Genomic DNA, 57,435 nt, shown 5'->3' on the forward strand with positions numbered 1-57,435 from the left:
TTGTACCCGTAGATAGCATCAACATGAATTTACTCAAACTCCTACTGTGCTTTTGCCTGACTTTTTCATCTTTCACTGCATGGGGTGTTGATGTTCTGGAATTTCATTGCAAACGTTCAGAAAAAGGATATACAGAAGAGTATGAGATGAAGATCACTCTTGCATCTGGAGCGCAAAAAGCGAGAGTATTTCTAGATGATCGTGACCTAGATCAGTCGGACGCTTATGGCAAGCAAGTGGTAAAGAGTGTGACTCTAGCTCGCCCTAATATTTTTATATTGATCGAAGCCAATTTTGAGCCAGAAAATCTGATGGGCGTAGCTTACTCTGCTGGAACGGTCTCTACACACATGACGCTTGACCCAGTCACTAGCAAGTTAAAGAAGGTGGAGAAAATTCAGGGTGGGATCTTGGGTGAGACGATGGGCGATGGCACCTACATTACCGAAGAAACGTGTTTGCCTTCTAAGATGCCCTATAAGTCGAAATAGAATCGCAATAAAGTTTAATCAGGCTCAGTCACAAATCCTAGCTTAGTCAGGCCAGCGCGACGCGAAGCCGCCAAGACTTGAGCAACATATTCATATTTCACGGATTTATCAGCCCGCAAATTAATCTCTGGTTGGGGATTTTTCTGTGCTGCCTTCTCGGCATAGCCATCAAATGTCTTTAAATCAATCGGTGTGCTATTCCAGAAGATTTGACCCTTGGCATCAATGCTGAGCTGAACGGACTCGGGTTTGATTTCATTACGAACACTATTGGCTTTGGGTAGTTCAACTTTGACCGCTTGCTGAATCACGGGCAGTGTGATGATAAAAATAATCAGTAACACCAGCATGACGTCTACCATCGGCGTCATGTTGATTTCCGCCATGATGGCGTCTTCGTTCTGATCGTCTGACATATGGAAAGACATCTTATTCTCCAGACTTCACACGTGCACCAGTCACAAAATAGGCAAGTAAGTCATTGCCAAAGCGATTGAGCTCTGCAACCAGTAATTTATTAGCGCGATTAATCGCGTTAAATCCGAGTACCGCAGGGATAGCCACTGCAAGGCCTAAGGCAGTCATGATCAAGGCTTCCCCGATTGGCCCTGCTACTTGATCGATTTGCGCGCTCCCTGAGCTGCTAATGGAGATCAGTGCATGATAGATACCCCAGACGGTACCGAATAAACCAACAAAAGGGGCGACTGCTCCAGTTGACCCTAAAAAAGTGAGACCTTTCTGAAGACTAGCAGATATATTGTCAATGCCATTCTTAATGCTTCTAGCCATCCACTCTGAATAATTCAAAGTTTGCAAAAGCTCACGGCGATCACTCGATTGACTCTGATGGTGAATGGAAGCGTCAGTAGCTGATTTAGCAATCTGATAGTAAGGGTTCATCCTCGGATTACTAAAGGATTGCAGTCCTTGTTCATAGGAGCTTGCATGCCAGAACTGATCAAGCTCAGGTCTCAATTTGCGCAGGTTGCGCAGTTCCCAAAAGCGGGTGAGTAAGATCACCCAAGTCACGATTGAGCAGGTGAGCAACACAATCGCCACAAAGCGAGTGATGGCATCGCCCTCAAGCCATAGATTTGCAATTCCAAATGGTGTATTCATAGTCCTTAATTCTTGAGATTAAATTTAATTAAAAGATTAGTAGAAATTCTTTGGGGTGAGCCATTGACTAAAAAAGGTTTAAACCGGTAACGTCTGCCAATATCGGTTGCTGCACGGTCCAGTCGGGGAAAAGCGCTTGATTGCAATATAGCAACATCTTCTACTTCTCCCGCCTCAGAAATAATTAATCGGACAACTACGGTACCTTGTTCACCAGATCGTTTGGAGAACGAAGGGTAATAAGCATCAGCATCAGGTTGATATACAACGACCAGTTTACCAATGTCCGTCTGTATGGGTGTGCCGCTAGCACCCCCTGTTGTAGAAGGGGCAACAGCCGCATTTTGCATCTGGGCTTCACTCTTGGTTTGCTGCTGAGTTTGTTGGCTAGTATTCTGAGTCTGTGGAGGCGTTGGTTTTTGTGATGATTTATCCTCCACAGTTTTTTTCTTAGGCTCTTCCTTGGGTTTGGGTGGCGGAGTAGCAGGAGCTTGCTGACTTTTATTGGCAGCGGTATCAGGACTGACTAAATTAGCCATGACCCGTGCATCATCCATTTTGGGCGCACGTGATGAAAAATGTAAAAACTCTAAAGCCGGCAGGGCATGCAATAGCAGCACGATGCCAATAATGATGCGTTCCGTTTTTGTAAACGGAAGACGTGCATCGATCTTCTCCAAAAAAGTGCTCATTGAATGCTACCCAATAAACTTGAGCTGACATCGTGAGAATCGAGATCACTCTGCATTAAATCTTGCGCCATCTTGAGTAAGGTAAGCTCATCTTTGCTGCTCACAAAGTGCACTGCCCCATGATCTCTTAAGGATGCACCTTTCGTTAATTTACTAGCGGAGTCTAGTTGCTCTAATTGACGCTTTAATTGTCGAACGACGGCTTCGCTCGTATCGATTAGGGTGATCGTGTCACCTAATAATTTGCGAATCGCGTTTCTCAAGAATGGGTAATGAGTGCAACCTAAAACCAAAGTATCTGAACCTGCATCTTGAATAGACTCCAGATGCTTTGCAAGCAGCTCCAAGGTTTCTTCACTATCCGCTTTGCCAGCTTCAATCAATGGCACTAGTCCAGCGCCAGCTTGTTTGATGAAACGACAATGATTGGGGAGGGTGGCTAATAATGCATTGAATTTATCGCTCTTGAGAGTGGCTTCAGTTGCCAAGACACCCACAATGCCATTTTCAGATTGCATGGCAGCAGGCTTGATGCCTGGTTCAACACCGATGACTGGCACTAGCACTTCAGCTCGAATATGTTTGATGGCTTCAGCAGTAGCAGTATTACAAGCAACCACAATGGCATCACATCCGGCATCGGCTAAATATTTGCAAAGACTTAAGCTGCGCGCAGAAATCCATTCACTGGATTTTTCACCATATGGTGCGTTTACAGAATCTGCTAAATAAATATAGTCATGTTGCGGAAGCTGACGTAGGGCTTCATCCAAAATGGATAAGCCACCTACGCCAGAATCAAAAACGCCTATAAGCGACAATTCGGTGCCAATTCAAAAGCCAACATGTATTACGCAATCGTGACTGGAATATTGCCAATCTTCGCTTGCCATTCTTTCGGGCCAGTCTCATGCATTGAGATACCTTCGGAGTTCACGGCAACGGTTACCGGCATATCTTTGACATCAAACTCATAAATTGCTTCCATGCCGAGATCAGCAAAGCCAACTACTTTAGAAGTTTGTATTGCCTTAGATACTAAGTAAGCAGCACCTCCTACAGCCATGAGATAAGCAGATTTATGTTTCTTGATCGCTTCAATTGCTGCAGGACCACGCTCAGCTTTTCCAATCATGGAAATCAAGCCCGTTTTAGCTAACATCATTTCAGTGAACTTATCCATGCGGGTGGAAGTGGTGGGACCTGCTGGACCAACTACTTCATTGCCAACTGGATCAACTGGGCCAACATAGTAGATCACGCGATTCTTAAAGCTGACTGGCAATTCTTCGCCTTTAGCCAACATATCCTGAATCCGTTTATGAGCGGCATCGCGTCCCGTCAAGATTTTGCCGTTTAACAATAGTGTCTGCCCCGGTTTCCAGCTCGCCACTTCCTCAGCAGTCAAAGTATCTAAATTGATGCGTTTGGATTTTTGTACATCAGGTGTCCAGGTAACATCTGGCCAATCTGACAGAGAAGGGATCTCTAATTTTGCTGGACCATCGCCGTGTAAATGGAAATGCACGTGACGAGTTGCCGCACAGTTAGGAATCATGGCGACGGGTAAGGAAGCTGCGTGGGTTGGGTAGTCCAAGATCTTAATATCAAGCACAGTAGCTAAGCCACCTAAACCTTGCGCACCGATACCTAATTTATTGACCTTCTCGTAAATCTCGAGACGCAATTCTTCTACGCGATTTTTTGCTCCACGCACAATCAGCTCTTGAATGTCGACTGGACCCATCAGAGCTTCTTTAGCCATCAACATCGCTTTTTCTGGAGTACCGCCAATACCAATACCGAGGATGCCGGGAGGGCACCAACCGGCGCCCATCGTCGGAACAGTCTTCACTACCCAGTCAACGATAGAGTCGGAAGGATTAAGCATGACCATCTTGGCTTTGTTTTCTGAACCACCACCTTTAGCGGCGCATATCACTTCAACATCATCGCCCGGAACGATTTCATAATGAATCACTGCTGGGGTGTTATCGCCAGTATTTTTGCGTTTGCCTGCAGGGTCAGCTAACACTGAAGCACGCAAAGTGTTTTCTGGATTGAGGTAGGCACGACGAACACCTTCGTTCACCATGTCAGTGACGCTCATCGTTGCATCTGACCACTGTACGTTCATGCCAATTTTGAGGAAAACCACAGCAATGCCGGTATCTTGGCAAAGTGGGCGATGACCTTCAGCGCACATCCGACTATTGGTCAAAATTTGGGCAATCGCATCCTTGGCAGCTTCGCCTCTTTCAAGGGAGTAAGCCTTACCCATGGCATCAATGAAATCTTTGGGGTGGTAATAAGAAATGAACTGGAATGCGTCTGCAACGCTTTGAATGAGATCGTTTTGTTTGATATTTGTCATGGCTTTCTAGCTTATTTCCACATTAATAGTAAGGTTTGGCCTATTTTAAGGGTTTGCCATAGAGCAAATCCCGAGTGTTTTCACTTATCTTTAAAAGTTCAGAAGGTCTAAACCCGCCATTTTGCGACATTTTGCGCATTTTGAGATGTAAAGGCCATTGATTGTTAGATAGAGGGCTGCGAAGCATGGAACCATTAAAGCAAGAAAACCGCGTATTTCACCCACCTGCAGATTTTGTAAAGGGTGCGGCAATTCCAGGCATGGATGCCTATACCAAGCTTTGTGCTGAAGCGGAAAAAGATTATGACGGTTTTTGGGGGCGTCTTGCAAAAGAAAATATTTATTGGAAAAAGCCGTTTACCAAAGTTTTAGATGAATCTAAAGCGCCTTTCTATAAATGGTTTGAAGATGGCACAACAAACGCTTCTTATAACTGCTTAGATCGTCAAGTCGAAGCCGGCTTAGGCGATAAAACCGCCATCATTTTTGAGTCTGATGACGGTAGCGTTACTAAGGTCACATACAAAGAGTTGCTTGAGCGCGTGTGCAAAATGGCAAACGCACTGCGCAAAATGGGCGTCAAGTCTGGTGACAGTGTCATTATTTATATGGCAATGACTATCGAGGGCATTATTGCCATGCAAGCGTGTGCTCGTATCGGTGCAATTCACTCTGTAGTGTTTGGTGGATTCTCGGCGCAAGCCTTGCGCGATCGCATTATGGATGTTGGTGCAGTTGCAGTGATTACTGCTGATGGCCAGTTCCGAGGTGGCAAAGCATTGCCTTTAAAGGCAATTTGCGATGAAGCCCTTTCCACTGGCGAATGTCCTAAGGTAAAGCACGTGATTGTGAGCAAGCGTACTGGTGCTGATATTGCCATGACGGCAGGGCGTGATGTTTGGATGCGAGACATCATGGCTCAGGAAGCAACGACTTGTGAGCCGGAGTGGGTCAGTGCTGAGCACCCATTGTTTATTCTTTATACATCAGGCTCTACTGGTAAACCTAAGGGTGTGCAACACTCCACAGGGGGCTACCTCTTGTGGGCGATCCTCACTATGAAGTGGACCTTTGATATCAAACCTAGCGATGTGTTCTGGTGTACTGCTGACATTGGTTGGGTAACAGGACACTCCTATATTACTTATGGCCCACTCGCAGTGGGTGCCACTGAGATTGTGTTTGAAGGTGTGCCAACCTATCCTAATGCGGGTCGCTTCTGGGACATGATTCAAAAGCACAATGCCACTATTTTTTACACAGCACCAACTGCAATTCGGTCTTTGATCAAAGCGTCGAGCAATGATGAGGCCGTTCATCCAAAGAGCTACAACTTAACTTCCTTACGCCTCTTGGGTTCTGTTGGTGAACCAATCAATCCAGAAGCGTGGATCTGGTACTACGAGAATGTGGGTGGTTCACGTTGTCCAATCGCAGATACCTTCTGGCAAACCGAAACTGGTGGTCATATGATTTCTCCATTGCCAGGTGCAACACCAATGGTTCCAGGTTCATGTACCTTGCCATTGCCAGGCATTCAAGCAGCCATTGTGGATGAAGCGGGTGTAGACGTGCCCAATGGTCAAGGCGGTATTTTGGTTGTGAAGCGTCCATGGCCTTCCATGATCCGCAACATTTGGGGTGATCCAGATCGTTTTGTGAAGTCTTACTTCCCTGAAGAGTTGGGCGGCACTTTATATCTCGCTGGTGACGGTGCTATTCGCAATAAAGATACTGGTTACTTCACCATTACTGGCCGTATTGATGACGTCTTGAACGTTTCTGGTCACCGCATGGGAACTATGGAGATCGAATCTTGCTTGGTGGCTAATCCTTTAGTTGCTGAAGCCGCAGTGGTTGGTCGTCCAGATGAGCTCACTGGTGAAGCAATTTGTGTATTCGTGGTTCTCAAAGGCGGTCGCCCAACAGGTGATGAGGCTAAAAAGCTTGCAACGGAATTGCGTAATTGGGTTGGTAAAGAGATTGGCCCAATTGCTAAACCAAAAGATGTACGTTTTGGTGATAACTTACCTAAGACCCGTTCGGGCAAGATCATGCGCCGTCTATTGCGTGTAATCGCGAAGGGCGAGGAAGTCACTCAAGATACCTCTACGCTAGAAAACCCAGCGATTTTGGATCAACTCAAAGAGTCTCTCTAAGCTGTCTTCATGGGGGTTTGAGGCGAATCCCTTTCGGCAATCGTATAATCAACGGTTCCGGAAGGGTGGATGAGCGGTTTAAGTCACACGCCTGGAAAGCGTGCGTAGGTTAATAGCCTACCGCGGGTTCGAATCCCGCCCCTTCCGCCATGTATCACGAAAACCACCTGCGGGTGGTTTTTGCTTGATGGTTTACCGTAATATCTGAGTGACTAAGGTAAATAAAGTTAATAAGGTTAATAAAATATTTGGAGGCAATATGATTTTTGCAATTCTATTAATGGATCGTCCTGGTACATCAGAGCTGCGAGTACAAATACGTCCAGAGCATCGTGCTTACTTGGCACAACAAGCAGAGCGCATGGCTTTTGCTGGGCCCCTCACTTCTGAAGATGGCAATACCGTAGTGGGTAGTTTGCTGGCAATGGATTTTCCAAGTAGGGCAGCTGTGGATGCATGGTTAAAAGATGAGCCTTTCACTAAAGCGGGCGTATATGAAAAACCGGTGATTCATGTGTTTACTAACATGTGGGCACAGAAGGCTGGATTTCCACCTGCATAAAAAGATCCCTATATTGAGGATGGGTTGTTACTTTTGGTATATCATTAGCTGATATAGTTTGGAGATGAAGAATGTCGGCATCTCCACATTACTAGACCTGCATCAACAGGTTATAGATCAAGAGGATGGTTACTGGGTGAAGATTGAGGCTTGGCAGGTTGAGGTTACAACTGCAATTCCACATGGTGTCCGGTATTCGTTGACACTCCATGATCCTCAGGGCTTGAGGATCATGGGCTATGACAATGCCCATGCCCTAAAGACTAGATCTGGTTATGCTGGAAGAAAATTACCATATGACCATAAGCATCGAAGTTCTCATGATCAAGGGGTTCACTATGTATTTAAAGATGCATATCAGCTACTAGGCGATTTCTTCCTTGATGTTGATAGAGCATTAAAGGCGGCTAAAGGGAAATGAAAGTTATCAAAATTGGCATTGCATCACAAGAAGAAATTCGAAAACGCATACTTGCAATTGCAAGAGGCGATTTGAAGGCTAAGTCGAGTGATCCTAAAATATGGTTTACCTCTATGCGCTCTTTAGCGCAGGTTTTAAGTGATGAAAACCGGGCCCTGTTGGAAGTCATTCGATCATCTAAGCCCGTGTCGATCTCTGAGTTAGCAGACCTCACTGGTCGTAAGCAAGGTAATTTATCTAGAACACTAAAAACGATGTCGAATTACGGGCTTGTAAAAATGAAAAAGCAGGATAGGGCATTAAAACCCATAGCCTGCGGCGATCGTATTGAGATTTTTGTATAAATCTTAAATTGGCTTGATCTGAACTTTCCTGAACTTGATCGTTCCGCCTGCAGATTGCAGGGCAATGGGGCCTTCGGCAAAGCGACTGTCTTGCGCATCGGCGACAGTAACAACCCCATTCATCGTCACTTTGAAATGCGATCCATTAGCAACGATCTCCATCGTGTTCCAACGTCCACCAGCTTTATGAATCGGATCCACTTTTGCGACATCCACAATTGCGCCAGTAGCATAAGCTTGTTCCGGGCGAGTGTCCCAGATATTGATTTCATAAGAGTTATTTGCAGAGACTTTATTGGGGTCTTGGCAGCGAATAAAGATACCGCTATTAGTATTGGATTCAGCCCAAAATTCTGCTTTGATAACAAAGTTCTTATAAGTTTTGGTGCTTACCAAAAAACCGCTGGGCTTATTACCTTCAACAATTCCATTGCCAATGACCCAACTCGCGTTACCCACAATATTCCAGCCGTTGAGGCTCACCCCATCAATCATGTCTACAAAACCATCTTGATTTTGTGCATGAGCAACGCTGCTAAAAAGAATGGTTTGAGCACAAAGAAAGAGTGCGGCTAGGAATTTCAAGGTTGATTTCATAGGAGGTCTCCACTGAAGTTATATTATTTATTTGGAACCTGTTGATTGTTGCTGATAATGGTCGCGTAGTGCAAGTAGCGGCTTTCCCTGAAAGTTGTCAGACAAAAGTTGATCTACTACGTCTATATTGACCTCAGAATCAAGTAGACTTGCATTATGAATTTGACAAAATCGCGCCTTCTCCTCATTTTTACTATTTTTGCTGCTTTAAACCTTACAGCCTGTGGCTCGATTGAGTCTGCCGCTCAGGATGACTGCACCTCCATTGGTTGGCAAATCGGTAGTAAAGGCTATCAAGACTGCTATAAGGCACGTCTTTACGAGCGGAAGCTAGACTACTCTTTACCCCCAGGCGATAAGCCATCTCCATCCCTTCTCTAATATCAGGGTTTACCCTGATTTCAATCCCTTGAGCGCCGTCAAGGACTTAGGGGTTGAAATAACCCAAAATCAAGCGTTATTTTGCGTTTTAGCTAGTTTTGAGTAGCGCAAATGGATGCATTAAAACGATAAAGATTAGAGAATATGAATTACCCAAAGCCTTCACAAGAAGTTAAAGCAGTTGCAGTGGCTACTGCAGATGATTTGAGGGAGACCATTCGCCGAAAAAGTAAATTAAAAGGTCGTCAAGCAGATGACACATCTTTGGCAGAGGTTCGACAGCTGATTGGTGAGGCGGCCCATCGTCGAGACTTGCTGATTGAAAATCTTCATAAGCTGAATGATGAGTATCGTGCATTACATGATCGACATTTGGTTGCTCTGGCAAAAGAAATGAATTTGCCTATGGCTGAGGTTTATGAAGTCGCCACCTTCTATCATCACTTTGAGGTAGTGCGCGGCAACGATCCTGTGGCGGATATTACTGTGCGCGTATGCGATGGAATTGCTTGTGAATTAGCTGGTGCACAAAACCTATTGGCTAAACTTCCTGCGATTTTAGGAAATCCCAAGGTCAAAGTAATAGCAGCTCCTTGTGTGGGTCGTTGCGAGCAAGCGCCTGTAGCGGTAGTGCATCAATATCCAGTGCTATTTGCTACAGCAGAAAAAGTTAAGGCTGCGGTCAGCAACCAATTAACTACCCAGCCAATGGCAAAAGATGATGCCAGCTTTGATCCGGCGGCGTTAGCAGAGCATGGTGTATCTACGCAAGGCGAGAATCAAGCAGTTTCACCTGACTATGTTGGCTATGAGGCTTACCGTGCTCAAGGTGGTTACACATTAGCTAGAGAAATTCATGAAGGTAAGAGAGACGCTGAGAGTGTAATCAAGGCGATGGAGAGTTCTGGCCTGCGTGGCTTGGGTGGCGCAGGTTTTCCAGCAGGTCGTAAGTGGCGCATCGTGAAAGATCAAACAGCACCTAAGCTCATGGCTGTCAATATTGACGAAGGTGAGCCTGGCACTTTTAAAGATCGAACCTATTTAGAGCGTGATCCCCATCGCTTCCTTGAGGGCTTACTCATTGCAGGAAATGTCGTTGGGATTAATGCTTGCTACATTTACTTGCGTGATGAGTATCACGGCTGCCGTGAATTGCTCGAAAAAGAGTTAGCAAAGCTCAAAGCAAATCCACCATTTCCGATTCCTAATATTGAATTGCGTCGCGGTGCAGGGGCCTATATCTGCGGTGAAGAATCCGCCATGATTGAGAGTATTGAAGGTAAGCGTGGCGAACCCCGGATGCGTCCGCCATACATTGCACAAGTGGGTTTATTTGGTAGACCAACTCTAGAGCACAACTTTGAAACTCTGTATTGGGTGCGTGACATTGTTCAACGCGGTCCAGAGTGGTTTAGTTCTTTCGGTCGTCATGATCGTAAAGGCTTGCGGAGTTTTAGTGTAAGTGGGCGCGTGAAAATGCCAGGTGTGAAGTTGGCACCAGCTGGTATCACGATTCAAGAATTGATTGATGAGTACTGTGGTGGCATGCAAGATGGTCATCAGTTCTATGGTTATTTACCGGGTGGCGCATCGGGTGGTATTTTGCCGGCGACCATGAATGATATTCCGCTGGACTTTGATACCCTGCAACCGTACGGCTGTTTCATCGGTTCTGCTGCAGTGATGGTGTTTAGTGACAAAGATAAAGCACGTGATATGGCTTTGAATGTGATGTACTTCTTTGAGCACGAGAGTTGTGGTCAGTGCACTCCATGCCGAGTTGGTACCGGTAAAGCTGCGAAATTGATGCAAGCGAAATCATGGGATCAAGAAACCCTCGAAGATTTGGCTACTGTCATGGTAGATGCGTCGATTTGTGGCTTAGGTCAAGCCGCACCAAATCCGATTCGTTGTATTCATAAATATTTCCCACAAGAAATCATATAAAAAGGGAAGAACGAGACACCTATGAACGCACCAACCAATCCAAAAGAAATCGAACTCCAAACCGTTGAGTTCAAGCTCGACGGCAAGACGATTGTTTCTTATGAAGGCGAAACTATTCTCAAGGCTGCAAAACGTCATGGGATTGATATTCCCCATCTCTGTTTCAAAGATGGTTACCGTCCTGATGGTAACTGCCGAGCTTGCGTTGTGGAAATCAATGGTGAGCGTACCTTAGCTCCAAGTTGCTGCAGAAGTGCAACATCAGGCATGGAAGTTAAAGCCAATAGCGAGCGCGCTGTAAAAAGTCAAAAACTGGTACTGGAGATGTTGCTCTCCGATATGCCTGATGAAGGTTTTAAGTGGGTTGGTGATAGCAAAGCAGAAGAACAAAAGCATCAACATGGTGAGCTCAGTACTTGGGCTGCGCGGATGGATGTCACAGTGCGCCCAGAGCTGAAAGCCTTACGGCGTGAAAAAGTTGCTCACGATATTTCCCATCCAGCAATGGCAGTTAATCTTGATGCCTGTATTCAATGTAATCGTTGCGTGCGTGCTTGCCGTGAAGAGCAGGTCAATGATGTCATTGGCTACGCGATGCGTGGGGCCCACAGCGAGATTGTGTTTGATCTCAATGATCCAATGGGTGACAGCACTTGCGTTGCCTGTGGCGAGTGTGTACAAGCATGTCCTACTGGTGCATTGATGCCAAAAGGCTTAATTGGCTCACAAATAGTAGATCGCAAAGTGGATTCTGTATGTCCGTTTTGTGGCGTGGGTTGTCAGATAACTTACAACGTCAAAGATGAAAAGATTGTGAGTGTTGAGGGTCGCGATGGCCCAGCCAACCATAATCGTTTATGCGTCAAGGGCCGCTTCGGCATGGATTACATCCATAATCCACAGCGCTTAACAAAACCACTCATTCGTAAACCAGGGGTGCCTAAGGATGAATCTATTCTAGAAGGTAAGCAAGACTGGTCAGATATCTTCCGTGAAGCAACTTGGGAAGAGGCTTTGGATTTTGCTGGCGGCAAGCTTAAAGAGTTAAAAGACAAACACGGCCTTAAGGTCTTGGCTGGCTTCGGCTCTGCTAAAGGTAGTAATGAAGAGGCGTATTTATTCCAGAAATTAGTTCGTACTGGATTTGGTAGCAACAACGTTGATCACTGCACTCGTCTTTGCCATGCCTCATCTGTTGCAGCGCTATTAGAAGGTGTTGGTTCGGGCGCTGTTAGTAACCAAGTCAATGATGTTGAGCACTCCAGTTTGATTTTCTTGATTGGATCAAACCCAACAGCTAATCATCCTGTTGCTGCAACTTGGTTTAAGAATGCTGCTAAACGCGGTGCCAAGATTGTGCTGTGCGATCCTCGTATGACCGAGATCAGTAAACATGCTTGGCGCACCATGCAATTCAAGCCAGATACCGATGTGGCAATGCTCAATGCCATGATCTATACGATTATTGAAGAAGGTTTGGCAGACAAAGACTTCATTACGAATCGTGCCAATAATTATGAAGCGCTAAAAGACAATATCAAGGGCTATAGCCCTGAAGCTATGGCGCCGATCTGCGGTATTCCACCCGAAAATCTGCGTGAAGTGGCTAGAGAGTTTGCCACTACAAAATCAGCGATGATTTTGTGGGGTATGGGTATTAGCCAGCACGTTCATGGCACAGATAATGCACGCTGCTTAATCGCCTTGGTGAGCATCACCGGCCAAATTGGCAAGCCTGGCTCAGGACTGCATCCACTGCGCGGTCAAAATAACGTGCAGGGTGCGAGTGATGCTGGTTTGATTCCGATGATGTTCCCTAACTATCAACGAGTTGATAATCCAGAAGCGCATGCTTGGTTTGAAAAATTCTGGGAAACGCCTCTTGATAAGAAGCCTGGCTATACCGTGGTAGAGATCATGCATAAGATTACTGCGCCTGATAGTGATCCAGATAAAATTCGCGGTATGTATGTCGAGGGTGAAAACCCAGCAATGAGCGACCCCGATCTTAATCATGCTCGCCATGCACTAGCCTCTCTAGAGCATTTGGTAGTGCAGGATATCTTTATGACTGAAACCGCATTGCTCGCTGACGTTGTTTTACCTGCAAGTGCTTGGCCTGAGAAGGTCGGTACTGCAAGCAATACGGACCGTATGGTGCAGATGGGTAAAAAAGCAATCAATCCTCCTGGCGAAGCTAAGCCAGATCTGTGGATCATTCAAGAGATTGCTAAGCGTATGGACCTCAATTGGAATTACCCAGGTCCTGATGCTGGAGTTGCAGCAGTCTATGAAGAAATGCGTCAAGCAATGCATGGCGCAATTAAAGGCATTACTTGGGAGCGCCTTGAAAAAGAATCGAGTGTCACTTACCCTTGTTTATCACTTGAAGATCCTGGTCGTCCAATTGTCTTTGATGACTCTTTTGATACTCCTGACGGCAAAGTCAAACTCGTTCCTGCGGATATCATTCCTGCAAATGAGCGCCCCGATACTGAATATCCATTTGTACTTATTACTGGTCGTCAGTTGGAGCATTGGCATACCGGTAGTATGACGCGCCGTGCAACCATACTGGATGCAATCGAGCCCATGGCAACTGTCTCAATGCATGGGGAAGATATGACCCAGTTAGGCGTTTCTGCTGGTGATGTCATTACTGTGCAATCACGTCGTGGCGAAGTTGGTATCCATGTGCGTAGAGATGATGGTACGCCAAGAGGGGTGATCTTTATACCATTTGCCTACTATGAAGCTGCGGCAAATTTGATTACCAATTCTGCATTAGACCCATTTGGCAAAATCCCAGAATTTAAATATTGTGCAGTCAAGCTCGCTAAGGGCGGTGATGTTGCCAAGATTATGGGCTACGGCACTAATGCACCAAATGGACCAGAGTTAACCGTCAATATCTAAGCGTCTATTCGTTCAGATTTATTGCAGTAAAAAGGCTCCAAAAATGGAGCCTTTTTACCTAGAGCTCACGAATTTGATTTGCCCTTTAGAATGATCCCTCTATGGCAAGTTCATCACCATCACCCTCCCAAAACCAAGCTGAGTTACCAGTTCTCATTATTGGGGCAGGATTAGCCGGATTAACCGTTGCTCTGCATATGGCTGAGAACCAGCCAGTCATCTTGATGGCCAAACGGGGCTTGAGTGAAGCTGCTACTGCTTGGGCCCAAGGTGGCATTGTTGGCGTGGTGGATAAAGAGCATGACAGTATTGACTCTCATGTGGCCGACACTATAGATGCCGGTGCTGGACTGGTAGTGGAGTCAACAGCTCGCTACATCGCCGAAGAGAGTGCTGAAGCCATTAAATGGTTAGTGGAGCAAGGCGTTCCCTTTACCGAAGATAAGTCTGGTCCCATGGGTTTGCATCTCACTCGTGAAGGTGGCCATAGTCATCGCCGGATCGCGCATGCTGCTGATGCAACTGGAAAGGCAATTCATGAAGTGTTGCTGGATAAAGCAAGAGCCCATAAAAATATCCGAATTTTGGAACATTGGATTGCACTCGATCTCATTACCAATCGTCAACTAGATGCTAAGACACAGCGTAGCAAGCCAAATCGGTGTTATGGCGTATATGCCTTAGATATTCAAAAGAATCGTGTTGAAACAATTGAAGCCAAGTCAGTAGTCTTAGCTACCGGTGGTGTTGGCAAAGTCTATCGCTACACTAGTAATCCTGATACTGCCACTGGCGATGGTATTGCCATGGCTTGGCGTGCAGGTTGCCGTGTTGGCAATATGGAATTTATTCAATTTCATCCTACCTGTTTGTATCACCCCAGTGATCGTACCTTCCTCATTACTGAAGCAATGCGTGGTGAGGGTGGCTTATTGAAACTGCCTGATGGCACTCGTTTTATGCCAGCCCATGATGAGCGCAATGAATTAGCTCCCCGCGATATCGTGGCGCGTGCCATCGACTTTGAAATGAAGAAGCATGGCCTTGATTATGTCCATTTAGATGCGACCCATCTTGGTGAAGCATTTATTAAAGAGCATTTCCCAATGATTTACGCGCGTTGCTTAAGTCTTGGCTTGGATATCACCAAAAAGCCAATACCGGTTGTACCTGCAGCGCATTACACCTGTGGTGGCGTCGTAACCGATCTCAAGGGCCGCACTGATTTACCAGGCCTATATGCAGTTGGTGAAGCAACCTACACAGGTTTGCATGGCGCCAATCGTTTAGCGAGTAATTCACTTCTCGAGTGCGTGGTGATTGGTAAAGCTGCAGCAGAAGATATCTCGAATCTAAAGACTCCAGTAATGCCACATCTTCCTCTTTGGGATGAGAGTCAGGTAGAAGATGCTGATGAGCAGGTGGTGATCTCTCATAACTGGGATGAATTACGTTCTTTGATGTGGAACTACGTTGGCATTGTGAGAACCAATCGCCGATTAGAGCGCGCGCTCCACCGAATTAAACTTCTCAGATATGAAGTGCAAGAATATTACGCCAACTTTAAAGTGACGCGAGATCTGATTGAGTTGCGGAACTTACTAGAGTGTGCTGAACTCATTGTCAGATCAGCACTCATGCGCAGAGAAAGCAGGGGATTGCATTACAGCCGCGATTACCCAGGTACTTGGGCGGTCTCATATCCAACGATTTTGACCCCTCAAGCTGAGGGTACTGAAAATCTGCCTGAAACCTAAAGAAAAATCTTTAACCCAGAATTCTCATCGAGAAATCTACGGCATTCACATCCTTGGTTAGCTTGCCTAGTGAGATGCGATCCACACCAGTAGCAGCAATCGCGCGCATCTGATCTAAATTAATCCCACCAGAAGCCTCTAGTAAGGCGCGACCATCCGTTAAAGCGACAGCTTGTTTCATTTGATCGGTATTGAAGTTATCAATCAAGATACTCTTGGCACCAGCAGCCAAAGCTTCTTCCAATTCCGCAAAGTTTTCTACTTCAATCTGAATCTCGACTCCAGCATTGAGTGCTTGGGCATTCTTTAAGGCTGCAGTAATACTACCTGCAGCAGCGATGTGATTCTCTTTAATGAGGATGCCGTGCCATAGTGCGAGTCGTTGATTTTGGCCCCCGCCTACACGAACCGCATACTTCTGCGCCTGACGTAAACCAGGAATTGTTTTGCGGGTATCCAATACAGTACAGCCTTTTGGATTAGGGCTGGCCCCGGCAATCGCATCAACGTGTTGACGAGTAATACTGGCAGTCCAAGATAAGGTTTGCAAGAAGTTAATGCAAGTACGCTCAGCAGACAGAAGGGCTTGAGAATCAGCTTCTATATCGCATACCTTAGTATCAGGCTTCATCAAGTCCCCTTCGATATAATGCCAAGTTACCTTTGCATTGGGATCGAGTTTCTTGAGCGTGCCTTCAAACCAATCTACACCGCAGAGCACTGCTTCTTGGCGAACAATTAGTTGTGCCTGCACTGTTTTATTGGGAACTAACTTGGCAGTCCAATCGCCCTTGCCAATATCTTCCATGAGCGCATCCTGAATATTGCGTTGGCGAGCTTGCTCTAAGGTTTCGTTGGTATCAAACATGAAAGAATTATTAATATATAAAACTAAAAGTAAAAAAGCTAAGCAGCGCCAATATTTTTGACAAAGCCATGCTGTGCTTTGGCTAAAAGATCAGGGTGGTTTTTAGTAAAGTCCAGCATGCGCTCAATACAAACCAAGGCTTTTGTTCGAGTGGGTTCTTCAACAAAGATTTCACCGGAAGTATTTTCCAGGCAATCTAAAATACCTTGAAGACCATTCATCGCCATCCAAGGACAGTGAGCGCAGCTCTTACAGGTGGCGCTATTACCGGCAGTGGGGGCCTCAATCAATTTCTTGTTAGGGGCTAACTGGCGCATGCGATGCAAGATACCCTTATCCGTGGCCACAATATATTCGCTTGCAGTACCTTCAACCACTGCTTTGATCATGGCTGAGGTTGAGCCAACGACATCAGCCAAATCAACCACAGCTTGGGGTGACTCGGGATGTACCAAGATCATGGCATTAGGGTGGGCGGCTTTGAGAATTTCTAATTCAGTCGCTTTAAATTCATCATGCACGATACAGGCACCATTCCATAACAACATATCAGCACCAGTCTGTTCTTGAATATACCTACCGAGATGTCGATCCGGTGCCCATAATATTTTTTTGCCTTCAACTTTAAGTTGATGCACGATTGCTAAGGCGCAAGAGCTAGTGACCATCCAATCCGCTTGTGCTTTAACTGCAGCACTCGTATTGGCATACACCACCACAACTCGATCAGGATGGTCTGCACGAAATTTGGCAAAGTCATTGGCATCACAACCAAGATCTAAGGAGCAGGTTGCATCTAAGTCTGGCATAAAGATACGTTTTTCAGGGCTGAGAATCTTTGCTGACTCACCCATAAAACGAACGCCGGCAACAATGAGATTCTTGGCAGGATGGTTCTTACCAAACCTTGCCATTTCTAGAGAGTCAGCTACAAAGCCACCAGTCTCCAAAGCCAAGTCTTGAATATCGCCATCAACATAGTAGTGAGCAATCAGAGCAGCATCTTTTTCAATCAAGAGCTGCTTGATGCGGGCAATGACAGTTGCTTTTTCAGGGGCTGCTAAATAAGGCGGGACCTTTGCCCATGCTTGGGCAGTACAGGTAACCCCAGCAGCATCTTGCTGAGGATAGTCAAAGGCAATCGGGGCGCTAACAGTTGAATTCATACGAAATCTTAATCCACTCCCGATATTTTTGCGTCGTCACTAAAACGGCAACTTCGCATCTGGCTTGGCAGCCAACAGTACAGCTTTAAACTCTGCCTGAATACGCTTAATCGCTTCTTCACTATCTGCTTCAAAGCGCATCACGACCACTGGAGTGGTATTGGAGGGTCTTGCTAAGCCAAAGCCGTCTGCATATTCCACGCGCACACCATCAATCGTATTAATCGATTGAGAGCTGGGGAACTTAGCATTGGCTTTAATGCTGTCTAGCAAAGTAAATGGCTCACCCTCTGCACAAGCGAGCTGTAGTTCTGGAGTGCAAATAGCATTAGGCAGTTCATTGAGCGTCTTGCTAGGATCTTTTTCTTTAGAGAGGATTTCTAAAAGACGAGCAGCTGTATAGAGACCATCATCAAAACCAAACCAACGGTCCTTAAAGAAGATGTGACCCGACATTTCACCAGCAAGGGGTGCACCAGTTTCTTTAAGCTTGGCCTTCACTAAAGAGTGACCGGTTTTCCACATCAAGGGTTCGCCACCATGCTGCTTAACCCAGGTGGCTAAGTTACGGGTACATTTCACGTCATAAATAATCTGACCGCCAGGATTTCTAGAGAGAACATCCTTAGCAAAAAGCATCATTTGACGATCTGGAAAAATCACTTGGCCATCTTTAGTCACAACACCTAAACGATCAGCGTCACCATCAAAGGCAAGACCTAATTCGTTATCCGTGTTTTGCAAATTTTTAATCAGGTCCTGAAGATTCTCAAGATGTGCTGGGTCAGGGTGATGATTGGGAAAATGACCATCGACTTCACAAAACAGCTCTTGTACTTCGCAACCGAGAGCCCTAAAGAGTTTGCCAGCAAACGCACCGCCAACGCCATTACCGCAATCGACGGCAATTTTCATCGGGCGTGAAATTTTGACATCACCTACGATGTACTTGAGATACATCGGGAAAATATCAAAGCTACTGCGAGTGCCGAGTTTATTAGATTCGTCAGCAGCAAATTGTTTGGCTTCAATACGTTTACGCAAGGCCTGAATCTGATCCCCATAAATCGCAGCACCACCTAGAACCATTTTGAAGCCGTTGTAGTTTGGTGGATTATGGCTACCGGTAATCATGATGCCGGACTTGGGCTGTTTACCATCAAGGATTTGATTCGCACCGAAGTAGACCATTGGGGTAGCAACCATACCCAGATCAATCACGTTAATGCCAGTGGAGAGTAGACCTTCAGTTAAGGCTTCAATCAGGCTCGGTCCAGATAAGCGACCATCACGACCAATCACAATTTCAGTCTCGCCAAGCTCGCGCATCTCAGTACCAAAGGCTTGACCAATGAGTTTGGCAATCGATGGATCTAAGGTTTCATTGATGATGCCGCGAATGTCATAAGCCTTAAAGATAGATGGAGAGAGTTGCATGAAACACCCTTAAATGAAAGGAAGCGCTGGGCGCAAAATAAAAAGATGGAAAAAATTAAGAATTTGAATTCAGGAAATTAATGCGCTCGGCAGTGATAGCATCCACACTCTCATTGGCAACAACTTGGTCTGAGCCACTCGCTAATGCCTTTTCAATTGGCTTTGCCAACACCTTCCCATACTCAACACCAGGTTGATCAAAGCTATTGATATTCCAGAGCGCACCCAAAGTAGCAGCACGGTTCTCGTACAAGGCTAGTAATGCACCTAAATAGAAAGCATTGAGTTCAGGCAGTAGTAGTAAGTTGCTTGGGCGCTTACCTGGATAAACATTATTTGGATTGTTATCAGTCTTGCCGTGCGCTAAAGCCTGAGCCTGAGCCAAGCAGTTCGATAACAAAATACGATGATGCGCTTCGGACTCAGGTCGAGCGCTCATGGGTTTGCGTACAGCAATAAAATCAATCGGAATGATCTCAGGACCTTGGTGGAATAGCTGGAAGTAGGAGTGTTGCGCATTGCTGCCCGCACTACCAAATACTACTGGTGAAGAATATTTCACTGGCTTACCATCTTTACCAACACTCTTGCCATTGCTTTCCATGTCCAGTTGTTGCAACCATTTCGGAAACCAATCTAAAGCATCTGCATAGGGAATGGCGGCATACGCCTTGATACCATGCTTTTCTTGTTGATACAGTAAAGCTAGCGCCATGATGACGGGTAGATTATTTTCTAGGGGTACATTCTTAAAATGCAAATCCATTGCATGTGCACCAGCCAAAAATTCCTCAAAGGTCTTAAAGCCATATTGCAAGGCAATGGGTAAGCCTACTGCTGACCAAACAGAGTAACGGCCGCCAACCCAATCCCAGAATGGAAAGATATGATCATCTGCTATACCAAACTCTTTGGCAGCAGGTACATTAGCAGTTACCGCAAATAAGGCTTTAGTAATCTGACCTTTTGTGCAGTTGTTATCTTTCAACCAAGCGACTACTGCCTTGGCATTCATGGTGGTCTCTAGGGTCGTAAAGGACTTTGAAACAATAATCACGCGAGTGCTATTGGGTTGTGCGCGATCCAGAATCCGGGCTAATTCAGCGGTATCAATATTAGCTAGAAAATGCATCCGCATGCCACGATTCTCAATGTCGGGCACATGGGCTAGTGCTTCAATGGCCAAGCGTGGTCCAAAGTCTGAACCACCAATACCAATGTGAATAACATCGGTAACACCAACCCATTTATTGCAGAGCGCTTCAATCCTTCGCCAAACATCCGTCACGGCAGGCATGACATCTTGTCCGTCTAAGATAACTGGCGATTTTGAAAGGTTACGCAGTGCTGAATGCAGAGCGGGGCGATCTTCACTTTGGTTGATATGCTTGCCAGCGAACATATCAGCGATAAATTCTGGAAGCTTAGACTTACGCGCTAGCTTAAATAGATCAGACCAATTATTAGAATCAATCCCTTGATAGGCCGTATCTAAAACAACATCGACTGCAGTGTGCGCTCCATTCGGCATGCTGCCGTGGAGGTTTTGAGCACTGTGCACGTTGTTCGAATCTGGCTTTGAAGACATATCTTGATTTTATCAATAGGGGGGTCAAAAACCCCTAAAACACTGAAAATGTTAGGATTTCGGTATATTGAGTGTCATCAAATAGTCATAAATAGAGATAAATAGATCAGCAAGTAAGTAAATAGACAAAACGAATATAGGCGGGGATGGATGGAGCAGGTTGATTGTGTTGTTGTGGGTGCTGGTGTCGTCGGACTCGCTGTCGCCCGTGAAATGGCACTTCAAGGTCGCGAGACCATCTTGCTTGAGCGCGAAAGTGCGTTTGGCACCATCAGCAGCGCCCGAAATAGCGAGGTGATTCATGCCGGCATCTACTATCCCAAGGACTCACTCAAAGCCAAACTTTGTGTAGAGGGGAATCGCCTACTCTATGACTATTGCCGCAGTCATCAAGTAGCCACTCAGCCTTACGGCAAGCTCATTGTCGCTGCTGATGAAACACAGATTGATGACTTGCAAGCGATTCTCTACAAAGCCCAAAATAATGGCGTACCAGAGATCAAAATGATTTCAGGTAATGAAGCATTAGCGCTAGAGCCTAAACTCAGATGTGTGGCAGCGATTTTGTCTGCCACTACCGGTATTGTCGATAGCCATAGTTATATGCTCTCGCTGTTGGGTGGCTTTGAAGATGCGGGTGGTATGGTCGCCTATCAATCACCATTAGTAAGTGTGAAGCCTGTTGGCAAAAATGCGGAAGGTGGATATGAATTACTTGTTGGTGCTGCCGATGGCGCTGATAGCATGAGAATTCAGACAAAGTTACTCATCAATTGTGCCGGCATGAGTGCGCCAGCAGTAGCTCACAAAATTGAAGGACTCAAGCAAGAGCAAATACCTAAAGCCTATTTTGCAAAAGGTAACTACTTTTCTTTATCTGGTAAATCGCCATTCACGCATTTGATTTATCCCATTCCTGAGCCTGGAGGTTTAGGAGTTCATCTGACTTTAGATATGGCTGGCCAAGCTAAGTTTGGGCCTGATGTGGAATGGTTGGATATTGATGCTGAAGAGCAAATTGATTACACCGTTAACCCAAAGCGAGGAGAGGGCTTCTATGAGGCTGTGAGACGCTATTGGCCAGACCTTAAAGATGGTTCCTTGCAACCTGATTACTCTGGGGTGAGAGCCAAAATTGTTCCTGTCAATGCTCCAGCAGGAGACTTTTGCTTCAATAGTCCACAAGACCATGGCCTGCATGGGCTCTACAACCTTTATGGCTTTGAGTCCCCAGGGCTCACTTCTAGCCTTGCTATTGCGAAGCATTTAGAAGAGCAAATCAAAAAGTCTTTATAATCTGGGGCTTGAATCAAATCTGATTCCAGCGAATGGAAGAGTGGCAGAGCGGTTGAATGCACCAGTCTTGAAAACTGGCGAGGATGAAAGTCCTCCGTGAGTTCGAATCTCACCTCTTCCGCCAAAATATCAAATGAAAAGGGGCTCAGTAGCCCTTTTTTGATTTAGAAACTGGCTGCCAAGCCAATTGAAGTGCCTCTCACATTCAGGCCGAACTGGTAGCGGAATACAAGACGTATCCTGCTGAATATGGGATCTGATGCACTTCGATCCAGCTCAATACCAGTTCCGAGAGACGACAGCGAGCTAAATCCGAGTGTTCCACGTAAATCGCCTAAAAATTGAGTATTGGCTACTTCAAAAACTGCTCTGAGCGGTCTGTCTAGTGCCATAAAAGGCGTGGGAATTCTGCTGCGTGCCCAAAACGATAGACTTTGTGAATCGGCGGATCCTTGAACTGCGGTGGAGCTATCAAAAGTTTGGATGCCAATATTGGTGTAACGCAATTCGATATCAATTTCTTGATCAGGTTTGTAGTTCTCATAATCTAGCATTACTGATCCTCCTAACCCATAGGAGTTCATCCGACCACTATTAATAAACTGTAAATTGATGTCACGATTATTGTTGATATAACGTGTGGCAATAGAAGCATCACTTTCTAAATGTCCAAGCATGACATTAGCTATGGGCCTAAAACGTAATTGATCTGTAATAGGGAAGTCCCAGCCGATACCGCCTGTTCCAGTGATGCTATTCCAATACATGGGTATGTTCACAGAGCTATTGCCAACCCCGTCAGTAAATGTTGGGTTATAGCGATTGAATGCTATTGTTCCTTCCATATAGAGTGGGAAATTGGCGCTAATACGATCTCCTCCGCCTAGTGAAGTCATTTGTAAGTCAGATCTACCGCTGCTGCTTGAATTGATTTTTAGATTTCCTGTGGTGACATCTGGTGTGAGCGAGTACCCAGTGATCGTCATCAAAGCATCTGCACGCTTTTTTAAATAGTTGGTGCCCGCATCCTGAAGGGGTGTCTGCGCATTCACAGGATGCGTGATGCATAAAAGATATAGGGCTAATAAATATAAATGTTTCACTGATGGGTAAATATAAAACACCACAATCTATGGTTTAAATGCCCCGCCAGCTTCGAGCGCCTTGAGTTCATCACCAGTAATATCCAGCTCTGCTAATAATTCACTAGTATGTTCACCCAATAAAGGGGGATGCTTATGAACTTGTTGCGGCGTACCCATCAGCTTGACTGCAAAACCAATATTAGGAACCTTGCCTTCAATTGGGTGATCAATTTCCATGCGCATATTACGATGGCGACCATGCTCGCTATTAAAGGCCTGCGGATAAGTATTGATCGGACCCGCTGGAATGCCTGCAGCTAATAAAGTATCCACCCATTCATCACTCGTTTTACTGATAAACGTTTTTTCAAGTTCAGCTGCTAACTCAATACGATTGGCCAAGCGTAAAGGATTGGTTTTAAAGCGCTCATCCTCAAAGAGTTCCGAGCGTCCAATCTTTTCACAAAGAAGCTTCCAAAGTTTTTGATTAGTGGCACCCATCACGAAGTAGCCATCAGAGGCTTTCATAGCTTGGTAAGGAGCGCTCATATGATTGGCTGTGCCCAATTTATAGGGCTCAACACCCGTTCCCCAGTATTGCGCCGTATCCCAAATAGAAAACGCTAATGCAGAATCGAATAGGGAGGCGTCAATAAATTGCCCCTCACCAGATTTGGTTTTGCCAATATAAGCAGACAAAATTCCATAAACCGCAAACAGAGCGCAACCGATATCAGCTACTGGCACGCCCGCCTTAACCGGCGGACCATCGGGGTAGCCAGTAACACTCATCACGCCAGACATGGCTTGCGCCATCAAATCAAAACCAGGACGATCTGCCCAGGGCCCTGTTTGTCCAAAGCCAGAGATGCTGGCATAGACCAAGCCGGGATTGATCTTTTGCAGCGTGGGGTAGTCAATCCCGAGTTTTTTCATCACGCCGGGGCGATAGTTCTCTACTAAGATATCGGCAGTTTTAACAAGCTCAAAGAATACTTTTTTCCCTGCTTCTGTTTTGAGATTGAGGGTAAGACTGCGTTTATTACGATTCATGTTCAGAAAGCCCATGCTATCTGAGCCTTTCATCTTAAATCCCATGGCAGCTCGAGTTTGATCACCAGTGCCCGGTGGTTCAATCTTGATGACATCAGCGCCCAAGTCAGCCAAGAGCATGCAGCAGTAGGGACCAGCCATTACTTGGCTCACATCCAGCACTCTCACTCCAGATAGGGGGAGGGGTTTAGTGCCTGCTTTCGTAGGTGTTTTCGTCATTGTCTCGATGGTTTATATATGTTTAGAATGAAGTTCTAATAGTATCAAACACATTAAAACAATATTGGAGGCATTATGTTCCTGAAACCCTTGGCGCTTCGTAGCTTAGTGGCATTAGCGCTAGGAGCTTATTCATGGCTCGCTCTTGCACAAGCATCCTTTCCAACAAAACCGATTCGCTTGATTGTCGGTTTTGCTCCTGGTGGCGGCACTGATATTGTCGCTCGTGCCATTGCCCCAAAAATGAGTGAGATCCTTGGTCAGAGTGTGATTGTGGAAAACAAATCAGGTGCTGCGGGAACGATTGCTGCAGACCAGATCGCTAAATCTACTCCGGATGGCTATACCTTGTTAGTGGGGCATTCCAATTCCAATGCAATCGCACCATTTGTATTGACTAATGTGCCATACAACCCAGCGACAGATTTCACGCCAATTACCTATCTCGGTTATGTACCAAACGTTTTAGTCGTGAAGTCTTCATTGCCGGTGAACTCAGTAGCGCAGCTCATCTCATTAGCTAAGGCCAACCCAGGTCAAATGACTTACGGCTCCTCTGGTATTGGCAGTACTCAGCACTTAGCTGGTGCTTTGTTTGGAAAGATTGCAGGTATTCAGATCAATCATGTGCCATACAAAGGCAGTGGCCAAGCCATTATTGATTTGCTCGGTGGTCAAATCACGATGAACTTTGACACTTTACCGCCGAACTTACAGCAAATTAAAGACGGTAGCTTAAAAACCTTGGCAATCTCAACACCCAAGCGTTTATCGATTCTTCCCAATGTTCCAACCTTCAACGAGGTAGGCATCACTGGTTTTGATGTGACTAACTGGTATTCCATCATGGGGCCAAAAGGAATGGATCCAGTAGATGTGAATAAGATTGACCAGGCTGTTAAAGCGGCGATGGCTGATCCTCAAATTAAGAAAACATTGGATTCGCAAGGCTTGCAACCTGAAGGCCCAGTAACACCGGCAGCATTTAGCCTCTTTTTAACAGCTGAGCTTGCTAAGTACCAACGTTTGGTCAAGAGCCTGAACATCAAGGCTGAATAAGTTTCACGCATGACACAAAAAGAGCTAGACGCTAAGGCCGCACAAGTCACTATCGAGTTGCGTGACAAGATTGCGTACATTACCTTTGATCATGTCGCTGCGCGCAATGCGATGACGGTTGAGATGTACCAAAGTCTCAAAACAATCTGTGAGGATCTTGCCAAGAATCCAAGTATTCGTGTTGCTATCTTTCGGGGTGCAGGCGGTAAGTCTTTTGTCTCGGGTAGCGACATCGCTCAATTCACTAGCTTTAAAGATGGGGAAGATGGTATTCGATATGAAGAGGCAATACATGACTATCTCAACCCCTTAGCATTACTTCCGATCCCAACCATTGCTGTAATTGATGGCATGGCAGTCGGCGGTGGCCTAGCAATTGCGACTTGCTGTGATTTTAGGATCTCCACGCCAGATGCCAAGTTTGGTGTTCCCATTGCTAGAACTCTTGGTAATTGTCTTTATCCCGGCAATATCGCCTGGTTAGCCGCTCATATGGGTATGAATATTGTTAGGCGCATGCTTCTCTTGGCTGAGATGGTTTCGGCTAAGGAGTTGCATGCTCAGGGTTACTTACTGGCAATCCATGATGCGGATCGGCTTGATAAAGAAGCGGATGTCCTGGCTGAACGCTTATCCAAACTGGCCCCGATTACCCAAAAAGCAAGTAAGCTGGCGATGGCGAGGATTATTGCTAATCAACTTCCAGACTGCCAAGACCTGATTCGTGAAACTTACGGCAGCGATGATTTCAAAAACGGCGTCGCTTCGTTTTTAAAGGGTGAGCTACCAATTTGGGTTGGCAAGTAATTAGAATGTAAGTCAGATGAGCAAATCAGCTCAATCTAAAAATACCTCTTGCAGATTATTTAAGTAGCGCAAGCCTAATGCTGTGGCTTTGAGCTTGCTGGGGTTCTCATCCAACAAGCCTTTTTTGCTTGCTTCGGCTAAGCCTTTGCTAATGACGCTTAAAGGCAGACCAGTGCGCTCACTAAAGGTATTGGTGTCAACACCATCGGTCAAGCGCAGGGTGTTGAGCATAAATTCAAAAGGTAGATCTTTAGCCTCAATCTCCTTGGATTCAATCAAGGCATTGCCTTTGCCTTCCATAGCAGACATATAGGTATCTGGATGACGCTCTCTTACTTGACGGGTAACTTTATCTGGGAAAGAAATTTTTCCATGAGCGCCAGCACCAATGCCAATGTAGTCACCAAAGCGCCAATAATTAAGATTGTGTTTGCATTCTTGAGCCTTCTTGGCATAAGCAGAAACTTCGTAGCGCTTGTAGCCAGCCTTAGCTAGTAGATCGAGATTCTGTTCAAAGATGGCATCAATTTCATCATCACTAGGTAGTTTTGGCGGAAAGCTGGCGAAGTAAGTATTAGGCTCTAGTGTGAGATTGTAAAAAGACAAATGAGGTGTCTTGAAGGACAAGGCAGTTTCAACGTCAGCTTTTGCAGCCTCGAGACTTTGATTGGGTAAGCCATACATCAGGTCTAGGTTGACCGATTTGAAGTTATCTAAAGCAATCTGAATAGCCCGTTTAGCTTCTTCGCCATTGTGAATACGTCCCAAAGCCTTTAGTTGCTCATCTTGAAAACTTTGTATACCTATAGATACTCGGTTGATGCCACACTTCGCAAAAGCGGCAAACTTATTAGCCTCAATTGATCCAGGATTGGCCTCCATCGTGATCTCAGCATCTGCATCTAAATTGATGCGAGCACGAATGGCAGAGAGTAATTCATCCATACTTTCGGGTGATAAGAGGCTGGGTGTACCACCACCAATAAAAATACTGTGCACTTGTCGACCCCATATATTGGGAAGCTCAGTTTCTAGATCGGCAATCAATGCTTTGATGTAGCGCTGCTCATCAAAGCCAGACTTATTGCTGGTCCCTTCTTTAATCTGATGGGAGTTGAAATCACAATAAGGACACTTCTTTTCACACCAAGGGAAGTGGATATAGAGGGATAAAGGAGGAAGTGCTGTTAGCGAAACAGCATTGGCTTGCAACTTAGGCACGGCTAGATCGAGTCTGCAATTGAATAATCAGCTCACGCAGGGCTTGACCACGATGGCTAATGGCATTCTTCTTCTCGGGTTTCAACTCTGCGGCTGTAAGGCCTAATTCTGGCAGAAAGAAATACGGATCATAGCCAAAGCCATTAGTACCTTTTGGATCATCAATTAATGTTCCATACCACCGCGTTTGTACGATCATGGGTTCTGGATCATCAGCGCTGTTGACAAATACTAAAGCGCAAACATAATGTGCGCCGCGATTGATTTGCCCCTTTAATTCCTGAATTAACTTTTGATTATTAGCAGCATCATTCGCTGGCTCTCCAGCGAAACGCGCTGATAAAACGCCAGGTTGACCATTTAATACATGTGCGCAAATGCCAGAGTCATCAGCCAATGCCGGCAGACCGCTAGCTGCGCTAGCATGACGTGCTTTAGCAAGCGCATTCTCTATAAAAGTGTGATGAGGTTCTTCTGCAGAGGGGATACCCAATTCGCCTTGGGGAATGACTTGGAAATTTAAGGGTGCAAGAAGTGCCTGAAACTCCCGTACCTTGCCAGCGTTATTGGACGCGAGAACCAGCTTTTGGATCATGCTTGTTTATTCTCTATTCATTTCAATGCATCAATCTGTAATTGAGTCAGCTCTTGAATGCCGTGCTCCGCTAAATCTAATAGGGCAGTCAGCTCACTTCTAGAGAATGCTGCGCCCTCTGCAGTACCTTGTACCTCAATCATGCCGCCTTTACCGGTCATGACCACATTCATATCGGTATCGCAAGAAGAATCCTCTGGGTAATCTAAATCCAAAACGGGAACGCCTTGATAGATGCCAACGGAAATTGCGGCTACGCTATCGATGATGGGATCTTGAGTGAGCGCACCACTTTTGAGTAATTGATTGACCGCATCACGCGCAGCTACATAAGCGCCAGTGATAGAAGCGGTACGAGTACCACCATCGGCTTGCAAAACATCGCAATCTAAATGGATGGTACGTTCACCCAAGATTTCTAAATTAAAGATGCTGCGCATAGCGCGACCAATGAGACGCTGGATTTCTTGAGTACGACCCGATTGTTTGCCGCGGGCTGCTTCACGATCGCTGCGAGTATGAGTGGATCGAGGCAGCATGCCGTACTCCGCAGTGACCCAGCCTTCACCTGAGCCACGTTTGTGGGGCGGCACTTTATCGAGAATGCTGGCAGTACACAAAACCTTGGTATCACCAAAGGCAATCAGCACAGAACCTTCAGCATGCTTGGTAAAGCTTCTAGAGATCGTGACAGGGCGCAAGTCTTTGGGCTTACGACCGCTGGGACGAGAGATATTGGCTGAATTTGGGCTGCTCATGGGTTTGTCCTAAAGTGGCTATAAAGAATCTACAATGTCCATATGATATCGAGCATGACTGGTTATGGCAGCGCTTCTCGCCAAGTCTCCTTAGGGGCTGGCGTTGTGGCTGATCTGCAGGTGGAATGTCGGGCTGTAAACAGCCGCTTTCTGGATTTAGGCTTTCGTCTTCCGGATGAGTGCCGAGGAGCTGAACCTGCCTTACGAGAAATGGCGACCCATAGTCTTTCTCGGGGCAAGGTAGAGTTTCGGGCAGCATGGCGAGTCAATAGCGGCGCTGCTGGTGCGGCTAAGAGTAATCCTCATGCGCTAGGGGCGCTTCAGCAAGATCGCCTGGATGCACTCTACACCCTCCAAGAAAAAGCCCAGGAAGCATTTCCGAAAGCCCAAGAGCTTAGTATTGCCGAAGTTCTGCGTTGGCCAGGCATTGTTTCAGAGCCTCGAGGCGAAGAGGAAGGTTGGATTGCCGCAACGGTGGAAGCGGGGCGCGCCGCTTTGGATGCGTTGATAGAAAGTCGCAACTCTGAAGGTAAAGCGCTGGTTGGTGTGCTAACCAATATCACTAACAAGATGCGCGAGATTGTGAAGGTAATCGAACCCAAGGTTCCAGAATACGTTTCTCAGTATCAAGAAAAGCTAACCGAACGCCTATCTGAAGCATTAGCTGCCCAAGAACAAGCTAAGTCTGGTACTGAGCTCATGGAGCGTATTCGACAAGAGGTCGTTCTCTATGCGGTGCGAATTGATATTGCTGAAGAGTTTGCAAGACTCAAGACTCATCTGCAAGCAGTTGATACTGCTCTGGCTGGTAAAGGTCCGGTTGGTAAGCGTTTGGATTTTCTGATGCAAGAACTTAATCGTGAGGCCAATACCTTAAGCTCTAAGTCTGTTTCGGAGGAATGCACCCAAGCTGCTTTAGAGCTCAAACTGTTGATTGAGCAAATGCGCGAGCAAGTGCAAAACCTAGAATAGTGAATAATTCGTAATCCACTCCATTGATTGATGACTAATTCTATTTTGACCCCTTCTTATCAAGGCAGCATGCTCATGATTGTTGCGCCCTCTGGCGCAGGCAAGTCATCTTTAGTGAATGCCCTACTAAAAGAAGATGCAGGTCTCAAGCTTTCTTTATCCACTACAACCCGCGCACCAAGGTCTGGTGAAGTCGACGGTAAAGATTATCGATTTGCTACTAAAGAAGAGTTCATTGCTGAAAGAGATCAAGGTCACTTTTTAGAATGGGCAGAAGTGCATGGCCATTTTTATGGAACTTCAAAACCTTGGATTGAATCTCAAATGCAAGCTGGTAGCGATGTCATGCTGGAGATTGATTGGCAGGGGGCGCAACAGATTCGAAAACTGATTCCCTCTGTACAGTGGATCTTTATTTTCCCTCCCTCGATAGAAGCTTTAGAAGAGCGTTTACGCAAAAGAGGGCAAGATGATGAAGCGACGATTCAGAGACGTTTAGCAGCAGCGCATATAGAGCTGATGCATGCCCACGAGGCAGATTACATTGTGGTGAATGATTCTTTTGACCAGGCCCTGATGGACCTAAAGCATATTTTGGCCTCCAGTCGCCTTCGTTCTGGACCCAGTATGGCCCGAAATCCAGCTCTTTTAAGGCGCCTTGGGGTCTAATCAGTTATCCTATAGGTATTGAAGCTAAATTAAGTGAGTTCAGCATGGCCCGTATTACTGTAGAAGATTGCCTTAAAACCATTCCTAATCGTTTTGAACTGGTATTGGCTGCGACCTATCGCGCACGTCAATTAGTTCAAGGTCACTCCCCACGTGTTGAGTCCAGAGATAAAGCTACGGTTGTTGCTTTGCGTGAAGTAGCCGCTGGTGTAACTGACCGTGACATGTTGACCAAAGTTCCTTTGTAATAAAGGAGTTCCGGTGTGGAGCTCCCTTTAGGAACGACCAAGACATCGGAATTAGTAGGAGGGGTCTCGCCCAATGAGGTCTCCTTAGGGGTAGTGCAAACTGATCTTCCTGTAGATCTTTTAAGTACCCCATCAGATACACCCATTATTGCCAGCAATCATAACGGTAAGAAGTCCGTTATAGCGAGTTTATTGGCGCAATCTAGCCGCCATTTATTCGGGCCTACTTCGGCACCGAGTCTTCCTCTAAAGCATCAAGTTGTATCGATTGAGGGTCTGCTCTCTAAGTTGAGTTATCTCAAGCCTGAAGAAATCTCGCAAGTTAAAAAAGCCTTTCAGTTTTCTGATGCGGCTCACTTAGGTCAATACCGTCATAGTGGGGAGCCATATATTACTCATCCAGTAGCGGTAGCAGAGCTTTGTGCTACATGGCGTTTAGATGCGCCCTCGATCATGGCTGCGCTCTTGCATGATGTGATTGAAGATACAGGTAGTACTAAAGCAGATCTGGTAGAGAAGTTTGGCACCAAAGTTGCAGAGCTGGTTGAAGGTCTTACCAAACTCGATAAGCTCGAGTTTCAGAGTCATGCAGAAGCGCAAGCGGAGAGTTTCCGTAAAATGTTCATGGCGATGGCGCGCGATGTCCGTGTAATTTTGGTGAAGTTGGCCGACCGCACTCACAATATGCGCACCCTAGACGCTGTACCGATGGAAAAGCGCCGTAGGGTAGCCGCTGAGACCATTGAGATTTATGCGCCGATTGCTCACCGTCTTGGTTTAAATATTATCTATCGAGATTTGCAAGATCTTAGCTTTCGTTATTCCATGCCGATGCGCTTTCGTGTCATTGAGGGTGCTGTTAAACGTGCCCGAGGTAACCGTAAAGAAATGGTTGAAAAGATTTTGCAGACTTCTCGTATGGCTTTTGCAAAAGCAAACTTAGACGTTGATCTTCGAGGCCGTGAGAAGACTTTATATAGTATCTATAACAAGATGCGTAGTAAGCAGGTGAGCTTCTCCCAAGTTTTAGATGTCTATGCATTCCGTGTCACTGTGAGCAGTATTGATGAGTGTTATCGTGCGCTCGGAATCCTACATTCGCTATATAAGCCCATGCCTGGCAAATTCAAGGATTACATTGCGATTCCAAAATTGAATGGCTATCAATCTTTGCATACCACTTTACTCGGCCCATCTGGTGTACCAGTAGAGTTTCAGATACGTACAACCGATATGCATGCTGTAGCAGAAGCAGGTGTCGCGGCTCACTGGGCTTATAAAGACGGCTCTCCCGATATGAGCGAGGTACAAAATCGCGCTCACCAATGGTTACAGTCCTTGATTGATATTCAGGATAGTAGCGGCGACTCTCAAGAATTCTTAGAACACGTCAAGATTGATTTATTCCCCGATGCAGTTTATGTATTCACACCAAAAGGGCAAATTCGTGCGCTCCCGCGGGGTGCAACTGCCTTAGACTTTGCTTACTCTATTCATAGCGATTTAGGCAATACTTGTGTAGCAGTCAAAATCAATGGCTTGCAATTACCACTACGAAGCGAACTTAAGAATGGCGACATCATTGAGGTGGTGACCTCAGCCAATTCTCAACCTAATCCCGGTTGGTTGGCATTTGTTCGTACCGGTAAAGCGCGTGCTTCGATTCGCCATTCACTCAAAACCAAGCACTATTCAGAATCTCTCCAGTTGGGCGAAAGATTGCTTGCAAATAGTTTGCGTCAACAAGGAGTAGATGCTGGATTGCTGAGTCCTGAGGTTTGGGAGAAGCTCATGCATTGGACGGGTGATAAAACACGTGAGGAAGCCTGCGTCAATATTGCTTTGGGTCGTCGCTCACCCCAAGAGCTGGCGATTCGTCTCAAAATTTTAGTGGATGACGAGGGTGGCGGCGAACAGATACGTCTTGGCGCGGTAGATTGGGTAGCTCCCCATCAAGAAACACACCATCATCAGCTTCAAGCAATCTTAGTCGATGGTCGCGAAGGTAACTCGATTAGTTTTCAATCCTGCTGCCATCCTATTCCTGGCGACAATATTATTGGTTACCTTGGCAAAGGCGAAGGTTTACAAGTGCATATTAATGACTGTCCTATTGCCTTACGGATGCTATCTAAAGACGGTGATAAGTGGGTGGAAGTTGAGTGGAGTAAAGAACTCAATCGGGAGTTTGAGGTTGACTTAGCAATTGATACGCGTCAAGGTAAGGGGGTATTGGCCCGGGTGGCTAGTAGCGTGACTTCTGCAGATTCCAACATCATGAATGTATCTATGGATGATCGCTTCAAGGAAGACTCGGTCACCATTCGCTTTACGATCCAAGTTTATGATCGACTGCACTTATCTAAAGTCATGCGCAGTTTACGGGCTAATCCTGATGTCATGCGCGTTACCCGTACTCGCGCACTTTAAAAAGTTCACCTAGAGATACTGCACGTCTAGGATTTCTATTTCAGCATGACCATTAGGTGTTTGAATCGAGACACAGTCACCAAGCCTGGCTTTAATTAGAGCCTTAGCTATCGGCGAAACCCAACTGACATGATTTTTCTCTAAATCAACTTCATCAACACCAACGATGGTGATCGTAGTTTCTTTGCCGGCATCTTTACCCTCCAGAGATGAGTAGGTCACGCTTGCTCCAAAGAAAATCTGTTCGGCATCCGCATCACCGGATTTTCGAGCAGAATTGTCGACCACCACGGCAAATTCAAGCCGTTTGTTTAAGAAACGAATCCGCCGATCGATCTCCCGTAGTCGCTTTTTTCCATAGATATAGTCCCCGTTTTCTGAGCGGTCGCCGTTACTTGCTGCCCAGTGGACCACCTTAACAACCTCCGGCCTATCAAGGTTTAAGAGCTGCAATAGCTCGGCTTTGATCCGCTCATGACCGGCTGGGGTAATGTAGTTCTTCTCTTCCATGGCATAATTATGGCTGTTGCGGCTGTAGCTCAGCTGGATAGAGTACTTGGCTACGAACCAAGGGGTCGTGGGTTCAATTCCTGCCAGCCGCACCACCTCATATAGGGGCCTAGTTAAAAAACTGGGCCCTTTTTCATTTTGGCGCAATTCACAAAGCTTTCCTCTAGATACCTTATAGTCTCTAAATGAATGTTTCTGACACTATATCCACTGTTTCTATAGCATCCAGCACTCCAGTGGCAGTCTGGTCACAAATTGATTCTTCCCGTGCCAAGATTGCGCTTAGTGGCATAGTCAATGCCTATAGTTTAGGTGGCGTGTGGACTCAGATGCGCTTGGCGCAAAACGCTTGGTTAGCGCAAATCTCCCCAGCCAATATCAAAACGGCAACATTGACCTTTGATGCATCACAAGTCATCTCCTTAGATGGTGCGGGCATTGCTTTTTTGATTGGAATTGAAGAGGCGCAACAAAAAGCCGGTGCACAGTTTGATTTAGTCGGATTAGACTCTCGTTACCAACCCCTGCTCAATGAGTTTGATCCGATCTCTCATTTATTTCCAGTGCCAGTAGTTAAGCCAAAACGAAGTTTCATTGTTAGTACTGGTATCGCTGCACAAAATATTATTGATGATGCACGTGGGCTCATCACTTTTACTGGTCACCTTGCTGCTGATTTGGTTTGGTCCATACGTCATATCAAGCAAGTGCGCTGGGGCGATTTTGTAAATACTGCTGTTGAGGCGGGTGTTGCTGCGCTACCTATTGTGGGGCTGGTGGCCTTCCTGATTGGCGTCATCCTTTCATTTCAGGCTGCGATTGGCATGGAACAGTTTGGCGCTACCTCTTTTGTGGGTCCCTTGGCGGCATTGGGAGTCGTCCGTGAAATGGGTCCTTTAATCACCGCAATCTTGTTAGCAGGTCGATCCTCTGCAGCATTTGCTGCTGAGATTGGCACGATGACAGTCAATAGCGAAGTCGATGCTTTGGTATCGGGTGGACTCAGTCCAATTCGTTTCTTGGTAGTTCCAAGAGTACTCGCTGGTATTTTAGTTGCGCCGATATTGACACTCTTTGCCGATATCGTGAGCATCTTTGCGTCGATGTTAACGATGTTGATATATGGCATCCCCTTTATTAATTTTTATAATGGCATGTTGAGTGCCATTGATGTAGAAGATATTCTTTCAGGACTAATTAAGGCTACTTTATTTGGTGTGGTGGTCTCTGCGATGGGATGTCTGCGGGGCATGCAAACAGGCACTGGTGCAGCAGCAGTAGGTATCTCAGCCACGCGCGCGGTAGTGAGTAGTATCGTGATGATCGTCTTGGTTGACGGTATTTTTGCTTTTATCTCGTATAAGACAGGTTTCTGATGAACGCACCAGTGACCACTTCAAAGAGCTCTTATGCTATCGATGTCCAAAACCTGACCGTTGGCTATGGCTCTAACGTATTAATGAAAGATCTCAACTTCACGGTGAATAACGGCGAGATTTTTGTGATTTTGGGTGGCTCCGGCTGCGGCAAATCTAGTCTTCTTAAGAATCTCTTTGGTTTATATCAGCCCTTGTCAGGTGACGTGTTGATTGAAGGGCAAAATATCACTGCAGCGCAGGGTGCTGATCGCCAAAAAATCATGACGAGCTTTGGGGTGATGTATCAACAAGGCGCTTTATTTGGTTCGATGAACCTGCTTGATAACGTCACATTATTCATGCAGGAATATACCCAATTAACGCAAGACCAAATGAATCTTTTGGCGCGGTGTAAATTAGATTTGGTTGGATTGCTGCCCTATGAGACTTACATGCCTAGCGAGATTAGTGGCGGTATGCAAAAGCGAGCAGCGATCGCGCGAGCCATGGCGCTCGATCCTAAGATACTTTTTTTGGATGAGCCCTCAGCCGGTCTCGATCCAATTACTTCGGCGGACTTAGATCAAACTATTATGGATCTATCTAAAAACCTTGGCATTACCTTTGTTATCGTATCGCATGAATTGGCTAGTATTTATGCCATTGCAGATAAGGTGATCATGCTGGATAAAGCCGCGAAAGGCATCATTGCCGAGGGTGACCCTAAAGTATTACGTGATACCAGCACCGATCCTCGCGTGCATCAATTCTTTAATCGCATTACGACTAAGGACGCAGCATGAGTAATAACTCCAATCCTAATTATTTCCGCTTAGGCGTTTTTGTGCTTGGCGCCATCGGCGTGCTCCTCACCGTGATTTTGATTTTTGGTTCAGGCCAAATTTTCAAAAAGTCTTTCACCATTGAGACTTATATTAAACAGTCGGTAACAGGTCTGGATACTGGAGCTCCAGTGAGATTTAGAGGGGTTAAGATCGGCCAGGTTACTTTTATTGGTTTATCTGGAGATCTTTATGAAAAGGAAGTGCCTTTTCATGATCGCCTGCAATATGTCGTCGTCCGCATGCAGATCTTTGGTGAAATGGTCAACGAGGATCTGATTAAGGAGTTTGTCAAAAACAGTTTACGTGCCCAGGTAAAGTCGCAAGGCATTACTGGTGTGAACTACATTGAATTTAATTTCACGCCAAACGTAGACACATTCCCGCCTTTGCCTTACAAATGGAAGCCAGAGTATCCTGTAATTCCGTCTTTGCCTAACCAGGCAGATCAAATCATTGGTGGTATTCAAAAGCTGATTGATGCCATGAACCAGATCAATATTGATGGTACACAACAAAAATTTGACGCTCTGTTAGGTAATCTCAATACATTAATGGCGGGTGACGGTAAAGATAATCAAGGATTAGTCCGCTCTGTGAAAGATATGAACGTGATCCTTGAGCGGATTGCTAAGGTGACCGATAAGGATGAGCTTAATATCCTCATGCGTGAGTTAGTGGGAACCATGGTTGCCTTACGCCAAACAGTTACCAGCATGCAGGGTGATACGCAATTGACTATTGAGAATCTGAAGCAGACTAGTGAACAGCTAAATGAGTTTTCTCGCATTGCCAGTCAATCACCGTCAAGCTTGATATGGGGCGAGCCTCCCGCAAAAATTTCCTTACCCATGAATGGGACTCAAGGCCAGTCTGGGGTTCAAAAATGATGAAGCGCATTTTTCTGATTGCTGTTGCCCTTAGCCTAACTGCTTGTTCTTTACCAAGTAGGGCTCCTGTCACTCCCACTAGCTGGATGGTTTCGCCCGAGAGAACTGGTGTACCACGTCAGGCTAGAACAGATTTTTGGCTAAAAGTAGGGGCAGTCTCTGTTGCTGCTCCATATGATGGCAAGTCTTTGGTTTATCGTTTGGGTGATCAGCGCTATGAGAAAGATTTTTACAATATTTACTCAACCATTCCATCGGAGATGATTGGTAATGCTGAACGTCAATGGCTTAACAATGCCAATATTTTTGCTGCAGCAGTAGGACAGGGCAATAGTTTTTTCCCGTACTACACATTACAAACGAGTGTGAACGAGTTTTATGGCGACTATCGTGTAAGACCTGAAGCAGTAGTTAGCGTGGAATTCTTTTTGACTGTAATCAATGGCAGTAAAACCAATCCCTTGATTGGTGCAAATCGCTACACCAAGCGCATTCCTCTCAAAGACAATACTCCTGAAGCGCTTGTATTGGGTCAGCAACAAGCCCTTGCTGAAATTTTCAAACAGTACGAAGAACAGCTCTATCAATATGCTGGCAAGCTACCGAAACCGATAGGACAGTAAGTTAATGAAATTCATCCCGTTGAGAGTCATACTGCAAAACGTCTTTGCAGCTTTATTTTTTAGCTTGTGCTTATTTTCAGGTGCTCAAGCACAAACTTTCCCTAATAAGCCAATACGCCTGATAGTTCCTTTCGCTCCAGGTGGCAGTACCGACATCATTGCGCGTGCAGTCGGTGATGCGCTGGGTCGTCAATTAGGTCAGCCGGTGATTGTCGAGAACAAAGCCGGTGGCGGAGGATCTGTAGGCGCGCTTGAAGTCATGCGCGCACCCAAGGATGGTTATACCATCGGCATGGCAACGGTATCTACTACTGCAGCTAATCCAGCGATTAATTCCAGAATTGGTTACGACCCCATTACCGATTTCACAGCAATTAGTAACATTGCAGCGACACCGAACATCATTGCTGTGAATCCAGCTTTTCCTGCTAAAGACTTCAAGACTTTTATGGAGGTCTTAAAAGCAAACCCTGGTAAGTATTCTTATTCGAGTTCTGGTACGGGTGGTATTGGTCATTTGCAAACAGAGTTATTTAAAAGCTTAACTGGCGTGTTTATTGTTCACATCCCTTATCGTGGGGCAGGTCCCGCATTAGCAGACACCGTGGGTGGTCAAGTCTCCATGATTTTTGATAACTTACCATCCTCTTTGCCTTTCATTAAGGATGGCAAGCTGGTGCCAATTGTGATTGCTGCTCCAAAGCGCTTGGCGCAATTACCTCATGTGCCAACGTTCTCTGAAGTAGGTTTGGCGCCAGTAAACCGCATGGCATATTACGGATTGTTGGGTCCGGCAGGCATTTCGAAGGATGTGGTGGATAAGTATTACGCTGCCCTTAAAGTGGCCACTGCCGATCCAGCAGTTAAAAAGCGTATTGAGGATACTGGCTCTATCATTAACGTTAACGGGCCGGAAGCTTTTGCCAAAGAAATGAAGGCGGAATACACCGTATACAAAGAAGTAGTTGCAAAACAAAAACTGACTTTAGACTAAGATTTGAATTAACGCATTAAATAGAACTTTATAGAACAAAATAGGTGGGGACAGTATGGATTTAGGGATCAAAGGTAAGGTTGCTTTAGTCATGGCTTCAAGCCGCGGACTGGGTCAAGCGATGGCAGTTTCACTTGCGCGCGAAGGTGTGAAGGTTGCTGTGACAGGCCGCAGTCCGGAGGGATTGCAAAAGTCTGTTGAGCTGATTGAGGCAGCTGGCGGCATTCCTCTAGCACTCCATTGGGACTTGTCAGACTCTTCTGTGATTGATAGCTTGGTCACTAGGGTTGAGAAGGAACTTGGCCCGATTGATATCTTAATTAATAACACTGGCGGACCTCCACCTACGCCCGCTGCTGGACAAGACCCAGCACTGTGGCAAAAGAGTTTTAACGATATGGTGCTGTCATTAATTGCTATTACTGATCGTGTTTTGCCTGGCATGCGTGAGCGTAAATGGGGTCGCATTATCACGAGTACTACCTCTGGGGCAATTGCCCCCATTAAAAACCTCGCAATCTCAAACACCTTAAGAGCTGCCTTATTGGCATGGTCTAAAACCTTGGCCGCTGAAGTAGCCAAAGAGGGCATCACCGTCAATGTCATCATGCCTGGACGAGTTGCAACAGATCGTCTGCGTCAATTAGATGAGGCTAGAGCAAAACGTGAAGGTATTGCTTATGAAGAAGTTGTCAAAGCGAGTTTGCGCCAAATTCCGATGGGTCGTTATGGTGATCCAAAAGAGTACGGAGACGCCGCAGCGTTTTTAGCTAGCGAAAATGCTTCCTTTATTACTGGCACTGTCATGCGGATTGATGGCGGCCAGATTCAGGCAGTTTGATTTATTTTTTGACTAGCTTCTTACGGGGCATTCGACAAGACCTTCGCTCAAAAGAGCTGAAGTGGTTATTAGTAGCGCTCATTATTTCTGTGAGTGCTTTAACCAGCGTTAGTTTTCTAGCAGATCGGATGCATCGCGCATTTGAATTTGATGCACGCCAGCTCTTAGCCTCTGACTTGCTCATTGCTGCTGATCAACCTTTGCCGGCGCAATTGATAGAAGAGGCGCAAAGTCGGCAACTACGCATTGCTCAGACAGTAGTATTCCCAAGCATGGCAACTGCCGGTGAGCATAGTAAGTTAGCCTCTCTCAAAGCAGTCAGTCCAGAATACCCATTGCGTGGTTCCTTGCAAGTGGAGCAAGTCAATTCTCAAGCTCCGCCTTTAAGTCCAGTAAGTGGCACTGTTTTTGTAGAGCCAGCGTTATTAACGAATCTACATACCAAAGTGGGTGATTTACTGCGCTTAGGTGATCGTCAGTTTCTGATTTCCGGAGTGTTAACGCGAGAATTGGATCGCGGTGCAGCGTTTATGAATTTTGCGCCACGCGTGATGATGAGTTTGGATGACCTTAAGTCAACCGGTTTAATTAGTCTAGGTAGTCGAGTGACTTATCGATTGTTGTTAGCTGGGTCCGATAATCAAATCGCTGCTTACCAACAGTGGGCTAACCGATATATTGAAACACAAAATTTTCGCGGTCTGAGAATTGAGACTTTAGAAAACGCGCAACCTACCATGCGCAAAACTCTAGAGAAAGCCGAGCAATTTTTATCTTTAATTGCTTTACTAACCGCCATGATTGCAGCTGTCGCCATTGGATTATCAGCAAGGCGTTATATGGTCGGTCAGGCAGATGCTTGTGCCGCTTTAAAGTGCTTTGGTGCAACTAGGGCTACCATCCTTAAAAAACAAATCAAAACTCTGCTAACGCTGGGTGTGGTTGCGGCAATTGTGGGCTCTACGCTCGGTTATCTTGTGCAAGAAGTACTTACCGGTTTATTGGGTAATTTGCTTTTGGGTAATTTGTCGTCGATTTCAATCGGACCCATTTTATGGAGCATCCTATTTACTTGGGTTCTATTATTTGGGTTTGCGGGGCCGCCATTGCTGGGTCTAGCGAATGTCTCGCCCATGCGATTGATCCGAAAAGAGTTTGAGCTAGCCACGCTAGCTACCGCTTGGGTCGCTTTATTAGCGATTACCACCTGCGCTTTTTTAATTTGGGTTGCTGCACGAGATTGGAAGTTGGCACTTTGGGTTGGACTGAGTTTTGCGGGAGCAATTGTGATTTTCTCTGCTGCTGCTCGCGGAGTTCTTTGGCTTTTATCCAAAATCAACCCGCAAAACTTCGCACTGCGATTCACGATCACAGCTATGGGACGTAGAGCGGGATTTGCAGTGATGCAGATTACCGCCTTGGGTATCGCTATGATGGCCATTCTCATGATTCTCTTGTTGCGGCAGGATTTATTAAATGCTTGGCAAGGCAATATCCCAGTTGATGCGCCAAACCGATTTATGATCAATATTCAGGGTGATCAAAAGGTAGGCATTACTCAGACACTTGAAGCGGGCGGAGTATCTAAACCGGATTTTTCTCCGATGGTGAGAGGGCGCTTAGTTGAGCTCAATGGCCGAGATATTTCTTCGGCAGATTATTCGGAAGAAAATGCCAAGCGCTTGATTGATCGTGAATTTAATCTTTCGTATACGGAGCAATTGCCTCTAGGTAATCGAATCGTCTCTGGCAAATGGATTTCAGGAGATAGTCCACAAGTATCGATAGAGACCGGCATTGCAAGGACACTCAAGCTAAAGCTAGGTGACCAAATGACCTTCGAAGTAGCTGGTGAAAAGATCAGCGCCCCCATTACCTCGTTGCGTAAACTCGATTGGGGATCAATGCGAGTGAACTTCTTTGTGATCATGCCGCCTTCTCAACTCAGTGCTTTGCCACAATCTTGGATTACTTCGTATTATCAAAATCCCAATAAAGAGACGCTTGATTTTCAATTGAGTCAGGCTTATCCGAATTTGACTCTGGTGGATGTATCAGCTTCATTGAGGCAGATACAAGATGTGCTCAATAAATTATCTGCTGCCCTAGGTTTATTATTTGCTTTCACCATCGTTGCCGCTATTTTGGTTTTGATTGCCGCGATTGCAGCAACGCAAGATGAGCGCTATCGAAATGCCGCATTACTGAAGGCCATGGGCGCATCACGTGCAGTGCTGACACAGATCGCCAGAATTGAATTACTGGTGATTGGTTTTACTGCTGGTCTTTTAGCTGGCATTGCCTCGGGACTGGCTGCTTGGGCACTAGGACGCTTTGTTATGGAAATTGAATTTAATGCATTTGCTCAAGCGATACTGATGGGCGTGGCCTTTGGCGTAATAGCCTCTATGGCTGCGGGCTATCGCTTTCAGAATCGTATTCAAGGCGCTACTGCGATCGAGTGTCTGCGAGAAGCCTAGTAGTCTTTAGGTCAGAGTTACCAAGTTCTTTGGGAGCTCTACTAGTTTTGAGCCTGCAAGCCGATCCGGAAAGCTTTGGCGCAGACTAGGTTCACGGCGATCAAGATAAATGCTGAGTGGCCATATAAAAAGAGCGACGGTAAACAGCATTTCAATAATTTGCCATTTCTCTAGATGAAACATCCATTGCAATACGACACAAGGAATAAGCCAGAGCGAGCCATAAATGTAGCGCCATAATGCTTGGCGCTTCGTCAAAGCAAAGCCGCCGTTACCGATCATCTGGATACGCCAGGTTTGCATCGCCAGAGTTTGACCAGTCTTAGTCCAATACCAAATAAAATAGATTCCAAGAACGGCATACAGGTAGAGAAATGTCAGCCAACTTGGCAAGGAAACGCCAAACATGATTCCTAGACCCAAGTTAGGTAATAGAAAGGTCAGTGCAATTACACCCAGCAATACGAGTTGCTCATAGAGGCAACAAGAAACGCGCCGCCAAAAATGAGGCGAGGGTAAAACATTTAATTCTGCAGGTGTCATACTGCCGTAATCGCTTATTGGGGATCTGTGGCAGCAGGCGCAGGACTCTCTTCAGTGGGAATAGCTGCTCTGGGCTTTGCCGCTGGAGGAGGAGGGGTGGTGTCTTGCTTGATGGTGTATTGCTGAAGTGTAGGAGCATTAATGAGCTTCGGTTTTTTCTTGGTCTCCATTTCAGCCAATTTTTTCTTCTGTTCGTCACTCAGCTTTTGATAGGCACTCCATGCCTCTGCTTTTTTCTCAGCTGGAAACTTCAGGCTGGCCAAATAGTTTTCACGTGCTATACGCCGATCCTTTTGCGATAAGTTTGACCAGCTAGTCATTCGAGACTGGAGTCGCTCTTGGTCCTGCGCGCTCATTTTGGGATAAATGTTAGAAACATAAATCCATTTCTTGCGGCTATCAGGAAGCATGTAATCCCAGTCGCTTTCGAGTGGCGCTAGGATTTTTTGCTGGGTGGGATTTAATCCATCCCATGTGCCATCAGGCTTTTTAGCTTGTATAGCTGTCGTTTTGCCATGAGGTGCGCCGCTAGAGGTTTGGGCAAAGGTTATAGATGAGTTTAGAAGCAGACCGAAGGCTGCAAGAACCACCAAGGCGTTGCCAGTAATTGACTTCAATGGATGACGCATCGAGCGTAACTAATGAGCGACGAGTTATTTACTTGAAGATAATTGAGATGCACTGTCTTCAGAATCGGACAATGGTCCATTCTTGAGGAAAGCTAAAAAGCCACTATCAGCGTAAGCGTCTGGTGGAACATCATCCGTCAGCAGTGCCGCATCTACTTCAGCAATATCAGTAATCCGGGAATCGTTCTGCCATTGGGCAATGCCGATCAGACCAAAGATGAGGACCAGCATAGGGGCAACCCAACTCACGGTATCCCACATGCCATTGGAGCTGGATGAGAAGTTGCCAGTAATACCAGCGAATACCGGTTTTTGAACACGAACCTTTTCAGCCTTGCGCATAGACAAGGCTTTCATGCGAGCTGCATGAAGACGATCTTTAATGCCAGTAGGCAGGCTTTGAGCCCCTTGGGTTAAAAGGGCAGCACTGGCCCGGCCAAATTGGTCGGCTTGGGTCTGGTTTAGGGCTTCGTCAAGGTGTTTCACAGGGTAATTCCTTTTAATTTCAATGCTTTAGCTAAAGTTTGTGTTGCTCTAGAACAATGCGTTTTGACGCTGCCTTCGCTACAACTCATCGCTTTGGCAGTTTCAGTAATACTTAGCTCATCCCAATAACGCATCAGGAAGGCTTCTCGTTGACGTACAGGTAATTTAGCAATTTCTGACTCCAAAGCCTGTAAAAGCTGACTCTGTTCTAGTTTTTGAGCCCCATCTTGGTGAATTTCGCTGTCATCAGGAGCAGAAAGGGACTCTAAAGGGTCAAAATCATCGTTTTCATCTGTTTTTTTGCCCATATTGGAAAACAGGGTGACCCAGGTATTGCGAACCTTTTGGCGTCGAAACCAGTCATGAATCCGATTTTGCAAGATTCTAGTGAAAACCAGCGGTAGTTCTGCAGCAGGTCTATCACCATATTTTTCAGCTAGCTTGATCATGGCATCCTGAACAATATCTAAAGCGGCATCGTCATCACGCACGGCATATACCGCTTGCTTGAAGGCGCGCTGCTCGATGCTACTCAGAAAGTCAGATAGTTCTTGGGCTGATGCCATGCAATCGATTACACCTGAATCGGTAAGAATTGATCCATTTTAGGGGATTGCTATAGAATATAGGGCTTACTATCTAGATTCTCATTCAAGAAGTGGTTATTCCGGTAGCAGCGCCGTTCGAACTCAGGCCATAAGCAGGAGACAGAACAGACTAAACAATTTTTTGCCGAAAATTGCAAAGGACGAAAGAAAATGAATACAAGCAGCGCCGAATTTTTAGCTACGAAAGCTAATAAAGACTCAATCAATACAAATCCCGTAGTAGCGCCTCCAGAAATGATTGGTGCTGAAATGCTCGTGCAAGCACTGCACAAAGAGGGCGTTGAATATGTTTGGGGGTACCCAGGCGGTTCCGTTCTCTTCATCTACGATGAAATTTTTAAACAAGATAAGTTTGAGCACATCTTGGTTCGTCATGAACAAGCAGCTATTCATGCAGCCGATGGCTATGCTCGCGCAACCGGTAAGGTTGGTGTTGCCTTAGTCACTTCCGGTCCAGGTGTGACGAATGCGGTGACAGGTATCGCAACTGCGTACACTGATTCGATCCCGATGGTCATCATCAGCGGTAACGTGCCAACTTACGCCATTGGTGAAGACGCTTTCCAAGAGGCGGATACGGTTGGCATTACTCGTCCAATCGTTAAACATAACTTCCTCGTGAAGGATGTAAAAGATTTGCCGCTCGTATTAAAGAAGGCATTTCACATTGCACAAACGGGTCGCCCAGGACCTGTCTTGATCGATATTCCTAAGGATGTATCAGCAGCCAAAGGCCCCTTTACCTATCCAGAAACTTTGGAGATGCGTTCTTACAATCCTGTGGTGAAAGGGCATAGCGGACAAATCCGCAAAGCAATTGCACTCTTGCAAGAAGCCGAGCGCCCTTACATCTATACCGGTGGCGGCATCATTTTGGCTGACGCAGCCCCTGAACTGAAAGAGTTTGCTGACTTATTAGGCTACCCCGTAACCAATACCTTGATGGGCCTTGGTGGCTTTCCTGGTACTAGCCCACAATTTGTTGGCATGCTCGGTATGCATGGAACTTACGAAGCCAATATGGCGATGCAACACAGCGATGTGTTGATTGCGATTGGTGCGCGATTTGATGACCGCGTGATTGGTAACACGCAACACTTTGCTAGTCACCCACGCAAAATTATTCACATCGATATCGATCCTTCAGTCATTTCTAAGCGCGTAAAAGTGGATGTGCCGATTGTTGGCAATCTCAAAGAAGTATTAGTAGAGATGACTGCGCAATTAAAAGTTTCTGGTCCACGCAAGAACGGCGACAAAGTTGCTGCTTGGTGGGATCAAATTAACGAATGGCGCAAAAAAGACTGCTTGAAGTACGACGAAGCCTCACAAATTGTGAAACCTCAGTATGTAGTTCAAAAACTTTGGGAGCTCACTGGTGGGGATGCGTTCATTACCTCTGACGTTGGTCAGCATCAAATGTGGGCCGCTCAGTTTTATAAGTTTGATCAGCCACGTCGTTGGATTAACTCAGGTGGATTAGGCACTATGGGTGTAGGCTTGCCTTATGCCATGGGCATCAAGAAGGCATTTCCTGAGAAGGATGTCTTTGCCATTACTGGCGAGGGTTCCATTCAGATGTGTATTCAGGAGCTTTCAACCTGCAAGCAATACAACACGCCAGTGAAGATAGTGTCCTTGAACAATCGTTATTTAGGTATGGTGCGTCAGTGGCAAGAGCTTACCTATAACAAGCGCTATTCGAGCTCATATATGGATTCTTTGCCTGACTTTGTGAAATTGGCTGAGGCTTATGGTCACATTGGTATGCGGATTGAGAAGAAATCTGATGTTGAGGGCGCGCTAAAAGAAGCCATTCGTTTAAAGGATCGCACTGTGTTTATGGATTTCCAGACTGACCCAGAAGAAAACGTTTGGCCAATGGTTCAGGCGGGCAAGGGTATTACTGAAATGCTCTTGGGTAGTGAGGAACTCTAATGCGCCACATTATTTCTATCTTGATTGAGAATGAGCCGGGTGCATTGTCACGGGTTGTAGGTTTGTTTTCTGCGCGTGGTTACAACATTGACTCCTTAAGTGTTGCGCCAACAGAAGATCCATCGCTTTCACGCATGACGATTGTGACCTTTGGTTCTGATGATGTCATTGAGCAAATCACCAAACACTTAAACCGTTTGGTTGAGGTAGTGAAGGTGTTTGATTTAAGCGAAGGCCCTCATATTGAGCGTGAACTTATGATGATTAAAGTTCGCGCAGTTGGTAAAGAGCGCGAAGAGCTTAAGCGCACTACTGACATCTTCCGGGGACGCATCATTGATGTCACCGATAAGAGCTACACCATTGAGCTCACTGGTGATAGTGCTAAGTTGGATGCATTTATTGACTCGATCGATCGTGTTTCAATTTTGGAAACAGTTCGCTCTGGCGGATCCGGAATTGGTCGCGGTGAGCGCATCTTGAAGGTTTAATTTTTTTTAACTGATTTATTAATCTAATAACGATATTTTCAATACAAGGAAAGAGCATGAAAGTTTTTTACGATAAAGACGCAGATTTGTCCCTCATTAAGGGCAAAAAAGTCACCATCATTGGCTACGGTTCACAGGGCCACGCACATGCATTGAATCTCAAAGACTCTGGTGTGAACGTGACTGTTGGTTTGCGTAAGAACGGTGCCTCATGGAGCAAAGCTGCAAACGCAGGTTTGACTGTTAAAGAAGTTGCCGAAGCTGTAAAAGATGCCGATGTAGTAATGATGTTGTTGCCTGATGAGCAAATTGCTGATGTTTACAGCAAAGAGGTGCACGGCAATATTAAGCAGGGTGCCGCTCTTGCTTTTGCACACGGCTTTAACGTGCACTACGGTCAAGTTCAGCCACGCGCTGACTTGGATGTGATCATGATTGCTCCTAAAGCCCCGGGTCATACAGTACGTGGCACCTATTCACAAGGCGGCGGTGTTCCCCATTTGATCGCTGTTTATCAAGATAAATCTGGCTCTGCTCGCGATGTTGCTTTGTCCTATGCAACTGCAAACGGTGGTGGTCGTGCTGGCATCATTGAAACTAATTTCCGTGAAGAAACAGAAACCGACTTGTTTGGTGAGCAAGCTGTTCTCTGTGGCGGCGCCGTGGAGTTGATCAAGGCAGGATATGAAACCTTGGTTGAAGCTGGCTATGCACCTGAGATGGCCTACTTTGAGTGCTTGCATGAGCTCAAGTTGATTGTGGACTTAATCTACGAGGGTGGCATCGCCAATATGAACTACTCTATCTCTAACAATGCTGAGTATGGTGAATACGTTACTGGTCCACGCGTTGTGACTGAAGATACGAAGAATGCCATGCGTCAGTGCTTGAAAGATATTCAGACTGGTGAATATGCAAAGAGCTTCATCCTTGAAAACAAGGCGGGTGCTCCAACATTAATCTCACGTCGTCGTTTGAATGCAGAGCATGAGATCGAAGTAGTTGGTGCAAAACTGCGTGCCATGATGCCTTGGATTGCAAAGAACAAATTAGTTGATCAAACTAAAAACTAATCAAGCGCTAAGCATTTCATTTAAAGCGTTAACCTAAAAGGCTCAGAATAAAGATGATGTATCCACACCCCATTATTGCAAAAGAAGGTTGGCCCTATTTGGCGCTAGTGGGGATAGTGACTTTGTTGGTCCACCACTTTGGTGGCGTTGCATGGTCCTGGCCTTTATGGATAATTTTTGTTTTTGTTCTGCAGTTTTTTCGTGACCCGCAGCGTATTCCTGCTTTAGGGCGCGATCTCGTTTTATCTCCAGCTGATGGGCGTATCGTTGTGGTTGAAACTGCAAACGATCCTTATGCTGGTCGCGAAGCCCTCAAAATCAGTGTCTTCATGAATGTGTTTAATGTTCACTCGAACCGCAGCGCTGTCAGTGGCACAGTAAAAGAAATTCAATATTTCCCAGGCAAATTTGTCAATGCAGATTTAGATAAGGCCTCTACGGAGAATGAGCGTAATGCAGTTGTGATTGATGCCAATGGTCAAACGATTACATTGGTTCAGGTTGCTGGCCTCATTGCGCGCCGTATTCTTTGCTACATCCATGTGGGCGGTCGCTTAAAAGCAGGTGAGCGTTATGGCTTTATCCGTTTTGGATCTCGTGTAGACGTGTATTTACCCTTAACGGCAGAACCTTTGGTGTCTGTTGGTGATAAAGTCTTTGCAACCAACACTGCTTTGGCACGTGTGCCAGGCTTAGATTGATTCGCATCTTTTACCAGGATATTCTTTGAGTACATTTCGCCGTCGTGGTCGCATTGATCGCAGTCGCCTCTCCAATAAACGTACAGATTCCACTCCAGAAGAGTGGGTTGATACTTTAGAAGATGGGGTTGATTATGAAGTAGAGGAATTACACGAGAAGCCTCGCCCTCGCGGCAAGGGCATCTATTTACTGCCGAATGCCTTCACTACGGCGGCTTTATTTAGTGGTTTCTTCGCAATTGTGAATGCGATGAACGATCAGTTTCAGGTTGCTGCGATCGCTATTTTTGCTTCCCTCGTATTGGATGGCATGGATGGTCGCGTAGCACGCATGACCAATACCCAAAGCGCATTCGGTGAACAATATGATTCCCTCGCAGATATGGTGTCCTTCGGTGTTGCGCCTGCCTTGGTTGCATATGAGTGGGCTCTGAAAGATTTAGGTAAGTGGGGTTGGTTAGCAGCGTTTACCTATTGTGCAGGCGCTGCCTTGCGTTTGGCCCGTTTCAATGTCAACACTGCAGTAGTTGATAAGAAATTTTTTCAAGGCTTACCAAGTCCTGCGGCCGGTTCTCTGATTGCTGGCTTTATTTGGCTCGCTGACGATAACAAGATTCCGGTACGCGACACTGCAATTCCTTGGATTACCTTTTTGATCGCGGTTTATGCAGGCTTAACGATGGTCTCTAATGCCCGCTTCTATAGCGGTAAGGCCTTAGATGTGCGCTATCGCGTACCCTTTGGCGTCATGGTTCTGATGATCTTGACCTTCGTGTTGATCTCTTCCAACCCACCTTTGACCCTATTTGGTTTATTTGTGGTGTATTCCATCTCGGGATATGTCATTTGGGCCTGGGAACGTCTTAGCGGCAAGCGTTTTAGCTAATTCCCTATTTTTGGGGTATATTAATTCCATGTTGATGAAATTCTCACCTTTAACCAGCCTTTTACTGCTAGCACTAAGCCTTAAGCTTGGGGCGGGTAAGGCCTGAGTTGATGAGATAGAAAAAATTCATTAACCACCAATACCAGCCCCAGCAAATTGCTGGGGTTTTTGTTTTTGAGACCGCAATACAGAATTTTTTAAAAATTAGTTAAATCCAAACCGGAGAGTAGTGATGAGCGACAAAGTAATCATTTTTGACACCACCTTACGTGATGGCGAACAATCCCCTGGCGCATCGATGACTAAAGACGAGAAGGTTCGTATTGCTCGTCAGCTTGAGCGTCTCAAGGTGGATGTGATTGAAGCAGGATTCGCCGCGAGCTCTGAGGGCGACTTCCAAGCCATCTCTGCTGTTGCCGCTGCCATTAAGGATTCGATTGTATGTTCCTTGGCAAGAGCAAATGATAAGGACATCACACGCGCCTCAGATGCTTTAAAGGCTGCGAATGCGAAACGTATTCATGCTTTCTTGGCTACTAGTCCATTGCACATGGCCGTGAAGTTGCGCATGTCTCCAGAAGAAGTATTGGAGCAAGCAAAACGCTCCATTCGCTTTGCGAGGAACTTGGCTGCTGATATTGAATTCTCAGCAGAAGATGGCTATCGCTCAGAGATGGACTTCTTATGTAGAGTAGTCGAAGCGGTGATTAATGAGGGCGCCTCTACGATCAATATTCCAGATACTGTTGGTTATGCAACCCCAGAGTTGTATGGTGAGTTCATTAAGACCTTGCGTACCCGCGTGCCTAACTCTGATAAAGCTGTTTGGTCAGTGCATTGTCATAATGACTTAGGTATGGCTGTTGCGAATTCTTTGGCTGGCGTGAAGATCGGTGGAGCGCGTCAAATTGAGTGCACTATCAACGGCTTGGGTGAGCGAGCTGGCAATACTGCTTTAGAAGAAATCGTGATGTCTTTACGTACCCGTAAAGATTACTTTGATATGGTTTGCGGTATCGATGCGACACAAATTGTGCCAGCCTCTAAATTGGTTTCTCAAATTACTGGCTTTGTAGTTCAGCCCAATAAAGCCGTTGTTGGTGCTAATGCATTTGCCCATGCCTCTGGTATTCATCAAGATGGTATTTTGAAAAATCGCGAGACCTATGAAATCATGCGCGCAGAAGATGTGGGCTGGTCAACCAATAAAATTGTGTTGGGTAAATTATCTGGCCGCAATGCATTTAAACAACGCTTGCATGAATTAGGCATCACTGTCGAAGCAGAGGCTGATGTGAACGAAGCTTTTGCAAGATTTAAAGCCTTGGCGGATCAAAAAGCAGAAATATTTGATGAGGACATCATTGCAATCATGTCAGATTCAGCAGCTGCTGAAGAGGGCGATCATTACCACTTCCTCTCCTTGAGTCAACATTCTGTAACTGGCGAGCGCCCTAAATCCCGTGTGACCTTCCGCATGGGTGATAAGGAGGTAAGCGCGGAGGCCGAAGGTAATGGTCCGGTAGATGCCAGCTTAAATGCTATTGAAGAAATGGCCAAGAGTGGCGCTGAACAATTACTCTACTCAGTCAATGCTATTACTTCGGGCACTCAATCTCAGGGTGAAGTCACAGTGCGTTTGGCAAAAGGTGGTCGAATTGTGAATGGTGTGGGAACTGATCCCGACATCATCGCTGCTTCTGCTAAAGCCTATTTATCTGCATTAAATAAACTTCATGATCCTAGCCAAGTGAAGCTCAATGCGCAGATGACACCCTGAACTTGACATCATCTTTTAAGCTTATTTATTTAAGTCAGTATTTTTATAGTACTTAGTGCCTTTGCCCGTGATCTCTGCAGCAATACCTGAGTCTGTTAGTTGGTACATCAAGACGCCAGGAGCAACGACGGTGGCGTCTTGATAGGCTCCACCATCCTTGTCGTATTTGGCCGCGGCAGTAACTTGACCTCCAAAAGTCCAGCCTGAATTCACAAAGTCATTGAGTGCTGCTTCAGTCTGGAAGATAAAAATATTTTGAAATGACTTAATACCAAGACCAATTCCTGCTTGAACTTCAGCCATATCCATGTAAATCGTTTTCTTGGATGCCTTATTAATAACAACCCCAGTTCCTGTTCCGCCTCCAGCAATCAATATCTTCATACCAAAGTTACTAAACGTAGCATAACCACTCGATTGCTCGATGAGATTTTTTGCTTTTGGCTGCGCCCGGTAAAGGTCGCTCAAGATCTCTTCATTCTTCTTCAGAATCTCTTGCTTTTGCTGAGCTACTGTTTTGCTGGGCTCAAAAATAGAAGAAAATTGAGCATAAGAATGCATTGGTAATAAAAGTACGGCACCGCATACAAGAAGGGAAAGTAATTTATTCATAGTGATGTATTGGTTAATGAAGATGAGTATTAATCAGCCGAGCCACCTAGGGCTAGGTAGAGATTAATTCGTTGGGCTAGGGCATCTACTTGGCCTTGGCGCCAGCTAATATCTGTAGTATTGGTTTTAATGCGTTGTTGCTGAATTTGGCGTTGATCAACTCTGCCAATCTGAAATTCAGATTCAGTGTTTTTCATGACTTGTTTTTGTTGCATCAATTGAGTTTGTAATTGCGAACTACGCTCACGCCAAGTAGCCTCGCCATTGAGCGCATTCTCCACATCATTAAACGCTGCAAGAACGACTTTGCCGTAATTGGCTAAAGCTGCTTGCGCTTCAGCATTTTGATAAGCAATTTGGGCTTCAATTGCGCCACCTTGGAACAGAGGGAGCGCTACATTGGCACCAACGCCAAAACTGGTGCTGGCACCGTTCACCAGTGTAAAGATTTGGCTATTGATGTACCCATAACCCGCAGTCAAACTAATTTTAGGAAGCCGTGCGAGTCGTTTTTCATCGGCTAGATAGAAGGCGCTATTAACACGTGCTTCAGCGGCAATCAGATCCAGTCTGCGCTCTAATAAATCTGCTGGTAGTCCTGGCTCAACCGGTTTTGGAAGCGCTGGTAATGCAGTCGATTTAAAGGGCTCAGCCTTTGGATAGCGTCCCACCAGAGTCTCTACAGCGCGCAGTGCTTGGTCGCGGGCTAAGGCGCTATTGAGTGCCAGCTCCTGTGCTTGAGCCGCATTAATTTTGGTACTTGCCACATCATTAAAAGAAGATGCACCAATTTTTTCTCGAAATTGTGTCAAGTCGGATATTTTTTGAGATGCGTCAGCATTCTCTTTGGCTAACTGTGCTTGTTCTTGTAGGCTGCGCGCAAGCCACACTGATTTAGCTAAGGTCGCAATCAAAGACAGGCGGGCAGCATCTTGATCGGCATTAATAGCCTTAGAATTTTGTTCTGCGCCTGCAACGGATGTGCGTACGCGACCCCATAGATCCAGTTCCCAGTTGGCGCCGATGTAAAAACCAGTTAGACCAGTTCCACTAGAGCCTACTTTGCTACCGCTATTGCCGATGGCATTAATACCGGGGTACTGTGACCCGCCAGCAGCACTAATGAGGGCCTCAGACTGAGTTCTGCGTGCTGCGATGATACGAATGCTGGGATTGTTCTGTAATGCTTCGGCTACTAAGGCATTTAATTCAGGATCATTAAATTGTTTGAGCCATGCGTCATCTACTGTCACAGCATCTTGCTTGCTAGCTTGATTAGTCTGAAATTGCCTGGGAACGCTAGCATTAGGAATGGATTGATCAACCAGTTCCTGGTTGCTCTTAAGTGGGCTAATGGTGCAAGCACCCAATGCTACTGCCCCTAGCAAATAGAGTGAAGCTTTATGAAACGAGTTCATATGAAATTTATACATCTCTATTTTTAATGTAGTTTTGGAATGATGTAATTGAGCTTAGTGCTAATCCGCAACATCACCTTACGAATGATGTGTAAGAACGCAAGATGATCGGTGTAGACCGCACCATCTCCAACGGCCCCAGCAGGGAGTAATAACTCTGCATGTCGATCATCCATTAGTAACTTCACGGCAAATCGATTGACCGGAATTTCTCTCAAGCCTGTAGTAGGTAGATTGCCGCTCACACTGATTTGACCTTGACCTTCCGCTAGGATGATGGACTCAACCTTTGCCTTGAGGATCTTGCCCGGAAAACTAGGAATGTAAAACTCAGCCTCATTACCGACTTCAATTTGATGCAACTCATTTTGATTAAACAAGGCATAGATTTGCGGCGTGTCTTCCATGAAAGTCATGACTGAAGCTATCGGAAAAGCTGCGACAAAAGCTCCAGGGCGCAACTGCACGTTGACGACGGTGCCATCACTTGGTGCTCGAACAACGGTTTGCTCTAGATCATATTCAGAATGAATAGTTTGTTCGCTAAGTTCTGCTAAATCCGCTTGGGCTTTTTCTAAATCAAAGCGGTTACCCGAACCGCTCTTCACAAGCGCTTCATTTTCTTTTGCGCGCAACTTCGCTAGTTTCAGTTTGGCTTTGAGCGCATTCACTGAAGCTTGATATTGAGTGGGGTCGATCTTGAAGAGGACATCTCCTTTTTTGACGCGTTGATTAACTGTCACAGGCACTTCAGTGACACGACCTTTTACTTGACTCACAATGCCAACAGAATTTCTGACAACGACTACATTGCTAGAGGAGGGTGAAAAGATATTCAGTAGCAAGATCAGCGTAATCATTCCCACAACAGGAATCGTAAAAACGATTACTTTTGCTACCGCATTCCAGGGGAGTAATTTGTATTTAAAAAAGATTAACCAAACAATGCCGGCATAGATGCCAAGAATCAGTGCTTCCATGCTTATTTCACCTCTGTATTCTGGTCTTCCTGTTGCTCTTTATCTATGGACACGTATTTATCGGTCCCATAGGCAAGCTTGTACATCGTGGGGCGGGTGTATGCCCAAAGGTAAGCAAATGGCCAAAGTAGACCTCCAAAAAAGAAGGAGAGCAGACACAGGGCATGAATCGCATCTCGCTGGGGGTGCTCTCTGCGCTTAGCAATGGTATCGGGCAGGATATGGACATACCAAAAGCCAGCAATAAAGCCGACGGGCAGAAAGATGAGCACTACCCAAGAGACGATATTGGCAAATCCATCAATCATTTCTGGTGGCAAAAAGGAGGCGTATGAGAGTGATGGCAGCAATAAGAAGGCTAAAAGAGGACTGATGATGAGGGTCTTTTTCATGATTTTGGGCATAAATGGCTAGATATGGGGTTCAAAATGCTGCTTGAGGGTCTAAATTGCTGATTTCTAAGTAATTTATCACGCATTTTTAAAAATGCTTATTAGCCCTGTAAGCAATAAAATCACTTCCAAACATTTCAGGGTCGCAATCCTTCTTCAAAAAAGAGGCAATCTGTTACAATTCGAGGGCTTTGATTTGTAAAGCTTTTTTGTTTTATTTTGTTAATAACGCACGACACAAATTGGGTGAAAAGCTCAAGTGTTCGCAAGTAAGGAGTATTAAAAATGGCAGTTGCTGATATTAAAACGGCGGAAATCGTCAAAGAAAACGCGCGTAGCGCAAACGATACGGGTAGCCCTGAAGTGCAAGTTTCATTGCTTACAGCCCGCATCAATGAATTAACCCCCCATTTCAAGGCTAACGCTAAAGACCATCACAGCCGTCGCGGTTTGTTGAAGATGGTTTCACGTCGCCGTCGCCTCTTAGATTACCTCAAAGGCAAAGATTTGGATCGCTATCGCGCATTGATCGACAAATTAGGTCTCCGTAAGTAATTCTTATCAGTATTGCAATGCCATCTCACTTAGGGTTGTTTCTTTCCAGAATCAGTCTTAAGAAGGTGGCATGTTTTTTGAGCGCTTTTAGATTATTTGTGTAGGGGATCGTGTCATTCCAATGAGTTTCTGAATGTGATCAGAGTCTCCCTGGAATGGCATCCCTTGTGATCCGAAATCGCTCCAGTGTTGTCGTGACACTGCTTTATCCCACGACAAGCGTAATGCTCATGTGAGAATTGCGTGAACAATTTGGAGAAGATCAGAATGACAATGTTTAAAAAAGCAGTAAAAAGTTTTCAATGGGGCAATCATCAAGTAACGATGGAAACTGGTGAGATTGCTCGCCAATCTGGTGGTGCCGTAATCGTCAACGTCGATGACACTGTAGTTATGGGTACGGTAGTTGCTTCAAAGTCTGCAAAGCCAGGCCAATCCTTTTTCCCATTGACAGTGGATTATTTAGAAAAAACTTACGCAGCAGGTAAGATCCCTGGTGGTTTCTTCCGTCGCGAAGGTCGTCCATCTGAAGGTGAGACATTGATTTCCCGCTTGATCGACCGTCCACTGCGTCCACTATTTCCTGAGGGTTTTTTGAATGAAGTTCAGGTTGTAGTGCATGTGTTGTCTATCAACCCAGACGTTCCTGCTGATATTCCTGCTTTGATTGCTGCTTCTGCAGCCTTAGCCGTTTCAGGCATTCCATTTGCTGGCCCAGTTGGCGCAGCACGTGTTGGTTACGCTAACGGTCAATACCTTTTGAATCCAACTCGTACAGAGCAAGCTACCAGCGAACTCGATTTGATTGTTGCTGGTACTCAAGCAGCTGTATTGATGGTGGAATCTGAAGCAAACCAATTATCTGAAGATGTGATGTTAGGTGCAGTGGTTTATGGTCATGACCAAATGCAAACTGCGATTAACGCTATCAATGATTTGGTACGTGAAGCTGGCAAACCAGAATGGGATTGGACTGCCGCCCCTAAAGATGAGCCATTTATCGCTAAGGTCACTGCCTTGGCTGAAGCCCCATTGCGCGAGGCCTATCAGATCCGTCAAAAGGGTGCTCGTTCAGACAAGCTCAAAGAGATTTCTAAGGAAGTTTTAGCGAAGTTATCTGAAGAAGGTGATGTTGATGCCGTTGCTGTCAGCGACATCATGTTTGAAATCGAAGCCAAGATTGTCCGTAGCCAGATTTTGAACGGTGAGCCACGTATTGATGGTCGCGATACACGTACTGTGCGTCCGATTGAAATTCGTAACGGCGTATTGCCGCGTACCCACGGTTCTGCATTGTTTACGCGTGGTGAAACACAGGCTTTGGTTATCGCCACCTTAGGTACTGCACGTGATGAGCAAATCATTGATGCGCTCGAAGGTGAATACCGAGATCGTTTCATGTTCCACTACAACATGCCTCCGTTTGCTACTGGCGAAACTGGTCGTGTAGGTAGCCCAAAGCGTCGTGAAATTGGTCACGGTCGTTTGGCTAAGCGTGCATTGATACCAGTATTACCTAGCCCAGAGGATTTTGCATACAGCATCCGTGTTGTTTCAGAAATCACAGAGTCCAATGGTTCTTCATCTATGGCTTCCGTCTGCGGTGGCTGTTTGGCAATGATGGACGCTGGTGTTCCAGTAAAAGCTCATGTTGCTGGTGTAGCAATGGGCTTGATTTTGGATGGCAACCGTTTTGCCGTGTTGACCGATATCTTGGGTGACGAAGATCACTTAGGCGATATGGACTTCAAGGTAGCAGGTACTGCAAACGGTATTACTGCGCTCCAGATGGATATTAAGGTTCAAGGTATTACGAAAGAAATTATGCAAGTTGCTTTGGCACAAGCGAAAGAAGGTCGTTTGCACATCTTGAGCAAAATGCAAGAAGCCATGGGTTCAGTTCGCACAGAATTGTCTGCTCATGCTCCACGCATGGTGTCATTCAAGATTCATCCAGACAAGATTCGTGAAGTAATTGGCAAGGGTGGCGCAACGATTCAGGCTTTGACTAAAGAAACTGGTTGCAGCATCGATATCAAAGATGACGGAACAGTCACGATTGCTTCCACTAGCGCTGAAGGCATGGCTGAAGCGAAAGCCCGTATCGAAGGTATCACTGCAGAAGCTGAAGTTGGCAAGATCTATGAAGGTCCAGTAGTGAAGTTGCTTGAGTTCGGTGCTTTGGTCAACATTCTTCCTGGTAAAGACGGACTCTTGCATATCTCTGAAATCTCCAATGAGCGTGTAAAAGAAGTTAAAGATTACTTAGCAGAAGGCCAAGTGGTTCGCGTGAAGTTATTAGCCGCTGATGAGCGCGGTCGTTTGCGCTTATCTCTCAAGGCTGCAATGGCTGATGAAGGTGGTTCGATTGCTCCTTTGGCTGGTGCTGCAACTGAAGCCGCTCCAACTGACGAAACTGCTTAAGTTAATTTCAGTCGGAGTTTTCAATGCGCGTAATTGAGATCAAAGAATTTGGTGCGCCAGAAATGCTGGTGCCTAGTACTCGCCCAGACCCAGCGGTTCCGACTGCTGGAACTGGCGAGGTTTTGATTAAGGTCCTCGCAGCAGGAA

At 45.9% G+C, this 57,435-nt stretch carries 56 protein-coding genes and 3 tRNA genes (1 of these 59 running past the window's edge); 35 read left to right on the forward strand and 24 right to left on the reverse strand.

What is annotated here, in order from left to right:
• Positions 1-23: 23 nt before the first annotated feature.
• On the forward strand, positions 24-491 hold the full coding sequence (locus ICN35_RS10295; protein ID WP_255535806.1) for a hypothetical protein: 468 nt from the start codon (positions 24-26) through the stop codon (positions 489-491).
• Positions 492-505: 14 nt separating this feature from the next.
• On the opposite strand, the gene ICN35_RS10300 is transcribed toward ICN35_RS10295, so the two are convergent.
• Genes ICN35_RS10300 through ICN35_RS10320 form a run of 5 tightly spaced genes read right to left on the reverse strand, consistent with a single transcriptional unit; the run spans position 506 to position 4,679 of the window.
• Positions 506-919, reverse strand: a complete 414-nt coding sequence (locus ICN35_RS10300) for a biopolymer transporter ExbD (RefSeq protein ID WP_215296868.1) — start codon at positions 917-919, stop codon at positions 506-508.
• A 1-nt stretch (position 920) separates the two neighbouring features.
• Positions 921-1,613, reverse strand: coding sequence for a MotA/TolQ/ExbB proton channel family protein (locus ICN35_RS10305; RefSeq protein ID WP_216127381.1), 693 nt, complete (start codon positions 1,611-1,613; stop codon positions 921-923).
• A gap of 5 nt (positions 1,614-1,618) precedes the next feature.
• Positions 1,619-2,305, reverse strand: coding sequence for an energy transducer TonB (locus ICN35_RS10310; RefSeq protein ID WP_216127384.1), 687 nt, complete (start codon positions 2,303-2,305; stop codon positions 1,619-1,621).
• Positions 2,302-3,126, reverse strand: a complete 825-nt coding sequence (murI, locus tag ICN35_RS10315; protein WP_216127386.1) for a glutamate racemase — start codon at positions 3,124-3,126, stop codon at positions 2,302-2,304. The genes ICN35_RS10310 and murI overlap by 4 nt, the downstream gene beginning before the upstream one ends.
• A 29-nt stretch (positions 3,127-3,155) precedes the next feature.
• Complete coding sequence (locus ICN35_RS10320; protein WP_216127388.1) at positions 3,156-4,679, reverse strand: fumarate hydratase; 1,524 nt, start codon at positions 4,677-4,679, stop codon at positions 3,156-3,158.
• Positions 4,680-4,864: 185 nt separating this feature from the next.
• Here ICN35_RS10320 and acs point away from each other — a divergent pair, with 185 nt between their 5' ends.
• The 5 genes from acs to ICN35_RS10345 all read left to right on the forward strand — a co-directional run bounded on the left by acs (position 4,865) and on the right by ICN35_RS10345 (position 8,165).
• Positions 4,865-6,838, forward strand: a complete 1,974-nt coding sequence (gene acs, locus ICN35_RS10325; protein WP_370625684.1) for an acetate--CoA ligase — start codon at positions 4,865-4,867, stop codon at positions 6,836-6,838.
• A 59-nt stretch (positions 6,839-6,897) separates the two neighbouring features.
• Positions 6,898-6,988, forward strand: a tRNA-Ser gene (locus ICN35_RS10330).
• Positions 6,989-7,097: 109 nt separating this feature from the next.
• Complete coding sequence (locus ICN35_RS10335; RefSeq protein WP_216127389.1) at positions 7,098-7,400, forward strand: YciI family protein; 303 nt, start codon at positions 7,098-7,100, stop codon at positions 7,398-7,400.
• 64 nt (positions 7,401-7,464) lie between these two features.
• On the forward strand, positions 7,465-7,821 hold the full coding sequence (locus tag ICN35_RS10340; protein WP_216127390.1) for a DUF6516 family protein: 357 nt from the start codon (positions 7,465-7,467) through the stop codon (positions 7,819-7,821).
• Positions 7,818-8,165, forward strand: coding sequence for a winged helix DNA-binding protein (locus ICN35_RS10345; protein ID WP_215296882.1), 348 nt, complete (start codon positions 7,818-7,820; stop codon positions 8,163-8,165). Before ICN35_RS10340 ends, ICN35_RS10345 begins: the two co-directional genes overlap by 4 nt.
• A gap of 3 nt (positions 8,166-8,168) precedes the next feature.
• Here ICN35_RS10345 and ICN35_RS10350 read toward each other — a convergent pair whose 3' ends face one another.
• Positions 8,169-8,762 carry a DUF1080 domain-containing protein gene (locus ICN35_RS10350; RefSeq protein WP_215296884.1) on the reverse strand — a complete coding sequence of 198 codons (594 nt, stop codon included), beginning with the start codon at positions 8,760-8,762 and terminating at the stop codon, positions 8,169-8,171.
• Positions 8,763-8,918: 156 nt separating this feature from the next.
• Between ICN35_RS10350 and ICN35_RS10355 the strand changes: the two genes are divergently transcribed.
• The 4 genes from ICN35_RS10355 to nadB all read left to right on the forward strand — a co-directional run bounded on the left by ICN35_RS10355 (position 8,919) and on the right by nadB (position 15,763).
• Complete coding sequence (locus ICN35_RS10355) at positions 8,919-9,143, forward strand: hypothetical protein (protein WP_216127391.1); 225 nt, start codon at positions 8,919-8,921, stop codon at positions 9,141-9,143.
• 144 nt (positions 9,144-9,287) lie between these two features.
• Positions 9,288-11,090, forward strand: a complete 1,803-nt coding sequence (locus ICN35_RS10360) for an NAD(P)H-dependent oxidoreductase subunit E (RefSeq protein ID WP_216127393.1) — start codon at positions 9,288-9,290, stop codon at positions 11,088-11,090.
• A 21-nt stretch (positions 11,091-11,111) separates the two neighbouring features.
• Positions 11,112-14,006 carry a formate dehydrogenase subunit alpha gene (fdhF, locus tag ICN35_RS10365; RefSeq protein WP_216127395.1) on the forward strand — a complete coding sequence of 965 codons (2,895 nt, stop codon included), beginning with the start codon at positions 11,112-11,114 and terminating at the stop codon, positions 14,004-14,006.
• Between the two features lie 101 nt (positions 14,007-14,107).
• Positions 14,108-15,763, forward strand: a complete 1,656-nt coding sequence (gene nadB / locus ICN35_RS10370) for an L-aspartate oxidase (RefSeq protein ID WP_216127397.1) — start codon at positions 14,108-14,110, stop codon at positions 15,761-15,763.
• Between the two features lie 10 nt (positions 15,764-15,773).
• Here nadB and nadC read toward each other — a convergent pair whose 3' ends face one another.
• Genes nadC through pgi form a run of 4 tightly spaced genes read right to left on the reverse strand, consistent with a single transcriptional unit; the run spans position 15,774 to position 20,822 of the window.
• The gene (gene nadC, locus ICN35_RS10375) at positions 15,774-16,631 is read right to left on the reverse strand and encodes a carboxylating nicotinate-nucleotide diphosphorylase (protein WP_216127400.1); all 858 of its coding nucleotides are present in this window, start codon (positions 16,629-16,631) and stop codon (positions 15,774-15,776) included.
• Positions 16,632-16,669: 38 nt separating this feature from the next.
• Positions 16,670-17,797: a quinolinate synthase NadA gene (gene nadA / locus ICN35_RS10380; RefSeq protein WP_216127404.1), complete on the reverse strand. Its 1,128-nt coding sequence runs from the start codon at positions 17,795-17,797 to the stop codon at positions 16,670-16,672.
• Between the two features lie 39 nt (positions 17,798-17,836).
• Positions 17,837-19,234, reverse strand: coding sequence for a phosphomannomutase/phosphoglucomutase (locus ICN35_RS10385; RefSeq protein ID WP_216127407.1), 1,398 nt, complete (start codon positions 19,232-19,234; stop codon positions 17,837-17,839).
• Positions 19,235-19,289: 55 nt separating this feature from the next.
• A complete protein-coding gene (gene pgi, locus ICN35_RS10390; protein ID WP_216127410.1) occupies positions 19,290-20,822 on the reverse strand; it encodes a glucose-6-phosphate isomerase in 1,533 nt (510 codons plus the stop codon).
• A gap of 150 nt (positions 20,823-20,972) precedes the next feature.
• Here pgi and ICN35_RS10395 point away from each other — a divergent pair, with 150 nt between their 5' ends.
• A complete protein-coding gene (locus ICN35_RS10395) occupies positions 20,973-22,118 on the forward strand; it encodes an NAD(P)/FAD-dependent oxidoreductase (RefSeq protein WP_216127412.1) in 1,146 nt (381 codons plus the stop codon).
• A gap of 34 nt (positions 22,119-22,152) precedes the next feature.
• A tRNA-Ser gene (locus ICN35_RS10400) sits at positions 22,153-22,242 on the forward strand.
• A gap of 40 nt (positions 22,243-22,282) precedes the next feature.
• Here ICN35_RS10400 and ICN35_RS10405 read toward each other — a convergent pair.
• Both ICN35_RS10405 and ICN35_RS10410 read right to left on the reverse strand, forming a co-directional pair.
• Positions 22,283-23,242, reverse strand: coding sequence for a hypothetical protein (locus tag ICN35_RS10405; RefSeq protein WP_216860854.1), 960 nt, complete (start codon positions 23,240-23,242; stop codon positions 22,283-22,285).
• A gap of 6 nt (positions 23,243-23,248) precedes the next feature.
• A complete protein-coding gene (locus tag ICN35_RS10410; RefSeq protein ID WP_216127413.1) occupies positions 23,249-24,475 on the reverse strand; it encodes a CaiB/BaiF CoA-transferase family protein in 1,227 nt (408 codons plus the stop codon).
• A 75-nt stretch (positions 24,476-24,550) separates the two neighbouring features.
• Between ICN35_RS10410 and ICN35_RS10415 the strand changes: the two genes are divergently transcribed.
• Positions 24,551-25,534, forward strand: a complete 984-nt coding sequence (locus tag ICN35_RS10415) for a tripartite tricarboxylate transporter substrate binding protein (RefSeq protein ID WP_216127414.1) — start codon at positions 24,551-24,553, stop codon at positions 25,532-25,534.
• A 9-nt stretch (positions 25,535-25,543) separates the two neighbouring features.
• Entirely contained in the window at positions 25,544-26,341 is a 798-nt protein-coding gene (locus tag ICN35_RS10420) for an enoyl-CoA hydratase/isomerase family protein (RefSeq protein WP_216127415.1), read from the forward strand.
• A gap of 30 nt (positions 26,342-26,371) precedes the next feature.
• Here ICN35_RS10420 and hemW read toward each other — a convergent pair whose 3' ends face one another.
• Genes hemW through rph form a run of 3 tightly spaced genes read right to left on the reverse strand, consistent with a single transcriptional unit; the run spans position 26,372 to position 28,915 of the window.
• Positions 26,372-27,562: a radical SAM family heme chaperone HemW gene (hemW, locus tag ICN35_RS10425; protein WP_216127416.1), complete on the reverse strand. Its 1,191-nt coding sequence runs from the start codon at positions 27,560-27,562 to the stop codon at positions 26,372-26,374.
• Positions 27,555-28,154 (reverse strand): RdgB/HAM1 family non-canonical purine NTP pyrophosphatase, encoded by a 600-nt coding sequence (gene rdgB / locus ICN35_RS10430; RefSeq protein WP_216127499.1) that lies wholly within the window; start codon positions 28,152-28,154, stop codon positions 27,555-27,557. Before rdgB ends, hemW begins: the two co-directional genes overlap by 8 nt.
• 20 nt (positions 28,155-28,174) lie before the next feature.
• The gene (gene rph, locus ICN35_RS10435; protein ID WP_216127417.1) at positions 28,175-28,915 is read right to left on the reverse strand and encodes a ribonuclease PH; all 741 of its coding nucleotides are present in this window, start codon (positions 28,913-28,915) and stop codon (positions 28,175-28,177) included.
• Between the two features lie 42 nt (positions 28,916-28,957).
• Here rph and ICN35_RS10440 point away from each other — a divergent pair, with 42 nt between their 5' ends.
• From ICN35_RS10440 to ICN35_RS10455, 4 genes are all read left to right on the forward strand, one after another.
• Complete coding sequence (locus ICN35_RS10440) at positions 28,958-29,887, forward strand: YicC/YloC family endoribonuclease (RefSeq protein ID WP_216127419.1); 930 nt, start codon at positions 28,958-28,960, stop codon at positions 29,885-29,887.
• 30 nt (positions 29,888-29,917) lie between these two features.
• Positions 29,918-30,556, forward strand: coding sequence for a guanylate kinase (gene gmk, locus ICN35_RS10445; RefSeq protein ID WP_216127420.1), 639 nt, complete (start codon positions 29,918-29,920; stop codon positions 30,554-30,556).
• 44 nt (positions 30,557-30,600) lie between these two features.
• Positions 30,601-30,804, forward strand: a complete 204-nt coding sequence (rpoZ, locus tag ICN35_RS10450; RefSeq protein WP_011902918.1) for a DNA-directed RNA polymerase subunit omega — start codon at positions 30,601-30,603, stop codon at positions 30,802-30,804.
• A gap of 144 nt (positions 30,805-30,948) precedes the next feature.
• Positions 30,949-33,234, forward strand: coding sequence for a bifunctional (p)ppGpp synthetase/guanosine-3',5'-bis(diphosphate) 3'-pyrophosphohydrolase (locus ICN35_RS10455; protein WP_370625685.1), 2,286 nt, complete (start codon positions 30,949-30,951; stop codon positions 33,232-33,234).
• Between the two features lie 9 nt (positions 33,235-33,243).
• Here ICN35_RS10455 and greB read toward each other — a convergent pair whose 3' ends face one another.
• Positions 33,244-33,744, reverse strand: coding sequence for a transcription elongation factor GreB (gene greB / locus ICN35_RS10460; protein ID WP_216127424.1), 501 nt, complete (start codon positions 33,742-33,744; stop codon positions 33,244-33,246).
• A gap of 18 nt (positions 33,745-33,762) precedes the next feature.
• Here greB and ICN35_RS10465 point away from each other — a divergent pair.
• The 8 genes from ICN35_RS10465 to ICN35_RS10500 all read left to right on the forward strand — a co-directional run bounded on the left by ICN35_RS10465 (position 33,763) and on the right by ICN35_RS10500 (position 41,772).
• A tRNA-Arg gene (locus tag ICN35_RS10465) sits at positions 33,763-33,839 on the forward strand.
• Between the two features lie 90 nt (positions 33,840-33,929).
• On the forward strand, positions 33,930-35,120 hold the full coding sequence (locus ICN35_RS10470) for an ABC transporter permease (protein WP_216127426.1): 1,191 nt from the start codon (positions 33,930-33,932) through the stop codon (positions 35,118-35,120).
• Positions 35,120-35,905, forward strand: coding sequence for an ABC transporter ATP-binding protein (locus ICN35_RS10475; protein ID WP_216127427.1), 786 nt, complete (start codon positions 35,120-35,122; stop codon positions 35,903-35,905). Before ICN35_RS10470 ends, ICN35_RS10475 begins: the two co-directional genes overlap by 1 nt.
• Positions 35,902-36,834, forward strand: coding sequence for an MlaD family protein (locus tag ICN35_RS10480; RefSeq protein ID WP_216127428.1), 933 nt, complete (start codon positions 35,902-35,904; stop codon positions 36,832-36,834). Before ICN35_RS10475 ends, ICN35_RS10480 begins: the two co-directional genes overlap by 4 nt.
• Entirely contained in the window at positions 36,831-37,457 is a 627-nt protein-coding gene (locus tag ICN35_RS10485) for a membrane integrity-associated transporter subunit PqiC (RefSeq protein WP_216127430.1), read from the forward strand. The genes ICN35_RS10480 and ICN35_RS10485 overlap by 4 nt, the downstream gene beginning before the upstream one ends.
• 4 nt (positions 37,458-37,461) lie before the next feature.
• The gene (locus tag ICN35_RS10490; RefSeq protein ID WP_255535807.1) at positions 37,462-38,451 is read left to right on the forward strand and encodes a tripartite tricarboxylate transporter substrate binding protein BugE; all 990 of its coding nucleotides are present in this window, start codon (positions 37,462-37,464) and stop codon (positions 38,449-38,451) included.
• A gap of 55 nt (positions 38,452-38,506) precedes the next feature.
• Positions 38,507-39,292 (forward strand): SDR family oxidoreductase, encoded by a 786-nt coding sequence (locus tag ICN35_RS10495; RefSeq protein WP_216127432.1) that lies wholly within the window; start codon positions 38,507-38,509, stop codon positions 39,290-39,292.
• Between the two features lie 8 nt (positions 39,293-39,300).
• Positions 39,301-41,772: an ABC transporter permease gene (locus tag ICN35_RS10500; protein ID WP_255535808.1), complete on the forward strand. Its 2,472-nt coding sequence runs from the start codon at positions 39,301-39,303 to the stop codon at positions 41,770-41,772.
• 6 nt (positions 41,773-41,778) lie between these two features.
• Here ICN35_RS10500 and ICN35_RS10505 read toward each other — a convergent pair whose 3' ends face one another.
• Genes ICN35_RS10505 through ICN35_RS10520 form a run of 4 tightly spaced genes read right to left on the reverse strand, consistent with a single transcriptional unit; the run spans position 41,779 to position 43,996 of the window.
• Positions 41,779-42,315: an RDD family protein gene (locus ICN35_RS10505; RefSeq protein ID WP_216127438.1), complete on the reverse strand. Its 537-nt coding sequence runs from the start codon at positions 42,313-42,315 to the stop codon at positions 41,779-41,781.
• Between the two features lie 14 nt (positions 42,316-42,329).
• A complete protein-coding gene (locus tag ICN35_RS10510) occupies positions 42,330-42,944 on the reverse strand; it encodes a DUF3106 domain-containing protein (RefSeq protein WP_216127441.1) in 615 nt (204 codons plus the stop codon).
• A gap of 24 nt (positions 42,945-42,968) precedes the next feature.
• On the reverse strand, positions 42,969-43,430 hold the full coding sequence (locus tag ICN35_RS10515; RefSeq protein ID WP_216127443.1) for a DUF3619 family protein: 462 nt from the start codon (positions 43,428-43,430) through the stop codon (positions 42,969-42,971).
• On the reverse strand, positions 43,427-43,996 hold the full coding sequence (locus tag ICN35_RS10520) for an RNA polymerase sigma factor (RefSeq protein WP_215296941.1): 570 nt from the start codon (positions 43,994-43,996) through the stop codon (positions 43,427-43,429). Before ICN35_RS10520 ends, ICN35_RS10515 begins: the two co-directional genes overlap by 4 nt.
• 192 nt (positions 43,997-44,188) lie before the next feature.
• Here ICN35_RS10520 and ICN35_RS10525 point away from each other — a divergent pair, with 192 nt between their 5' ends.
• From ICN35_RS10525 to ICN35_RS10550, 6 genes are all read left to right on the forward strand, one after another.
• Positions 44,189-45,976, forward strand: coding sequence for an acetolactate synthase 3 catalytic subunit (locus ICN35_RS10525; protein ID WP_216127445.1), 1,788 nt, complete (start codon positions 44,189-44,191; stop codon positions 45,974-45,976).
• Positions 45,976-46,467 (forward strand): acetolactate synthase small subunit, encoded by a 492-nt coding sequence (ilvN, locus tag ICN35_RS10530; protein WP_215296945.1) that lies wholly within the window; start codon positions 45,976-45,978, stop codon positions 46,465-46,467. The genes ICN35_RS10525 and ilvN overlap by 1 nt, the downstream gene beginning before the upstream one ends.
• 56 nt (positions 46,468-46,523) lie before the next feature.
• Positions 46,524-47,540: a ketol-acid reductoisomerase gene (gene ilvC, locus ICN35_RS10535; RefSeq protein WP_216127447.1), complete on the forward strand. Its 1,017-nt coding sequence runs from the start codon at positions 46,524-46,526 to the stop codon at positions 47,538-47,540.
• 53 nt (positions 47,541-47,593) lie between these two features.
• Positions 47,594-48,241, forward strand: a complete 648-nt coding sequence (locus ICN35_RS10540; protein ID WP_216127449.1) for a phosphatidylserine decarboxylase — start codon at positions 47,594-47,596, stop codon at positions 48,239-48,241.
• A 25-nt stretch (positions 48,242-48,266) separates the two neighbouring features.
• Positions 48,267-49,127 (forward strand): CDP-diacylglycerol--serine O-phosphatidyltransferase, encoded by an 861-nt coding sequence (pssA, locus tag ICN35_RS10545; RefSeq protein WP_215296950.1) that lies wholly within the window; start codon positions 48,267-48,269, stop codon positions 49,125-49,127.
• A gap of 232 nt (positions 49,128-49,359) precedes the next feature.
• Positions 49,360-50,907 carry a 2-isopropylmalate synthase gene (locus tag ICN35_RS10550; RefSeq protein WP_216127450.1) on the forward strand — a complete coding sequence of 516 codons (1,548 nt, stop codon included), beginning with the start codon at positions 49,360-49,362 and terminating at the stop codon, positions 50,905-50,907.
• A gap of 21 nt (positions 50,908-50,928) precedes the next feature.
• On the opposite strand, the gene ICN35_RS10555 is transcribed toward ICN35_RS10550, so the two are convergent.
• From ICN35_RS10555 to ICN35_RS10570, 4 genes are read right to left on the reverse strand one after another with little or no spacing between them, the layout of a single operon-like run.
• Positions 50,929-51,519 carry a YSC84-related protein gene (locus tag ICN35_RS10555; RefSeq protein ID WP_216127452.1) on the reverse strand — a complete coding sequence of 197 codons (591 nt, stop codon included), beginning with the start codon at positions 51,517-51,519 and terminating at the stop codon, positions 50,929-50,931.
• 29 nt (positions 51,520-51,548) lie between these two features.
• On the reverse strand, positions 51,549-52,937 hold the full coding sequence (locus ICN35_RS10560) for an efflux transporter outer membrane subunit (protein ID WP_216127454.1): 1,389 nt from the start codon (positions 52,935-52,937) through the stop codon (positions 51,549-51,551).
• Positions 52,938-52,960: 23 nt separating this feature from the next.
• A complete protein-coding gene (locus ICN35_RS10565; RefSeq protein ID WP_215296958.1) occupies positions 52,961-53,917 on the reverse strand; it encodes an HlyD family secretion protein in 957 nt (318 codons plus the stop codon).
• Positions 53,918-53,919: 2 nt separating this feature from the next.
• Entirely contained in the window at positions 53,920-54,309 is a 390-nt protein-coding gene (locus ICN35_RS10570) for a DUF3302 domain-containing protein (RefSeq protein ID WP_216127456.1), read from the reverse strand.
• A 285-nt stretch (positions 54,310-54,594) separates the two neighbouring features.
• On the opposite strand from ICN35_RS10570, the gene rpsO reads away from it, so the two are divergent.
• The 3 genes from rpsO to ICN35_RS10585 all read left to right on the forward strand — a co-directional run.
• On the forward strand, positions 54,595-54,864 hold the full coding sequence (rpsO, locus tag ICN35_RS10575) for a 30S ribosomal protein S15 (RefSeq protein ID WP_068948469.1): 270 nt from the start codon (positions 54,595-54,597) through the stop codon (positions 54,862-54,864).
• 267 nt (positions 54,865-55,131) lie between these two features.
• Positions 55,132-57,288 carry a polyribonucleotide nucleotidyltransferase gene (gene pnp, locus ICN35_RS10580; RefSeq protein WP_216127458.1) on the forward strand — a complete coding sequence of 719 codons (2,157 nt, stop codon included), beginning with the start codon at positions 55,132-55,134 and terminating at the stop codon, positions 57,286-57,288.
• Between the two features lie 23 nt (positions 57,289-57,311).
• Positions 57,312-57,435, forward strand: the start of a protein-coding gene (locus ICN35_RS10585; RefSeq protein ID WP_216127460.1) for an NAD(P)H-quinone oxidoreductase. The gene runs 875 nt beyond the window's last position; 124 of the gene's 999 nt are visible here — the first part of the coding sequence; the start codon lies at positions 57,312-57,314; its stop codon lies off the right edge, out of view.

The organism is Polynucleobacter sp. es-GGE-1 (genome assembly GCF_018882005.1).
GTDB lineage: Bacteria > Pseudomonadota > Gammaproteobacteria > Burkholderiales > Burkholderiaceae > Polynucleobacter.

Coding starts and splice junctions, on each gene's coding strand:
- ICN35_RS10345 (WP_215296882.1), top strand. CDS start 7,818: ATGAAAGTTATCAAAATTGGCATTGCATCACAAGAAGAAATTCGAAAA.
- nadA (WP_216127404.1), bottom strand. CDS start 17,797: ATGAATTCAACTGTTAGCGCCCCGATTGCCTTTGACTATCCTCAGCAA.
- ICN35_RS10335 (WP_216127389.1), top strand. CDS start 7,098: ATGATTTTTGCAATTCTATTAATGGATCGTCCTGGTACATCAGAGCTG.
- ICN35_RS10395 (WP_216127412.1), top strand. CDS start 20,973: ATGGAGCAGGTTGATTGTGTTGTTGTGGGTGCTGGTGTCGTCGGACTC.
- ICN35_RS10560 (WP_216127454.1), bottom strand. CDS start 52,937: ATGAACTCGTTTCATAAAGCTTCACTCTATTTGCTAGGGGCAGTAGCA.
- nadC (WP_216127400.1), bottom strand. CDS start 16,631: ATGTTTGATACCAACGAAACCTTAGAGCAAGCTCGCCAACGCAATATT.
- rpoZ (WP_011902918.1), top strand. CDS start 30,601: ATGGCCCGTATTACTGTAGAAGATTGCCTTAAAACCATTCCTAATCGT.
- ICN35_RS10305 (WP_216127381.1), bottom strand. CDS start 1,613: ATGAATACACCATTTGGAATTGCAAATCTATGGCTTGAGGGCGATGCC.
- ICN35_RS10420 (WP_216127415.1), top strand. CDS start 25,544: ATGACACAAAAAGAGCTAGACGCTAAGGCCGCACAAGTCACTATCGAG.
- ICN35_RS10350 (WP_215296884.1), bottom strand. CDS start 8,762: ATGAAATCAACCTTGAAATTCCTAGCCGCACTCTTTCTTTGTGCTCAA.
- rph (WP_216127417.1), bottom strand. CDS start 28,915: ATGAGCAGCCCAAATTCAGCCAATATCTCTCGTCCCAGCGGTCGTAAG.
- ICN35_RS10520 (WP_215296941.1), bottom strand. CDS start 43,996: ATGGCATCAGCCCAAGAACTATCTGACTTTCTGAGTAGCATCGAGCAG.
- ICN35_RS10300 (WP_215296868.1), bottom strand. CDS start 919: ATGTCTTTCCATATGTCAGACGATCAGAACGAAGACGCCATCATGGCG.
- ICN35_RS10440 (WP_216127419.1), top strand. CDS start 28,958: ATGATATCGAGCATGACTGGTTATGGCAGCGCTTCTCGCCAAGTCTCC.
- ilvN (WP_215296945.1), top strand. CDS start 45,976: ATGCGCCACATTATTTCTATCTTGATTGAGAATGAGCCGGGTGCATTG.
- ICN35_RS10470 (WP_216127426.1), top strand. CDS start 33,930: ATGAATGTTTCTGACACTATATCCACTGTTTCTATAGCATCCAGCACT.
- ICN35_RS10490 (WP_255535807.1), top strand. CDS start 37,462: ATGAAATTCATCCCGTTGAGAGTCATACTGCAAAACGTCTTTGCAGCT.
- ICN35_RS10475 (WP_216127427.1), top strand. CDS start 35,120: ATGAACGCACCAGTGACCACTTCAAAGAGCTCTTATGCTATCGATGTC.
- ICN35_RS10295 (WP_255535806.1), top strand. CDS start 24: ATGAATTTACTCAAACTCCTACTGTGCTTTTGCCTGACTTTTTCATCT.
- gmk (WP_216127420.1), top strand. CDS start 29,918: ATGACTAATTCTATTTTGACCCCTTCTTATCAAGGCAGCATGCTCATG.
- ICN35_RS10340 (WP_216127390.1), top strand. CDS start 7,465: ATGAAGAATGTCGGCATCTCCACATTACTAGACCTGCATCAACAGGTT.
- pnp (WP_216127458.1), top strand. CDS start 55,132: ATGACAATGTTTAAAAAAGCAGTAAAAAGTTTTCAATGGGGCAATCAT.
- nadB (WP_216127397.1), top strand. CDS start 14,108: ATGGCAAGTTCATCACCATCACCCTCCCAAAACCAAGCTGAGTTACCA.
- ICN35_RS10510 (WP_216127441.1), bottom strand. CDS start 42,944: ATGCGTCATCCATTGAAGTCAATTACTGGCAACGCCTTGGTGGTTCTT.
- ICN35_RS10360 (WP_216127393.1), top strand. CDS start 9,288: ATGAATTACCCAAAGCCTTCACAAGAAGTTAAAGCAGTTGCAGTGGCT.
- ICN35_RS10570 (WP_216127456.1), bottom strand. CDS start 54,309: ATGAAAAAGACCCTCATCATCAGTCCTCTTTTAGCCTTCTTATTGCTG.
- pgi (WP_216127410.1), bottom strand. CDS start 20,822: ATGTCTTCAAAGCCAGATTCGAACAACGTGCACAGTGCTCAAAACCTC.
- ICN35_RS10555 (WP_216127452.1), bottom strand. CDS start 51,519: ATGAATAAATTACTTTCCCTTCTTGTATGCGGTGCCGTACTTTTATTA.
- fdhF (WP_216127395.1), top strand. CDS start 11,112: ATGAACGCACCAACCAATCCAAAAGAAATCGAACTCCAAACCGTTGAG.
- ICN35_RS10485 (WP_216127430.1), top strand. CDS start 36,831: ATGATGAAGCGCATTTTTCTGATTGCTGTTGCCCTTAGCCTAACTGCT.
- ICN35_RS10385 (WP_216127407.1), bottom strand. CDS start 19,234: ATGCAACTCTCTCCATCTATCTTTAAGGCTTATGACATTCGCGGCATC.
- ICN35_RS10415 (WP_216127414.1), top strand. CDS start 24,551: ATGTTCCTGAAACCCTTGGCGCTTCGTAGCTTAGTGGCATTAGCGCTA.
- acs (WP_370625684.1), top strand. CDS start 4,865: ATGGAACCATTAAAGCAAGAAAACCGCGTATTTCACCCACCTGCAGAT.
- ICN35_RS10565 (WP_215296958.1), bottom strand. CDS start 53,917: ATGGAAGCACTGATTCTTGGCATCTATGCCGGCATTGTTTGGTTAATC.
- ICN35_RS10495 (WP_216127432.1), top strand. CDS start 38,507: ATGGATTTAGGGATCAAAGGTAAGGTTGCTTTAGTCATGGCTTCAAGC.
- ICN35_RS10480 (WP_216127428.1), top strand. CDS start 35,902: ATGAGTAATAACTCCAATCCTAATTATTTCCGCTTAGGCGTTTTTGTG.
- ICN35_RS10410 (WP_216127413.1), bottom strand. CDS start 24,475: ATGACGAAAACACCTACGAAAGCAGGCACTAAACCCCTCCCCCTATCT.
- ICN35_RS10540 (WP_216127449.1), top strand. CDS start 47,594: ATGATGTATCCACACCCCATTATTGCAAAAGAAGGTTGGCCCTATTTG.
- ICN35_RS10320 (WP_216127388.1), bottom strand. CDS start 4,679: ATGACAAATATCAAACAAAACGATCTCATTCAAAGCGTTGCAGACGCA.
- ICN35_RS10550 (WP_216127450.1), top strand. CDS start 49,360: ATGAGCGACAAAGTAATCATTTTTGACACCACCTTACGTGATGGCGAA.
- rpsO (WP_068948469.1), top strand. CDS start 54,595: ATGGCAGTTGCTGATATTAAAACGGCGGAAATCGTCAAAGAAAACGCG.
- greB (WP_216127424.1), bottom strand. CDS start 33,744: ATGGAAGAGAAGAACTACATTACCCCAGCCGGTCATGAGCGGATCAAA.
- ICN35_RS10310 (WP_216127384.1), bottom strand. CDS start 2,305: ATGAGCACTTTTTTGGAGAAGATCGATGCACGTCTTCCGTTTACAAAA.
- ICN35_RS10525 (WP_216127445.1), top strand. CDS start 44,189: ATGAATACAAGCAGCGCCGAATTTTTAGCTACGAAAGCTAATAAAGAC.
- ilvC (WP_216127447.1), top strand. CDS start 46,524: ATGAAAGTTTTTTACGATAAAGACGCAGATTTGTCCCTCATTAAGGGC.
- ICN35_RS10505 (WP_216127438.1), bottom strand. CDS start 42,315: ATGACACCTGCAGAATTAAATGTTTTACCCTCGCCTCATTTTTGGCGG.
- ICN35_RS10355 (WP_216127391.1), top strand. CDS start 8,919: ATGAATTTGACAAAATCGCGCCTTCTCCTCATTTTTACTATTTTTGCT.